This is a genomic window from Ensifer sp. 38_S197 (assembly GCF_056924495.1).
The window spans coordinates 228,760-285,068 of the sequence record NZ_JBXOVZ010000002.1 but is presented as its reverse complement, the minus strand read 5'-3'; the positions used below and the strand labels follow the sequence as shown (position 1 = coordinate 285,068).

Below are 56,309 nucleotides of genomic sequence, written 5' to 3'. Positions count from 1 at the left end.
ATCTGCTCTGCGACACGGAGATCATCGAAGAGACCAGCGACGGCGGCGGGTTGCTGGGTACGCAGACCTATCGGTTTACCCAGACGCTGTTGCAGGAGGTGGTCTACAACAACCTGCTGCTCAGCCGGCGCACGGACGAGCATGCGTTGATCGGCAAGGTGCTGGAGCGCCGGTTCGGCGAGGATACCGAACGGCTTGAGGAAATGGCGCTGCTCGGCCACCATTTCGGCCTCTCCGAACACAAGGCCAAGGGCGCCCGTTACCTGATCGCAGCCGGAGACCGGGCGCGGGCGCTCTACGCCAATGACGATGCCATCCGGCTCTATGAACAGGCCATGGCGGCGCTGGCGGCCACCGGCGAGGAGGGGCCTGAATGGCTGGCCGCACGCGAACGCATCGCCGATCTCCTGGGGCCGACCGGTCAGCGCGAGGCGGCGGTTCAGCACTATGGCGCGCTTCTGGAGATATACTGCGCCACGGACGACCGCGTTGCATCGGCGCGGATCCGGCGCAAATTCGGCCATCATCTGTGGGAAGCCGGGCGGCGTGACGAGGCGTTGGCTTCCTTTGCCGCAGCCGCCGAGCTGCTCGAGGGCGTGAGCGCGCCGATTGAAGGTGCGCATCTTTCGCAGGAATGCGGCCATCTCGCCTTCCGCATGGGGGACTATGCCGGCGCCCTCAAGGCGGCGGACGACGCCCTGGATCGCATTGCGGCATATACCCCGGACAACCCGGAGGCCGAGCGGGAGGCGATGCGGGTCAAGGCCGAGGCGCTGAACACCAAGGGCGTGACGCTTGCCCGCCTTGGCCGTAGCGCCGAAGCGATCGGTATCGTCGAGCGAAGTGTCGCGGTGGCGGAAGGCGCGAACCTGTTGAATGCCGCCTGTCGCGGCTACACCAATTTGGCGGTGCTTTACGCGGTCACCGATCCGAAACGTGCGATCGAGGTTTGCCGCTGCGGTTTCGACATGGCCAGGCGCATCGGCGACCTTGGTTTTCAGGCGCGTCTGCTCGCCAACCTTGCGGTCGCCTATTGCACCTTCACCGATCGCTGTGCGCCGGATGGAATGCCGGCAGCCGAACGCGCGATTGCGATCGACCGGGAACTCGACCAGCGCGACCATCTGCCGGTGTCGCTGCTGGTGCTCGGCCAGATCCATCAGTGTCATGGCCGGCCGGATGTCGCCCGCAGCCTCTATCAGGAGGCGCTCGACCTTTGCGGAGAAACGCAAGAGGCGCAGCTCCTGTTTCCGTGTTATGATGGCTTGGCGACGCTCTGCCTGGACGCCGGCGATCTCGATGCAGCGGAAAGGTACTTCGCCTTGGCGCGAGACATATGTGCGCAACATGGTCTCGATCCTGAGGCGTTGATGATTCTGCCGTTTCTCGACTGACATTTCCGGGCGTCGCGTGGGGCGCAGCGTCCGCGTTTGCGTTGCTGCGCATAACTTGCCGGAGAAAAAGCGCCCGCCCTGCCACAGGCGTACCGGGAGCGTTCCGGCCGGGATGAGGAGACGAGACATGGTTGAGCCGATGAGTGGACGGCCGTTGCAGCCGGGTGACCGGGCGCCGAATGTGGTGCTCGACGCAATCACGCAGGAAGGTCAGATCGCCCTTGATGATTTTCGTGGCCGAAAACCGGTCCTGGTCGGCTTGTTCCGCGGCCTGCATTGCCCGTTCTGCAGACGGCAGATCGCTGCCATGGCGCAGCTCGACGGCGCCTTGCGGGAGAGGGGCATCGAGAGCCTGACGGTGGTCAACACGCCGATCGAGCGGGCCCGCCTCTATTTCCGTTATCATCCCGTGCCGAACCTGTTGGCCGCTTCCGATCCCGAGCGGGTCTCGCATCGGGCCTTCGGGCTGCCCAACCTCGAATTCACGGCGGATGAGGACGAGTGGCCACGCAAGATCGCGCAATCGACGCTAATGGCGATGAAGGTGAAGCTGCCGGGCGAAATGCCGGAGCCGATGGACCCGATGGCGGCGATGGTCTTTCTCGACAAGGCGGACGGCTATGAGGTCACGGAAGCGGACGAACGGATGATTGCGACGGGGGCCGGGCAGCTCGTCGGCGAATTCCTGCTCGATCGCGACGGCGTCGTGCGCTGGAGCTTCACGGAAGTACCGGATGGCGGCAAGAACCTGTTCGGCGTTCCCCGTCGCGACGAACTGATGTCCGTCGCTTCCGCGATGGTGCACTGAAGCGCGTCGCGATCCTTCAGATTCGCTCATTGCGCTTTAAGCCCTTGATATTTCGCATGTCGTAATCGCAAAACCGCTGCGCACTTTTGCGCGACATGCCTTAGGGGCGACGACCTTGGATGGTTGGCCGTCGACGGCGATTGATGTCGGCGGCGGTCCTGGAACAAACCCCGTCGATCCGGCGATCGACGGGGTTTTTCGTCGCGACAGGCTTAGCCGAACGACGCGATCGCCTCGTCGATCAGCGCGACGATCTCCCTTGGATGCGATGCAAGCGAAGCGTGGCTGGCGTCGAGCGTGATGATCTTCTTTGCATGCATGCGTTCGGCCATCCACTGTTCGGTTTCCGGCGGGATCATGTTGTCGTGGCGCGATACCTGGTACCAGCTTGGCTTCGTCTTCCAGGCCGGCGGTCCGGCCTTGTCCTCGAAGCAACGCCCGGCGATCGGCTTCTGCGCCACCGCCATGACCAAAGCATCGGTCTCGTTCAAATCCTGGCCGAAACTCTGGCGGAACGTGTCTTGCGCCAACCAGAGAAAACCGTGCTTGTCGGGCTGGATGCTGGCGGCACCAGAGGGCGGGTCGCGCCGTGCAAAGATGCTGCCGAGGCTGTCGCCCTCATCGGGTGCGAAGGCCGCGATATAGACGAGGCCGACGACATTGGACGCGTGGCCAGCACCGCTGATCACCGCGCCGCCATAGGAGTGGCCGACGAGCAGGGTCGGGCCCTCGAGCGCCTCCGCCAGCCTGCGCGTACGCTCGACGTCGTCGGCAAGCGAGGTCAGCGGGTTCTGCACTGCGGCGATCCTGTAGCCCTTGGCGTGGAGCGGCGGGATCACATGACGCCAATGGGATGCATCGCCCCAGGCGCCGTGTACGAGCAAGATGTTCTTGACAGCAGGCATTGTCCGTTCCTTTCTCATTCTGAGAAGATGTGCCGGCGGCGTCGCGGTCGCGCAACAAGGCGCGAGTTGCGCTACCGCCCGTTGGTCTACGGATGCGATGGACTGCGGATAGGATCAGATTGCAAAGGCAAACTAGGGCGTAGAGCCCGGCCCTTCCATGACGGACGACATTAAACTTCGTAAAGAATCGGAATGAGTGAAGGTGTCGCCAGCCGGTACGTCAGGGGGCAAACGAAAAGGGCCTCTCGATTTCTCGAAAGGCCCTTGGAATTCGAATGGTGGGCGTGACAAGGATCGAACTTGTGACCCCTACGATGTCAACGTAGTGCTCTCCCGCTGAGCTACACGCCCATCCGATGTCGGCGCATAGACCACAAAACCCGTTGCCGCGTCAATAGGGTTTTCGAAGGTTTTTTGACAGAAATTTCGAAGGCCCGTTTTCTCCCGTTCGAGGGTCGGTCGCGGCGAGCCGACGAGTGCCCGGATTTCCGGGATTCCTGCTAAGGCCTTGAAACGAAAAGACCGCCGCAGATCCCTTGTGGATTGCGGCGGTCGATCGGAAATCGTCCTACTGCATGTCTCCCTTGATCGTAGCCGGAAAGACAAAGACATGCAGCAAATCAAAGTTCTACAGCGACCTTTGCGCGTCTGATAAGACGCGCGGCGCGTAGCCGGCCGCCACAGTGTGCCGTGAGCGGCAGAGGCTGTGGAAAACCGCCGTGGCTCAGGCGGCGGCCAGCATCTTGTTGACCTCGTCGACGAGGTCGCGGAGGTGGAAGGGCTTCGAAAGCACCTTGGCATCCTTTGGCGCCTTGGAGTCCGGGTTGAGCGCGACAGCGGCAAAACCGGTGATGAACATGACCTTGAGGTCCGGATCGAGTTCTGTCGCGCGGCGCGCCAGCTCGATGCCGTCCATTTCGGGCATGACGATGTCGGTGAGGAGAAGCGAGAAAGGCTCCTCGCGAAGCCGGTCATAGGCGCTGGCGCCGTTGTCGTAGGACATGACCTTGTAGCCGGCCTTTTCAAGCGCCTTCACCAGGAACCGGCGCATATCGTTGTCGTCTTCGGCAAGAAGGATTTTCGCAGTCATGAATTCGGCCGTGCTTCTCTTTTTTCAGTTCATTGCGCGTAGATTGCGGCGTTTTATCCAAACCGCAACGCGGTAAATATCTCGTGAACGCGGGACGTCAATTCCCCGGGAGCTGTGATTGGTCACTATGGACACAGAGCGGACCAACTGGCAACATGATGACAATTGTACGAACCGCATATGGTAAAAAAGGGTTCAGATGGGGGAAATTGCGGAGAGGGAACTATTCGAGGTCCTGGAACCTCCAATCCAGCGCATTCCCTTTGTGTTCAATTCGCCGCATAGCGGCCGTTCCTATCCCCAGAGCTTTCTCGATCAATCGCGGCTCGACGCCGTTTCAATTCGCCGGTCGGAAGACCACTATGTCGAGGAGCTGTTCCAGAACGCGACTTTTCTCGGAGCGCCGATGCTGCTGGCGCATTTCCCGCGCGCCTTCCTCGACGTCAACCGCGAGCCCTACGAGCTCGACCCACGCATGTTCGACGGCCCGTTGCCGCCCCATGCCAACATCAGTTCGATGCGCGTCGCCGGCGGCCTCGGCACGATACCGCGGCTCGTCGCCGAGAACATGGAGATCTATCGCGGACGGTTCCCGGTCGAGGATGCACTGACGCGGATCGAGACGATCTACAAGCCCTACCATGCCACCTTGCGCAAGCTTATCGCGCGCACCCACGTCCAGTTCGGTCTGTCGGTCCTGATCGATTGTCATTCGATGCCCGGGAACATGCATTTGCCCGGCAGCCCCCAGCGTCCCGATTTCATCATCGGCGACCGCTATGGGACCAGTGCCGCGGGCGAGCTCTCGCGCGCCGCGGTCGATCTCTTGCAGCAGCTCGGCTACAGCGTCGTACGCAACAAGCCCTATGCCGGCGGCTTCATCACCGAGCATTATGGCCGCCCGACGCGCGGGCTGCATGCGCTGCAGATCGAGATCAACCGGGCGCTCTATGTCGATGAGACGACGCTGGTGCGCAAGCCCGGCTTCGGCGCGCTGGTTGCGGATCTCACAACCTTCGTCGCGTCGCTTTCCCGTCATGTCGAAGACTACGGCGCCTACCTCCCGCTCGCAGCGGAATGACATCGGATTTTCTCTCGGGAGCTTCAAAAAAAACCGCGCCAACGGCGCGGTCAAGTCTAGGGAGGAAACACCCAAGGAGGGTATTTACAGTCACAGGTGACTGTACCCAAACCTTAATTTTGCACTGCACAAATGTCAAGTTTCTTCGCTGAAAACTTTTGCGGTGCATCAAGAGTTTTTCGGTCGAAGCGCCATCTCAACCGATTGAAATCGCCAAAACGACGATCGGGACGAGGGCCGGGCCTCGCGGCGCCCGAGCTCGCGGCCCTCGTCGCAGCCGTGATGCCAGCGACAGCAAGCAGCTTGCCCCGTTCAACTCGTTTGCCTTTCGGTGAATTTCCGCTATGCAGGACGTACCTTCCTCCATGCTTCCCTAAGAGAGAGCCATGCTGCCTGACCGCGCCTTCTTCGATCGCCTTGCCGAAGCTGCCAAGGCAGAGACCCTGCCGCGATTCCGGATCGGCACCAGCGTGGTCAACAAGCTCGAAGGCGGCTTCGATCCGGTGACGGAGGCGGACCGGTCGGCAGAAGCGGCGATCCGCGCGCTGATCGAAAGGCATTTCCCCGAACATGGCATCCTCGGCGAAGAGCACGGCAATGTCGGGCTTGACCGCGAACATGTCTGGGTCATCGATCCGATCGACGGTACCCGTGCCTTCATTTCGGGCCTGCCGGTCTGGGGCACGCTGGTCGGCCTCTATCGCAATGGCGAGGCGGTCATGGGCCTGATGGACCAGCCGTTTACCGGCGAGCGCTATTTCGCCGATGGCCAAAAGACGATCTACCGCGGGCCCGGTGGCGAACAGGTGCTTTCGACGCGCGCCTGCAAATCGCTTTCGGACGCGGTGCTCTTCACGACGTCGCCGCATCTCTATACCGGCGATTTCAAGACCCGCTACGAGACACTGCAGAGCAAGGTCCGGCTCTTCCGTTATGGCTGCGACTGCTACGCCTTCGCGCTTCTCGCTGCCGGTCACGTCGATCTGGTGATCGAATGCGGGCTGAAGCCTTATGACGTCGGCGGCCTCATCCCGCTGATCGAGCAGGCCGGCGGCATCATCACCAATTGGCAGGGCGGACCGGCGGAAATGGGCGGCGAAGTGATCGCCGCCGGCAATGCCGAACTGCATGCGCAGGCGCTGGAAATCCTGAAAGGCTGAGACGCGCCACGCACTTTCGCGCCGGTGCGGAAGAGTCCCGTAAATCAAAACAATTAGCGAAAGTACCGCCTCTATCAGGCGGCGGTATTTTCTCGATCGTCGCCCTCTTCGGGGATGATGAAGGCGAGGATCGCTGCCATCGCCTGGGCGCGATAACGATCCGCTTCATGCAGCAGTTCGTGGCGGGCGCCATCGATCGGGATCATCTGGGCGGCGCGGAAATTGCGTGCCAGCCACTCGACGGCGAGATGCGGCACCAGACGGTCCGCAGTCGGCGCAAGGATGATCGTCGGCAGGGTGATGCGCGTCAGATGCTCGCGGCGGATGACTCGGCGCATGGCACGGAAGGCCTCGCTCAGCCAGCGCGCCGTCGGCGGGCCAAGCTGCAGTTCCGGATGCGTGTCGGTCAGCGCGATGTTGCGCCGGTAGCGGCGCCGATCCGCCGTCAGGACGTTGTTCTCGAACGGACGGTTGCCCTTGTCCGGATGCGCCGGCAGCGTGCCGAGACCGATGCAGCGCATAAGGGTCGCAACCGTGGCGATGCTGCGCTCGCCGAGCGCCTGGCCGCCGAGGCCGACGAAGGGCGCCAGCACCACCAGCCGATCGATCCGGCTTGCCAGCATCGGTGCCAGCGATAGGGCAACGAGCGCACCCATCGAGTGGGCGACGATCGAGAAGGGCAGGCGCGTATCCGGCAGCACGATCTGTTCCAGGAAGGTGCTGAGGTCGCGCTCATAGTCGGTGAAGTGATCGACGTAGCCGCGTCCGGGGTGCGGCAAGAGCCGCTCGGAGCCGGCCTGGCCGCGCCAGTCGAAGGTGGCGACCCAGAGGCCGGCGGCCATGAGTTCGGCGATCGTCTCGAAATATTTCTCGATCGATTCGTTGCGCCCCTGCAGCAGGACGACGGTGCCGCGCGCGACCGGCTGTTTCGTCTTGAAGATCGCGTAGCGGATCTTGCGGCCGCCGACGCCATCGAAGAAGCCCGCCACGTAATTTTCCGGGATCGGATTGTCCGGTGTCGAGTGCAGGATCGATGTCATGACGTCGTAGCGGCCAGGAAGAACGGTTGATCGATAGCATCAAGGGATAGGCGGCAGGGTCTTCGCCGTCAAAGAAAAAAGGCCGGAAACGGTGGGTGAAATCCGGACGATCACCGTTTCCGGCCGCTGAAGGGGAAGGGACGTATCACTTCAGCCTGGGAGTTGCCGCCCAGGCTTTCCTTCTAGCCTCCCGCGGCTGAACGGAAGCCGAAGCGGCCATTCATGTCGGGTTCACGGGAAAATCGTGAGCGCTCACGTCTTGAAGTCGCGAATTCGCCTCCCCAAATCAGGGTCACGGGCGCCGAAGACGGGTCCGTTCACCGGTCCTGCCGCTGCCAAAATGGGGTGGCCGACCAGACATCGCAAACCGTTGCTCCAAGGAGGACACAATGCGTCACTTCGATTTCTCTCCCCTCTACCGTTCCACCGTCGGCTTCGATCGCCTGTTCACGATGCTCGATAGCCTCGGCCAGCCGGATCAGGCTCAGACCTATCCGCCCTACAACATCGAACGCACCGGCGAAAACGCCTACCGCATCACCATGGCCGTTGCCGGCTTTGACGAGAGCGAGCTTTCGATCGAGGCCCGTGAGCACACGCTGACGGTCAAGGGCGAAAAGGCCGAGGAAAACGGCGAAGAAAGCCAGTTTCTCCATCGCGGCATTGCCAAGCGCGCCTTTGAACGCCGCTTCCAGCTTGCCGATCACGTGGAGATCAAGTCCGCTTCGCTGAAGAACGGCTTGCTGCACATCGACCTCACTCGCGAGATCCCGGAAGCAGCCAAGCCTCGACGGATCGAGATTTCGTCCGTTGCCTCGCAGCCGAAGCAGATCGAGGCTCAGAGCCTTTAACCGCGAAGACAATCTCCCAAGACAGGCGGCGTCCCCAGGGGCGCCGCTTTTTTATTGGCTCTTGGTAATCGCGCGGGTTCCCGACGGAATCGCGCCAGGCCTTTGCCAGTGATGCCACCTGAAGGCGGGATGATCTAGGATCTGGCCGGCGCGGGTATCGCGGACGCCTGCTTCTTGGCGGCGTAGCGCTGTGCGATGACGGCGCAGGCCATCAGCTGGATCTGGTGGAACAGCATGACAGGCAACACGATCGCGCCGATGTTCTGGCCGGCGAAGATGGCGCTCGCCATGGGAACGCCGCTTGCGAGGCTTTTCTTCGAGCCGCAGAAGGTGATGGCGATCTCGTCCGCCTTGTCGAAGCCGAGCAGGCGGCTGCCGAACATGGTGATGGCGAGGACGAGCGCCAGCATAAGGATCTCGATGGCGACCAGGATGCCGAGATCGGTCAGCGAGTAGGTCTGCCAGAGGCCCGATGTCACCGCCTGGCTGAAGGCGAGATAGACGACCATCAGGATCGAACCGCGATCAACGGGGGCCAGCAGCCCCTTGCGCGCCCGGATCCAGACGCCGATCCACGGCTGCAGCAATTGCCCGGCAATGAAGGGTGCAAGCAATTGCAGCAGGATCTGCTCCAGCGCATCGAGTGTCACGCCGCCATGGCCGCCGGCGGAAAAAAGCAGCCCGACGAGCAGCGGCGTCAGGAACATGCCGAAGATATTGGAAGCGGAAGCCGAGCAGATCGCCGCCGGCACGTTGCCGCCGGCCATCGAGGTGAAGGCGATCGACGATTGCACCGTCGAGGGCAGCACGCAGAGGAAGAGGATGCCGGTATAGAGGGTCGACGGCAGGATCGAGTTCGGGACGAAGCCGATCGCAAGACCGATCAGTGGGAAGAGCGCGAAGGTCGAGGCAAGGATCGTCAGGTGCAGCCGCCAGTGCAGGATGCCGGCGATCACCACGTCACGCGACAACCGCGCACCATGCAGGTAGAAGACCATGCCAACGGCCACCTTCGTCGCCATGCCGAACCAGACGTTGGCATCACCGTGGATCGGCAGGACGGATGCCAGCAGCACCGTCGCCAGAAGCAGGATGGTGAAGGTATCGGGAAGGTAGCGGCGCATATTAGGTCACTTGCTCGTCATCAAACGTCTTGCCGGGATCGCTCATTATGAAGCAGGATGCAAGGAATAACAGTTATCGCGATTTGGGATGAGCTATGCTGGATCTCGTGCAGTTGCGCAGCTTCGTCGCCCTCGAGCAGATGGGCAGTTTCACGCTGGCGGCGGAAAAACTGTCGCTCGGACAATCGACCGTCAGCCAGCACATTCAGAGGCTCGAGGCCTCCCTTGGGCGGACCCTGGTTGCTCGCGATACGCACCGGGTGGCCCTGACGGCGGATGGGCTTGCGCTGCTTGCCCATGCCCGGTCGATGCTGGCGATCGACGGCGAGGTGCGGGCGCTCTTTGCCGAAAGCAGCCTGCGCGGGCGCCTGCGTCTCGGCGTTTCCGAGGACTTCGTCATGAGCCGGTTGCCGGCGGTGCTGGAAGATTTCGTGCGGGCACACCCGTCTGTCGATCTCGAACTGACCGTCGCCTTGAGCGGCGTGCTCTATCAAATGCAGGACAATGGCGAGATCGATCTCGTACTTGCCAAACGAAGGCTTGGCGATCTCAGGGGAGAGCTCGTCTACCGCGAACCGCTCGTCTGGCTGGCGCGCGATCCCGAAAGGATCAGGCGTGACAAGGTCCTGCCGCTGATTGCCTTTCCGCCGCCGAGCATCACCCGCAGCGTCGCTCTCGAGGTGCTCGACCGCCACCGCCTGCCGTGGCGCATCGTCTGCACCTGCGGCAGTCTCAGCGGGCTGACGGCGGCCGCGCGCGCCGGCATGGGCGTGCTCGTGCAGCCGCGCAGCATGGTGCCGGCGGGACTGAAGGAGATACCGGCCGGCGCGCTGCCGCCGCTCGAGGACGTTGAATTCGTGCTGGTGCCGAGCAAGGGCGTCGACCGCAAGCTGAGTGCGGCCCTTTCGGCCGAGATCCTCTCCAATGTGAGGACGTTGCAGGGACAGGTTTGATGCGGGAAGATCATCCCGCCCAGGCGGCGGGATGATCCAGTTTCTTGCAGCATGTAACGCCGACCGAAAGGCGTCGCCGTTTTTCCGGAACGGCCTCAGCAGGCGGCAACGAAGCGTTGAACGTCCTCGGCCTTCGTCGCGAAGCTGGTGACGAGACGATAGAGGCCTTCATTCTCTGCGAGACTGCCGTCGAGGTCGTGCGGCACGGGCCAGTCATAGAAGACGGCACCCTGCTGTCTAAGGTTCGCCGCCACGTCCTTCCTCAGGATGGGGAAGACCTCATTGGCGTCCGCCTGCCAGGCGAGCCGGCTCGTCTTCGAGGCGGCAATACCCTCGGCAAGGCGGGCGGCCATCGCATTGGCATGGCGTGCGAGGTTCAGCCAGAGATCGCCGGTAAAGTAGGCTTCGAACTGTGCCGAGACGAAGCGCGACTTGGAGAAGAGTTGAGCCGAGCGCTTGCGCAGGAAATGCATTTCGTGCGCCTTGGAGAGATCGAACAGCACCAGCGCTTCGGCGCACCAGCAGCCGTTCTTGGTGCCACCGAAGGAGACGAGGTCGACGCCGCGCTTCCAGGTCATTTCCGCGGGCGTCGTGCCGAGGCTGACCAGCGCATTGGCGAAGCGGGCGCCATCCATATGCACCGGCAACTTATGCGCCTTGGCAACGGCGGCGATCGCCTCGATCTCGGCGAGCGAATAGACCGTGCCGCTTTCCGTCGCCTGGGTCAGCGTTACCGCTGCCGGCTGGCCGCCATGGACATTGTCCAGCGGATAGCGCCGAATCTCGGATTCGAGCCGCGCCGCCTCCATCTTGCCCCATGGTCCGTCGACCGGCTTCAGCCTGGCGCCATGCGAGAAAAATTCCGGCGCGCCGCATTCATCAGCGATGACGTGCGCCTCGCGATGGCAGAAGGTAATGCCGCCGGCACGGTTGGCGGTCGCAAGCGCCAGCGAATTGGCGGCGGTTCCGGTGCCGACGAAGAAGACGGCGACATCCCTTTCGAAAATCTCGGCGAACTTCTTTTCCACTTTCCGGTCGAGATCGCTGGTGCCGTAGGCAGACGCGTATCCGCCGGCATGCGCCATCAGGCTTTCGGCAATCGCTGGATGGGCGCCAGCCCAGTTGTCAGACGAAAAAATCATCACTTTCCACCCTGTATTACAGTCTTTTCGACGGATTTTGCCGACCTTAGCCGAGTTCTCGGCCGGATCAATCACGGTCAGCGCCGGATAGGCCAACAGGAGACCAGTTTGAAACCAAAAGGAAGAAAATGCGGGGGAGTCGTAATTTAATTATAAAAGCCGGAAATTTCCGGCAATGTTCGGCAAAATCTTCTCTATTATTTGCTCATATGCCCCTTGCGGAGGGGGGTAGTTTCTGGCATAGAGCACATGAAATAGGACAGGTTTGCTGTCCTATTTCGGTCTGGGGACCGGAACAATCGCCGCGAGTGCCTAAAAAAATGGCAGCCGGCGTGCGAAGCGGGGGGATTTTCCGGATTTCATCCGGTTGTTATCGCCTGCCGTCAGGATGGTCGCAGACATCAGTGCCTGATGATGCCGTGCTTATTTGCGACCTGATCAGGATCATGAGACGATGAGTGCCCCGGCTTTTTGGCGTGCCTTTGCGCGCAACGAAGAGCCATGCGCGGGCGGTGCCATGCCCGGCGGTGCCGGGTTTAACAGGAGGGAAACCGATGACGGATCATTCGCCATCACAGCAATCTGGGCTCAACCTCGCACACGGCGTTGCGACGGCTGAAAAAACGCCCGCATTCCCGACTGGCCTGCCGCGAAAACAGGGTCTCTACGATCCGCGCAACGAGCATGACGCCTGCGGCGTCGGCTTCGTCGCGCATATGAAGGGCCAGAAGTCGCACCAGATCGTGCAAGACGGCCTCTTCATGCTCGAAAACCTGACGCACCGTGGTGCCGTCGGCGCCGACCCGCTGATGGGCGATGGCGCGGGCATTCTCGTGCAGATTCCCGACCGCTTCTTCCGCGAGGAAATGGCCAAGCAAGGCATCACCCTGCCGAAGGCCGGCGAATATGCCGTCGGCCATATCTTCATGCCGCAGGACGATGCGCTGGTCGAACATTTCAAGCGGGTGATCAAGGACGTCGTTGCCGAGGAAGGCCAGGTGCTGCTCGGCTACCGCGACGTGCCAGTCGACAATTCGTCGCTCTCGAAGGCGCCGGAAATCGCCGCGACCGAGCCGCGCCATGTCCAGGTCTTCGTCGGTGCCGGCCGCGATGCCGCCACGAACCCGGAGTTCGAGCGTCGCCTCTTCACCCTGCGCAAGGTGATCTCCAACCGTATCTATGACGAATACAAGGGTGAGGAGAGCAACTTCTACCCTGTCTCGCTGTCGTCCTCGACGATCGTCTACAAGGGCATGTTCCTCGCCTACCAGGTTGGCGCCTATTACAAGGACCTGTCCGACCCGCGGTTCGAGACGGCGGTCGCGCTCGTGCACCAGCGCTTTTCCACCAACACCTTCCCGTCGTGGAAGCTCGCGCACCCCTACCGCATGGTCGCCCATAACGGCGAAATCAACACGCTGCGCGGCAACGTCAACTGGATGGCGGCGCGCCAGGCTTCGGTCTCTTCGCCGCTCTTCGGCGAGGACATTTCCAAGCTCTGGCCGATCTCCTATGAGGGCCAGTCGGACACGGCCTGTTTCGACAACGCGCTCGAGTTCCTGGTGCAGGGCGGTTATTCGCTGTCGCATGCAGTCATGATGCTGATCCCGGAAGCCTGGGCCGGCAACCAGCTGATGTCGCCGGAACGGAAGGCCTTCTACGAATACCATGCAGCCCTGATGGAGCCGTGGGACGGGCCGGCCGCGGTCGCCTTCACCGACGGCCGCCAGATCGGCGCGACACTCGACCGCAACGGTCTGCGTCCGGCCCGCTATATCGTCACCTCTGACGATCGCGTCATCCTCGCGTCGGAAGCCGGCGTGCTGCCGGTCGACGAAGACAAGATCGTCAAGAAGTGGCGTCTGCAGCCCGGCAAGATGCTGCTGATCGACATGGAGCAGGGCCGCATCATCTCCGACGAGGAGGTGAAGTCCTCGCTCGCCCAGAAGCACCCCTACAGCAAGTGGCTCGAAGACACCCAGCTGATCCTCGAAGAGTTGAAGCCGGTGGAGCCGCGCGCACTGCGCCGCGACGTGTCCCTGGTCGACCGCCAGCAGGCCTTCGGCTACACGCTCGAAGACACCAAGATCCTGATGTCGCCGATGGCGACGACCGGTCAGGAAGCGATCGGCTCGATGGGCACCGATACGCCGATCTCGGCGATGTCGGACAAGCGCAAGCTGCTCTATACCTATTTCAAGCAGAACTTTGCGCAGGTCACCAACCCGCCGATCGACCCGATCCGCGAAGAGCTGGTGATGAGCCTCGTCTCGTTCATCGGACCGCGGCCGAACATCCTCGACCACGAGGGCATGGCGCATGCGAAGCGCCTCGAAGTGCGTCAGCCGATCCTGACCAACGGCGATCTCGAAAAGATCCGCTCGATCGGTCACACCGAGGATCGCTTCGACACCAAGACGCTCGATTTCACCTACGACATTTCGCGCGGTGCCGAAGGCATGCCGGAAATGCTCGATCGTCTCTGCGAGCGCGCGGAAGCGGCGGTGAAGGGCGGCTATAACATTATCGTGCTCTCCGACCGCCAGGTCGGTCCGGACCGCGTGGCGATCCCGGCGCTGCTCGCGACGGCCGCCGTGCACCACCACCTGATCCGAAAGGGCCTGCGCACCTCGGTCGGCATCGTGCTCGAGTCCGGCGAACCGCGCGAAGTGCACCACTTCTGCCTGCTTGCCGGCTACGGCGCCGAGGCGATTAACCCCTATCTCGCCTTCGACACGCTGATCGACATGCACAAGCGCGGCGACTTCCCGAAGGAGGTCGATGCGAGCGAGGTCGTCTATCGCTACATCAAGGCCGTCGGCAAGGGCATCCTCAAGGTCATGTCCAAGATGGGCATCTCGACCTACCAGTCCTATTGCGGCGCGCAGATCTTCGACGCGGTTGGTCTGTCGTCGAAGTTCGTGAACCAGTTCTTCTTCGGCACGGCGACGACGATCGAGGGCATCGGCCTCGAAGAGATCGCCGCCGAGACCGTCGCCCGTCACAAGGCGGCCTTCGGTGCCGATCCGGTTCTGGCCAACACGCTCGACATCGGCGGCGAATACGCCTTCCGCATGCGCGGCGAGAGCCACGCCTGGACGCCGGATGCGATCGCCTCGCTGCAGCATGCGGTTCGCGGCAATGCTGAGGACCGCTACCGCGAATTCGCCGAGATGGTGAACAACTCGGCGCTGCGCATGAATACCATTCGCGGCCTCTTCACGATCAAGAGCGCCGAGGCCGCCGGCCGCAAGCCGATCTCGGTCGACGAGGTCGAGCCGGCGGCCGACATCGTCAAGCGCTTCTCCACCGGCGCCATGTCCTTCGGCTCGATCAGCCGCGAGGCGCATACGACGCTGGCGATCGCCATGAACCGGATCGGCGGCAAGTCGAACACCGGCGAGGGCGGCGAGGAAAGCGACCGCTACCTGCCGCTGCCGGATGGTTCGGTGAACCCCGAGCGTTCGGCGATCAAGCAGATCGCGTCCGGCCGCTTCGGCGTGACCACGGAATACCTGGTCAATGCCGACATGCTGCAGATCAAGGTGGCGCAGGGTGCCAAGCCCGGCGAAGGCGGCCAGCTGCCCGGCCACAAGGTCGACGCGACGGTTGCCAAGACCCGTCACTCGACGCCTGGCGTCGGCCTGATCTCGCCGCCGCCGCACCATGACATCTATTCGATCGAAGATCTGGCGCAGCTGATCTACGACCTGAAGAACGTCAATCCGGAAGCGGATGTCTCGGTCAAGCTCGTCTCGGAAGTCGGCGTCGGCACGGTTGCCGCCGGCGTTGCCAAGGCGCGGGCCGACCACATTACCGTAGCCGGTTTCGACGGCGGCACCGGCGCTTCGCCGCTCACCTCGCTGAAACATGCGGGCAGCCCGTGGGAAATCGGCCTTGCCGAAACCCAGCAGACGCTGGTGCTGAACGGCCTTCGTTCGCGCGTGGCCCTGCAGGTTGACGGCGGTCTCAAGACCGGCCGCGACGTCATCATCGGTGCGCTGCTCGGTGCCGACGAGTTCGGCTTCGCCACCGCGCCGCTGATCGCCGCCGGCTGCATCATGATGCGCAAGTGCCATCTCAACACCTGTCCCGTCGGTGTTGCGACGCAGGATCCGGTGCTGCGCAAGCGCTTCAAGGGCACGGCCGAGCATGTGATCAACTACTTCTTCTTCGTCGCGGAAGAAGTGCGCGAGATCCTCGCCTCGCTCGGCGTCAGGAAGCTCGACGAGATCATCGGCGCATCCGAGCTGCTGGAAAAGGATGGCGCGATTGCCCATTGGAAGGCCAACGGCCTCGACTTCTCGAAGATCTTCCACAAGGTGGAAGCCAAGAAGGTAGAGACCTACTGGACCACGCGTCAAAAGCATCCGATCGACGACATTCTCGATCGCAAGCTGATCGAGCAGGCGAAGGTCGCGCTCGAAACCAAGGCGCCGGTCAGGATCGACGCCGAGATCAAGAACGTCGACCGTTCGGCCGGTGCCATGCTCTCGGGCGCGCTTGCCAAGCGTTGGGGCCACAAGGGCCTGAAGGACGACACCATCCATGTGACCCTCAAGGGCACGGCCGGCCAGTCCTTCGGTGCGTTCCTCGCACGCGGCATCACCTTCGATCTGGTGGGTGACGGCAACGACTATGTCGGCAAGGGCCTTTCGGGCGGGCGCATCATTGTCCGGCCGCCGGAAAACGCGAAAATCGTCGCGCAGGAATCGATCATCGTCGGCAACACCGTGCTCTACGGCGCGATCTCCGGCGAGTGCTACTTCAACGGCGTGGCCGGCGAGCGCTTCGCCGTGCGCAACTCCGGCGCGGTGGCTGTCGTCGAAGGCGTGGGTGACCACGGCTGCGAATACATGACCGGCGGCGTCGTCGTCGTGCTCGGCGGCACGGGCCGCAACTTCGCGGCCGGCATGTCGGGCGGTGTTGCCTATGTGCTCGACGAGGAAGGCGATTTCGCCCGTCGCTGCAACATGGCGATGGTCGAGCTGCAGCCGGTTCCGGAAGAGGACGACATGCTCGAGAAGCTGCATCACCACGGCGGCGACATCATGCACAAGGGCATGGTCGACGTCTCCGGCGACATGACGCGCCACGACGAGGAGCGGCTCTATCAGCTCATCTCCAATCACCTTCACCACACGGGTTCGCCCCGGGCGAAGGAGATCCTCGATCGCTGGACGGATTACCGGCCGAAATTCCGCAAGGTCATGCCGGTCGAATACCGTCGTGCGCTCGAGGATATGGAACGCATGAAAATGGCAGAGGCGGCCGAATAGGAGGCCCCGGTGACCAAGGCTCCCGATTCATCACAGACTGGTTCGGGGGCCCCTCACGCGCGCTTGGGAAAAGCGCCTGTTCAGACGCAAAGCTTTCAGGATAGTACGATGGGTAAGGTAACTGGATTTCTCGAGATTGACCGGCAAGTGGCAAAGTACCAGCCGGCTTCTGACCGCATCCGCCATTTCCGCGAATTCACCATTCCGATGTCAGAACCGGAAGTGCAGAAGCAGGCCGCGCGCTGCATGGACTGTGGCATCCCCTATTGCCACGGGCCGACCGGATGCCCGGTGCACAACCAGATCCCGGACTGGAACGACCTCGTCTACAACGGCAACTGGGACGAGGCGATCCGCAACCTGCATTCGACCAACAACTTCCCGGAATTCACCGGCCGCGTCTGCCCGGCGCCGTGCGAGGAAGCCTGCACGCTGAACCTCGAAGACACGCCGGTGGCGATCAAGACCATCGAACAGGCGATCGCCGACAAGGCCTACGAGATGGGCTACATCGTACCGCAGCCGGCCGTCATCAAGACCGGCAAGAAGGTTGCGGTCATTGGCTCCGGCCCGGCCGGCATGGCGGCAGCCCAGCAGCTTGCCCGCGCCGGCCATGAGGTTCACGTCTACGAGCGTGAAACGAAGCCAGGCGGCCTGCTGCGCTACGGCATCCCGGACTTCAAGATGGAGAAGAACTTCATCGATCGCCGCGTCGAACAGATGAAGGGCGAAGGCGTCACCTTCCACTGCGGCATCAATGTCGGCGTCGACCTGCCGATGCAGCGTCTGCTCGACGACTACGATGCCGCGCTTTACTGCGGCGGTTCGGAGACGCCGCGTGATGCGGGCATCCCCGGTGTCGAATTCGCCGGCGTGCATGACGCGATGCCCTATCTCGTGCAGCAGAACCGTCGCGTCGGCCGCGAAAACATCGACAGCGTCGGCTGGCCGTCCCAGCCGATCCTTTCCGGCGGCAAGCACGTCGTCGTCGTCGGCGGCGGCGATACGGCGTCGGATTGCGTCGGCACGGCCTTCCGTCAGGGCGCGGTCAAGGTGACCCAGCTCGACATCCGTCCGCAGCCGCCGGAAAAGGAAGACAAGCTCGCCGTCTGGCCGTTCTGGGCGACGAAGATGCGCACCTCCTCCAGCCAGGCCGAAGGCGCCATCCGCGAGTTCCAGGTGGCGACGCTCGAATTCATCGGCGACGAGGACGGCAACCTGACCGGCGTGAAGTGCTGCCAGGTGGATGACCGCCGCAAGCCGATCGCCGGCACGGAGTTCGTCATCAAGGCCGATCTCGCCTTCATCGCCATCGGCTTCCGCGGTCCCTTCACCAACAGCGTGCTGAAGGATCTCGGCGACAAGCTGACGCTCAACACCGACCGCCGCGGCTCGACCAATGTCGTCGCCAACGAGCGCGACTACAAGACCTCGGTCGAGAAGCTCTGGACCGCAGGCGACGTGCGCCGCGGCCAGTCGCTCGTCGTCTGGGCGATTCGCGAAGGCCGCCAGGCGGCGCGGGCGATCGACGAGGCGCTGATGGGTTCGACCACCCTGCCGCGATAAGCGTTTACTCCCAAGCATGAAAAGCCCCGTCCAGCTGACGGGGCTTTTTGCTGGCTATTGTCAGCTCTGAACTACGCCGGGCATTCAGATGAGCCGCCAAGGTCGCTCTAAGCCCGTCAGCGGAATGCCCTAGTTGCGGATCACCGGATTGCTGATCACCGTGCTTGGCTTCGATAGGCGGAAGTCGTCGACGCGGCCCGCCGGTGCGGCGACGACATCGCCCTTGTCGACCAGCAGGTCGCGGGGGCTCTTGCCATTGCCCTTGTCCGGGGCGGCGTTGCCGAGCAGCGAACCGGCGCCGTCGAGCGCCGGATCGGTCAAGCCGATCGGCTGGGTCTTGACGATATCCTCGTTGCCAAGCGGCGCCGTCACGACCAGATCCTTGAGTTCGTTGGCTCCCGGCACGTTCTTGTCCGTCGCGGCGGCATCGCCGAGCAGCCGGCGAATATCCTTCTCGACGTAGAAGGCGAGCTTGCGTTTGCCGGCCTTGGTGAGATTGACGCCATCGGCGCCGCGCAGACGAACCTGCTGGCCGTTGATGTCGGAGCCGGTCAGGACGAACTTGCCGCCCTCGTCGACGAAGCCGTCCCAGATGTCGACGAACTGGCCGCCAACCTTCTCGATCTCCTCACGGTAGATGCCGTTGAAGGTCACCATGTCGGCGGTCATGGCCGCCGACTGGAACGGCGGCATTCCGACCCAGAGAACCGGCAACTTCTCCTTGCGGGCAAGCGCCGCCAGCGCATTGACGCGCTTGCGGTATTCTTCCGTCCAGAGATCGCTGCGAAACCTTTCCTTGACGTCTCCCATCTGCATCTGCTGCCGGTCGTTGGCACCGAGGCTGACGATGATGACGGAAGGCTTCACTTCAGAGACATAGCCGGGAAGGGTGCCCGGCCAGTTGAAATAGTCCTCGCGCACGAGGCCGGACGAGCCGTTCGCCCGCGTCTCGATGGCGATGCCGGGGGTCATCTCGAAGGCGGTCTTCAGGCCGTCGCCGAGGCTGCCGGCCATGAAGTCGCCGACGACCAGCACCTTCTTGGCGTCCGGCGCCTTCTCCACGACCACCGGTGCGGGGGCCGGCGTATCGGCAATCTTCGGCTTCGGCTTCTGTTGCCCCTGGCCCTTTTGGCGCTGCTGCTGTTGCTGCCGCTGGCGTTTCGGGCGCGGCTGCTCCGGGAAATAGTCACGGTCCTCATAGACCGGTCGTTCGCGGGTCAGCCCGCCAAAGAGCATCTGGAACAGGTTGCGCCGCTGGACCCGTTCCTGCGCTTCGGCAAAGCTCGCGAAAAGGCTGACGACAACCATCGCCATCGCGGCGATGCAGATGGTCGCAATCCCGAACGGCGTTCGGCTCTGGTGCCCGCGGCGCTTGCTCGTCATCTGGTTCTTTACCTGTTCATAGCGTATTCCGGCGGGGATGAGCCGCTGTCACGTCTAAGCGCGCCGCACGGGTGCAGCGCGCTCATCCGACTTTATCTCACGGATACGGCGATCGTGAAACCGTTTCGAGGGCGCTAGTTGCGCAGCGCCCGCAGCAGCATCTGGGTCGGCTCTCCATCCGGCGGCAGGCCGTTCTTCGACTGGAACGCCTGGATCGCGGCCTTGGAACCGGAACCAAAATTGCCGTCGACCTCGCCGCTATAGTAGCCGAGTTCCTTCAGGCGGTTCTGCAGCTCGAACTTCTCGCTGATATCGAGCGAGCCGTCCGGACGCGGCCAGCGCTGCTGCATGCCCTGATAGCCGGCGATCTGGTCGGCGAGAAGGCCGACGCCGAGGGCGTAGCTGTCGGAGGCGTTGTAGCGCTTGATGACGAAGAAGTTCCTGGTCATGAGGAAGCCGGGGCCTTCGCCGCCGCTCGGCAGCTTGAGCTCGGCGCGCATGCTGCCGTTGCGGAAGCCCTTGCCGTTCGGCCTGATGAAACCGAGCGACGCCCATTCGGCGAGCGTCTTCGTCTGGCCGGAATATTTCGCCGCATTTGCCGGCGGCGCGACTTCGTAGCCCCAGGTTTCGCCCGGCTGCCAGCCGTTCTTCTTCAGAAGGTTGGCGGCTGTTGCGAGTGCGTCCGGCACCGAGTTCCAGATGTCGCGATGGCCATTGCCATCGGCGTCGACCGCATAGAGCAGGTAGCTCGTCGGGATGAATTGGGTGTGACCCATGGCGCCCGCCCAGGAGCCGGTCAGCTCGCGCGGCGTGATGTCGCCGCTCTGGAGGATCTTCAGCGCGGCGATGAGCTGCTTCTTGGCGTAGTTCGAGCGCTTCGGATCGACATAGGCAAGGGTTGCGAGTGCGCGCGGCACGTAATGCAGACGATCATCCTTCTCGAGCACGGCGCCGTAGTTGGATTCCATCGACCAGATCGCCAAAAGGATGGTCTTGTCGACGCCGAAGCGCTTTTCCAGCGCGTTCAGCGTGCGGGCGTGCTTGGCCGCCATCTCCTGGCCGACGCGTTTGGTGTAGGGGTTCACGCGGGAATCGATATATTCCCAGATTTTGTGCTTGAACTCCGGCTGATAGTTCGCCTTCTCGATCACCGTCTGGTCGGGCGTCTTCACACCGGCGAAGGCCTGCCGATAGGTCGCCTTGGTGATGCCTGCCTTGGCAGCCGTGGCGTAGAATTCGTTGATCCAGTTCTGGAATCCGGCATCGGCGCGCGCGGGCGAGGTACCGAGCGCGGCGGCGGAGAGGACGAGGGCGGCTGCGATATGACGGAAAAACGTCCTGCGGTTTCTGATCATCAGCTGTCGGTTCCGTTTCTCTGCGGGGCCTCGGCCGTCATGGCCCGATTCGCTCCGCAAGGTGGCAGTCTGGGGCCAGCCTCGACGGTGGGGGCAGTCGTCGGCGGCTCCTGTTTCGGATCCGGCCGCGATTGTTGCATTGCCGGATTGCAACGAATCTACAGAAACGTGGTCAACAAACCCTTTACCATGAAATTGTGGTGGCGTCTTCCGCTGCAGAAAATGTCAAGCCATGGTCGTGGAGTTCGCATATGCATTTGTTCCGTCGGTTCATGCTGTGTTCAGCCGACAGCATAGAGATTGCGGCTCCATTACGGAGCGCTGTATGGTTCAGACGGATTGCCGTTCGGGACCATCCGGCAAGACTTATGAGTGAAGTCCTATCAAGGAGGTATCGATGACCGACAAGCGTAAAGTCCGCAAAGCCGTGTTCCCGGTCGCAGGGCTGGGCACACGTTTCCTGCCGGCCACCAAGGCCGTGCCGAAGGAAATGCTGACGGTGGTGGACAAGCCGGTCATTCAATATGTGGTCGATGAGGCGCTGGAAGCCGGCATCGAACATCTGATCTTCGTCACCGGCCGCAGCAAGGCGGTCATCGAGGATTATTTCGACATTCAGGTCGAGCTCGACCAGACGCTGCGCGAGCGTAACAAGAAGGCCGAGATCGCGCTGCTCGACGGCATTCTGCCGAAGGCAGGCACCACCAGCTTTACCCGCCAGCAGGCGCCGCTCGGCCTCGGCCATGCGGTCTGGTGCGCCCGTGACCTCGTTGGCAACGAGCCCTTTGCGCTGCTGCTGCCGGACATGATCATGAAGGGCGAAAAGGGCTGCCTCAAGGGCATGGTCGAGCTCTATGAGCAGAGCGGCGGCAATGTCATCGCCGTCGAGGAATGCGCTCCGGACCAGGCGCACAAATACGGTATCGTCGGCGTCGGCGACAAGGTGGGCGATGGCTTCAAGATCACCAAGATGGTCGAAAAGCCGGCACCGGGCACGGCCCCGTCCAACTTCTTCATCAACGGCCGCTACATCCTGCAGCCGGAGATTTTCCCGATCCTCGAAAAGCAGGAGCGCGGCGCAGGCAACGAAATCCAGTTGACCGACGGCATGCTCAAGCTTTCCGACAGCCAGCAGTTCGCCGCCTATCACTTCCGTGGCGACACCTATGACTGTGGCGCCAAGGATGGCTTCATCCTGGCAAACGTCGCCTTTGCGCTGGAACGCGGCGACATCCGCCCGAGCGTCGAGGGTCCGCTGAAGAGCCTGCTTAGCGCTCTGAGGTAATTGCCTTCGTCATGAACTCGAGAAGGCCGCGTCCCCTGGACGCGGCCTTTTCCGTTGAAGACGGCGGGCTTCTTTGAAACGACGCAACTCCGGTCGGAAAGCCGCTTTACAGTTTTCCTGGGATTGCTCTAGCGCCGCAGCGTCAGGCCGACGCCGACGCGGGTGATGTCCGTCGTATCGCCCTGGTCGCGGGTCGTGCGCTCGTAGCTGACATCGCCCGTCAAGGCCAAGTATCGGTTGATGTCGTAGGTCAGGCCGGCGCCGGTGCGCCAGGTGGTTTCGTCGGACGAGCGGGCGTCGGAGGGATAGTTGCGCAGCGTCAGGCTGTTTGTCAGCCGTGCGACCAGATCCGAGCGCATCTGGTGGGTGATGATGTTGGTGAGATTGTAGTCGATCGACCCCGCATCGCCCGGCGTCGTCGACGGGTTGAGGTCGGTCGAAACGGCGAAGAGCACATCGGTGCCGCGCTGCGGCGACCAGTTGAGGCGTCCGTCGACCGAAAGGCCGCTGAGCTCGCCGAGCCGATCGTCCTCGAAGTTGTAGGTCTCGTAGCCGAGGCCGAGCTCGCCATAGAGTTTCTCACCGAGGTCGAGCTCGATACCGCCGCGTCCGGCATAGGTCTGGTAGGAACGTTCAAAGCCGAGCGGATCCTCGCGCAGGTCGTAAAGCGATTTGCCGACGGAGGCTTCCAGGAACGGGATCAGCGCCGGCGACAGCTCGTAGCCGACCCGGGCCGTGAGGATGCCCGTATTGCGATTGCGGTATTTGACCGACAGGTTCGTGCCGTTTTCGAGTTCGACATCGCCGTAGGTACGCCGGTCGAAGTCGATACCGACCGAGCCGCGGATCAGGCCGAAGTCGCGCTCGATGGCGGCACCAAGGCGGTAGGTGTTGACCGCGGACTGGGTCTTGGCGTTCGAGATCGCGTTCGGGTCGTCGGCGTCTTCACGCTCGAAACTATAGCCGGCGCGGAGCCGCGCGATCGTTTCGTCCCAGAGATCGAGCCGCAGTTCCGCGTCGACATTGGCGCGCGGCTCTTCCTCGCCCTCGCCAGAGATGTTGTTTTGCAGGACGCCTTCGCCGGTGACGGTCAACTGATGCCGCGACCAGTCCGAGGTCAGGGTGCCGCGGATCCCGGTTTCGAGGTAGCCGCGGTTCGTCTTGGTGTCTCCGTCCTTGCGCCATTCGTGGTTGATGGTCTCGCTGACGCTGGGGCGCAGCGTGAAGGTGCCGATGCGAGCGCCCGGTGCGCGATCGTATTCGGGGTTATAGGTGCGCAGCCGCAGGCCGTCGATCGTCGGCTCGCGCTGATTGAGGCGGAGGTAATCCTCGTTCTGCGCCGGCGGCAGGTCGTCGCCGCTGACGGCGCCGGTGGTCTGCGGATCGGCGATTGCGGGCGTTGTAGCCGGAACGGCTGCCGAGGAGGTGCTGACGCCATAGGACGTCGTCGGTGCCGTGGCCGTTTGCGCGAGCAATGGCGATGGTACGAACAGGGCAGCGCCGGCCAATAGCAACGCCAGCGAGGTCGAACGCCGCGCGTCTCCTTTGGTCGAGCGAGATGAGCCTGGCACCATATGCCGATTGTCCACGAGCCTGATTGCAATCCTTTCGCAATCGTAAAGCGACGTGGTTAAGCAATCGTTTCCAACCGCGAAAAACGTCGTGGCATCAGCCGCTTGCCGATCAGGCGCTTTCCACGGTCAGGTTCCGCCCGTGGGTGGAAACGACACGGACTCGGGTGCCGGCCGGCAGGTCGGGCCCTTCGATGATCCAGATCGTATCGTCGAGCCGGATACGGCCGCGCCCTTCGGCGATCGGCTTCTCCAGCACGGCGGTGCGGCCCACGAGGCTTTCCGCTCTCCGGTTCAGCAGGGGCTCATCGGTGGCTTCGGACGAGGAGAGAACAAAGCGACGGCCGAGCAGGACCGCGACCACCGCAAGCAGCGCGAAGAGGACGAACTGAACCTGCCATGTCCAGAAGCCGATCTCCCAAAGCATGAGAGAGAGAATTCCGACTATGAGCGCGGCGATCCCGATCCAGATCAGGAACACGCCGGGGGCGACGAGTTCGGCGGCGAGCAGCACGAAGCCCAGGACCCACCAGTTCCAGGGCCCGAGTTCTTGAATGGCGCGTTCGAGCATCGGCTACTTTCCTTGCGAAGGATCGGCCGGGAAGGCGGGTGTGGTGCGCGGCGCCGATTGACGCGGACGCGCAGTCTGCCCCGACGGGCCATCACCGAAGACTTCCTTGGCAATGGCGCCAATCCCTCCGAGCGAGCCGATCAACGACGTGGCTTCCATCGGCATCAGCACGATCTTCTGGTTGTTGGCGGTGCCGATCGAGGCGAGCGCCTCGGTGTATTTCTGCGCAACGAAGTAGTTGATCGCCTGAACGTCGCCGGATGCGATGGCGTCGGAAACCATCTTCGTTGCCTTGGCTTCGGCCTCGGCCAGACGTTCACGGGCTTCGGCGTCGCGGAACGCCGCCTCGCGCTGGCCTTCCGCCTCCAGGATCGCCGACTGCTTTGCGCCTTCGGCGCGCAGGATCTGTGCGTTCCTGGCGCCTTCGGCTTCCAGAACCTGGGCGCGCTTCTCGCGCTCGGCCTTCATCTGCCGTGCCATGGCGTCGACCAGATCCTTCGGCGGTGCGATGTCCTTGATCTCGACGCGGGTGATCTTGATGCCCCAGGGGTTGGCGGCTTCGTCGACGACGCGCAGCAGTCTCTCGTTGATCGTATCGCGGTTGGAGAGCAGCTCGTCGAGATCCATCGATCCCATGACCGAGCGGATGTTGGTCATCGTCAGGTTCAGGATGGCGATTTCGAGATGGGCGACCTGGTAGGCCGCCTGCGCCGCATTCAAGACCTGGTAGAAGGCGACGGCATCGGCCGAGACGCTGGCATTGTCCTTGGTGATGACTTCCTGCGTCGGAACGTCGAGCACTTGCTCCATCACGTTCATCTTCGCGCCGATCCGGTCAATGAAGGGCACGATCAGGTTCAGACCCGGCTCCAGCGTCTTGGTATAACGACCGAAGCGTTCGACCGTGTAGCGATACCCCTGTGGCACCGTCTTGATCCCCATGAAGAGGACAAACACGATAAGAACCACGAATGCGACGACGACGATATCCAGCCCGCCCAAGAGACGCCCCCCAATTTGTTGTCCCGACCCGAGACAGCACCTTAGCGCAATAGTTGTCGCTCCGGAATCGGTTTCCGCGGGTGGCGCATGGATTCAAAACGTTAGACACGTGCACTCGCCGGTGAGCGCCTGCGGTCCGTTCATCCGGAAGTGGTGGTCGAGGCGCCACTTTTTCAAGCGGCGCGGCAAAGAATGGGTTTAGAGCCAGCCGGCGAGTTCGCGGCGCACGACGTGTTCGAGAACCGCCATGCCTTCCGCACTGTCGTTGAGACAGGGAATGTGGGTGAACTTGTCGCCGCCGTTGTGGTGGAAGCTCTCGGCCGCCTGCTCGGCGATCTCCTCCAGGGTTTCCAGACAGTCGGAGACGAAGCCGGGATTGAGGACGGCAATGCGCTTGACGCCTTCCTGGGCGAGCTTCTCGACCGTCTTGTCGGTGTAGGGCTGCAGCCATTCCTCGGGACCGAAACGCGACTGGAAGGTGACCTGGAGCTTCTCCTTGGACCAGCCGAGCTTTTCGCGCAGCAGCCGCGCGGTCTTTTGGCACTGGCAGTAGTAAGGGTCGCCCTTGTCGAAGTAGCTCTTCGGAATCCCGTGGAAGGAGGTCAGAACCACTTCCGGCTCCCAGCCGAGTGTCGCCAGGTGGCGCTCGATCGAGGTCGCCAGCGCGTCGATGTAGACCGGGTCGTCGTGATAGGGCGGAACGGTGCGCAGCGCCGGCTGCCAGCGCATTTTCAACAGCGCCTCGAAGGCCTTGTCGTTGACCGTTGCGGTGGTGGCGGCGGCATATTGCGGATAGAGCGGGAAGACGAGGATGCGTTCGCAACCAGCCTTTTGCAGCGCCTCCATGCGCGAGGCGATCGAGGGTTGGCCGTAGCGCATGCCCCAGTCGACGATCACATCGGGACGATCGGCGAAGGTCTTGGCCATCAGTTCCGCCTGATTGCGGGTGTAGGTCCTGAGGTAGCTTTCGTTCCGCTCCTTGTTCCAGATCGTCTCATAGGCCTTGCCGACCTTGCCCGGGCGGGTGTTGAGCACGATGCCGAACAGGATCGGATACCAGAACAGCCGCGACCATTCGATCACCCGGCGGTCCGTCAGGAACTCCTTCAGGTAGCGGCGCATCGAGGCGTAGTCGGTGCCGTCGGGCGTGCCGAGATTGACCAGCAGAACACCAACCTTTCCGGATTTGACGGAAGGGTGGTTGGCAGGGGCGGTCATGGCAAGGTGTTCGGTCATCTTGATCCTCGTCGGTCCCCGAAATCGGGGCTCCGCTTCCGTTTGGAGCCTTCAGTTTCAAGTCCTTCTAAGTAGAAAAGCCGGCGCGGGGAAGCCCGCGCCGGCTTTGAAGACAGAGGCAAATTGTCTTATTTTGCCGGGATCTCCAGTTCCGTGCCAACATGCAGCGCGCGCGGCGCCGGCTTGCCGTTGGCCTCGGAGATCTTCTTCCACAGTGTGCCTTCGCCATAGAACGACTTGGCGAGATCCCAGAGCGTGTCGCCCTTGGCGATCACGTGCTTCTGCGGGCCGCTCGCCGCAGACGCTGCGGCATCGCCGGAGGTTGCAGCCGGCCGGGTTGCCGTGTCGGTGCCCGCCGCCGGCTTTGCTTCCGTCGCCGGTTCCGCCGGTGCGGCACCTGCGGCGGAAGCGACCTCGGTGATGCGGCCATCGGTATAGGGCTTGAACGGCTGGTGGGCCGCGAGATAGTCGGCGAGCACGGTTTCGAGGCCCGGACCGTAGTCGTAGGCGTTCTCACCCTTCTCCTTGAAGACGTCGTAGCCGTCGCCGCCATTGCGCATGTAGTTGTTGGTGACGAGCGAATAGGTCTTCGCCGGATCCAGCGGGACATAGGTCTCGCCTTCCTTCACCTCGACCGAGACGACGCGGCTGCCGACCGGCTTCGACTTGTCGAAGGAGAACTTCATGCCGGCCACCTGCGGGAAGCGGCCGCCGCCTTCCTCGAGCTTGCTGAGACCGTTTTCCAGCGCCTCGCGGATACCGTCGCCCTTGATCTGGAAGGTAGCGACCGTGTTCTGGAACGGCAGCACGGTGATGGCTTCGCCCATGGAAACGTCGCCAGCGTCGATGGAGGCACGCAGGCCCCCGCCATTGGTGATGGCGATGGTGACACCCTGGCCCTTGACGCGGTCGAGCATGGCGTCGGTGAGCAGGCTGCCCATTTCGCATTCCTTGGCGCGGCAATTCTCACGCGAGCCGTCGATCGGCGCTTCGGTCTTGGCGATGATCTTCGAGCGCAGTTCCTCGATCGGCTTGCCGAGCTCGGCGACGCGCGCCAACACGGACTGATCGGGCTTCACCGAGCTGTCGACCAGGATCGGATCGCCCTTGGCGGCCTTGACGACGCCCTTGTCGTCGAAGGTGACGACGAGATCGCCGAGATACTTGGTGTAGGATGCCGCCTGGACGACCGGAACCTTGTAGCCGCCGGGATTGTCGACCATCGTCGGATAGGGGCCTTCGGCCTTCGGGTCGGTATTGGAGAGCAGGCTGTGCGAGTGGCCGCCGACGACGATGTCGACGTCCGGGATCTTGGCGATTGCGGCAAGATCGCGCGGATAGCCGACATGGGTGAGCGCAATGATCTTGTCGACGCCCTGCTTCTTCAGTTCTTCGACGGCGGCGGTGGTGGTGGCAACGTCGTCGCCGATCAGGATGTCCGGGCCGGGGGACGAAAGTTCCGGCGTGTCGTTGGCGACGGCGCCGACGATGCCGACCTTCTGGCCGCCGACCTCGAGCACGATCGATGGCTTGATGCGGTCGCCGATCTTCGACTTGTGGCTCGGCAGCACATTGGCGGTGACGACCGGGAAGGTGATCTTGTCGAGGAAGCCGGCAAGGCCATCCTCGCTCTCGTCGAATTCATGGTTGCCGACGGTCATTGCGTCGAACTTCATCAGGTTCAGGAATTCGGCTTCGGCCAGACCCTTATAGGTGGTGAAAAACAGCGAGCCCTGGAAGTTGTCGCCGGCGTTGAGCAGCAGCACGTTCTTGCCGGAGAGTTCCTGGCGCTTCTGGTCGATCAGGGACTTCAGTCGGGCGACGCCGCCGAAACATTCGTTCTTGCCTTCCTCTTCCGCCGAGCAGGTGGAATCGAACTTGTTGATCGACTCGATGCGGGAATGGAGGTCGTTGATATGCAGGATGTTCAGCTCATAATCGGCGAAGGCAGCGCCCGAGGAGAGGGCAAGAATGGACGCGGTCATCAGGCCGGTCCGCATGTGTCTGATCATGATGTTCTCCTGTTTTGCCGGTTGTCAGCCGACCGTTTCCGGCGCCGTCAAGACGGAACCGTTCCCCACGGTCGGAATGGCTTTGCCGGGCGGGATGTTTTCACCACTTGAAGGTTACTTCAAGCGCTAAAACCAAGCCCGCTTTGTCAATTTGCAACTACAGCGCCGCGCGTCTTACTAGACGCGCAAAGGTCGCTGTAGCACTTTGAATGGCTGCATGTTTTTGTCCTTCAATCGGCTACGATTAAAGGAAACATGCAGTAGGTTAAGCTGCGGCCCTGCAACAAAAAAGCCCCCGATCGGGGGCTTCGATGCTTGCATATGCGCTGTTTTAGCCGCGCCTGGCCAGCGAGAACTGCGCGCCGGCATCGGTGGTGCAATTGAGCTGGTTCTGGGTGACCAGGGCGCAATTGACCTTCGACTGGGTGTTGCGCACGAGAGAGGTCATGTTGATCTCGACGAGCGTCGGGCTCACCTTGGTGTAGTTGCCCGAAGCGAGCAGCTGGTTGGTGTCGGTCGTGCGGGTCGAGAAGGTGCCGCCCGCAAAAGTCGAGACGATGCCGTTCGGGTCCACCCAGGAGCCTTCGACGCCGGTCGCCTGGCGCGACGGCCCGCCCTCATCGATGATCCGGGGCGACGACTGGCAGGATGCCAAGGCCGCGGCGGTTGCGATTAGGGTCAGAACTGCGAATGGCTTCATAGACGATTTCCCCCGCATTGGGCCGAGCGGACTGTTTCATTCCGGCATGACCATGCCGCGATCATGAGTTGAAAGCAAGAGCGGCCAGGGGCTGCAGCCGCCTTTTCCCGCACAGATGAAAAGGCCCGGGACACGGTCGTGCCCCGGGCCGGATGACGTTTTACGTCAAAAGCTTAGCGAACGAGGATGTTCTTGAACTGCCAGGGATCCTTCGTGTCGATGTCTTCCGGGAATAGGCCCGGACGGCCGTCGAGCGGGGTCCAGTCGGTGTAGTGGCCTTCAACCGGACCGAGATAGGGGAGCTGGACTTCCAGGCAGCGCTTGTAGTCCATCTCGTCGGCTTCGACGATGCCGGCCTTCGGGTTTTCGAGTGCCCAGACCATGCCGGCCAGAACCGCAGAGGTTACCTGCAGACCGGTGGCGTTCTGGTAGGGGGCGATGCGGCGGGTCTCTTCCAGAGACAGGCGCGAACCATACCAATAGGCATTCTTGTCGTGGCCGTAGAGCAGGACGCCCAGTTCGTCGAGGCCTTCAACGAGTTCCTTCTCGTCGAGAACGTGATGGACCGGCTGCGCATTGCCGCCATTGCCGAACATTTCGTGCAGCGACAGGACGGCGTCGTTGGCCGGATGATAGGCGTAGTGGCAGGTCGGGCGATAGATGACCTCGCCGTCCTTGTCGCGGACGGTGAAGAAGTCCGAGATCGAGATCGCCTCGTTGTGGGTGACCAGGAAGCCGTATTGCGGACCAGGCGTCGGGCACCAGGTGCGCACGCGGGTGTTGGCGCCCGGCTGCTCCAGGTAGATCGCCGCCTTGCAGCCCTTCTTGTGCTTCTTGGCGTTCTTCGGCATCCAGTTTTCATGGGTGCCCCAGCCGAGCTCGGCCGGCTGCAGACCTTCGGAGATGAAGCCCTCGACCGACCAGGTGTTCCAGAAGACATCGAGCGGCTTCGGCTTCTTGGTCAGCTGGGTGTCGCGCTCGGCAATGTGCACGCCCTTGACGCCGACCTTCTTCATCAGCTTCGCCCAGCCTTCGCGGTCGTCCTGATGCGGCTCTTCGTATTTCACGCCGAGGTCGTTGGCGAGGTTCAGCAGGCCCTGCTTGACGAACCAGGAGACCATGCCCGGGTTGGCGCCGCAGGTCGAAACGGCCGTGGTGCCGCCCGGGTTCTTTTCCTTTTCCTTGCGGACGGTTTCGCGCAGCGCATAGTTGGTGCGGTCGGCATTGTCCATCTCGGCGTCGAAATAGAAGCCGAGCCACGGCTCAACGACCGTGTCGATGTAGAGAACGTCGAGCTTGCGGCACAGTTTGATCAGGTCGAGCGAGCCGGTGTCGACCGACAGGTTGACGCAGAAGCCCTGGCCTTCGCCTTCGGTGAGCAGCGGCTTCAACAGTTCCTTGTAGTTGTCCTTCGTCACATGAGCGCGAACGTGACGTACGCCATGCCGTTCGAAAATCTCGTTGTCGGCGGCGTCCTCACGGGGCTCGACCACGATCAACCGGTTCTTGTCGTATTTGAAGTGGCGCTCGATCAGCGGCAGGGTGCCGCGACCGATCGAACCGAAGCCGATCATGACGACCGGACCGGTGATCTCGCCGTAAACCGGATAGGTGGTATCTGCCATTTTTGTCTTTCTCCTGAGAAAACTTTCCCTGTGACGGTGGGTGACTAAGCATGAGGAGCGGCTGGCGCCGCTGTTCTGGCTCGATGGATGTGCCGAAGCGGCCGTGGGTGCCCGGCGGGGCACGCGGCGCTGTAGAGCATAGATTGCTGTCACAATAAAGAGCCGGCGGGTCAACCGCTATTTGAGATGGTGCTTAACCGGTGATAGAGAGCGGCGCTGCGATGGGCTCGTTCCGCTTGCTGACGAACCGTTGTCGGCGGCCTGCCGTCAGGTCAGGCTGCGCAGCTCGATAAAGCGATCGGGATCAACTGCGCAAGGCCGGTGGTGAAGGGCTTGGAGGAACCGTCATGGGCGTATGCTGCATGCAGTTCGCCCGGACCAAGGCGGTGATTTAACCATATCCCCATCGTTTCGCACGCGTAAACGCTTGTCACAGGCACTTCGTGCTATAGCTTCGTCCGAAGCATCCGCTTCGCGCCATGATTGATATTGTCCGACCCGGAGGCGTGACAGACCGTGACCGGTAGTCATCTCAAGGCTCTTGCGGCCTTACAGAGCAAAACACCCGTACTGATCGCGCTCTACGATCAGCATGATCGATTGCGGTTTGCCAATCCGGCATTTCGTGCGGCCTATCATGTCGGTCCGGACGAGAGCCCGACCTGGGCGGAGATCATGCGCCGCAACCACGCCGCCGGTCGCGGAACCGTCCTGAAGACCGACGATGTCAACGCCTGGATCTCCTCGACGGCTCACCGGCGCGGCAAGGTACCTTTTCGTGCGATGGAAACCGACCTGCATGACGGCCGTTGGCTGTGGATGACGGAGACGGTGGATTCCGACGGCTGGATGCTTTGCATCGCCGTCGATGTCACCAGCATCCACGCCGGGGAGCGCGAACTCCGGCAGGACCGCGACTTTGCGCTTCGGGCGGCTCAGGTCGACGAGCTGACCAGCGTGCCCAACCGTCGCTACACGATGGGACGGTTGACCGAGTTCATTGCCAACTGCGCCGAAAACCCGCATATGTGGGGTTGCGTCGCGATCATCGACATCGATTATTTCAAGGCGATCAACGACCGCCACGGGCACCAGCGCGGCGACGAGGTGTTGCTCGACTTCGCCCGCCAGATGCAGGAATTCGTGCGCCGCTCGGATTGCTTCGGTCGCATCGGCGGTGAGGAATTCATGCTCATCCTGCCCGATACCACTATCAGCGAAGGCAATCGCATTCTCGACCGCCTGCTCGAAAAGGTCAGAAGCTCCCGGCCGCTCGAGAACATTCCGGAGTTCTTCTACACCTGTTCTGTCGGTCTGGCGGAGTATCGCGATGGCGATTCGGTGAGCGACCTTTATGCGCGCGCCGACCAGGCGCTTTACCTCGCCAAGCGCGACGGGCGCGATCGCGTCAGACGCTACACGCTTCCCGGTTCAGACCAGGAGTCGCACCCGGATCAGACCGCGTAGCGAATTGCCGACATAGAGCGTCCCACGGGTGAGATCGGTGGGCGAAAGCCGTGCGACTCGCGCCCGGCGCGCACAGACCAGTTCGGTGCGCAGGACGCCCGCAAGCAGGCCGCAGGCGATCGGCGGCGTCTTCAGGACCCCGCTGCCGTCGTCGAGGAAGACCGAGGTGATCGTGCCCTCGCAGACCTCGCCTTTCTCGTTGAGAAGAAGAACCTCGTCAGCCTCGCTCGCCGCAAACTCGCCGCGGGCAGCGTCATAGGCCGCCCGGCGGCTGGTCTTGTAGCGCAGCAGCGGATCGCGGGAATTGAGCAGCGTGGCGGCAATCCGCACCTGCCAGATCGTTCCCTCCGGCAACGGCACGAAGGGCGCAGTCTTCACCTCGATGCGTCCGTCCGGCAAAAGTTCGAGCCGTACGCGGCGTGCGGCCCTGTCGTCGCCGCTCTCCACCGCTGCCAGCAAGGCCGCTTCTGCGCCTTCCGCTCCAGGAATGCCGAGACGTCGCGCCGACCGTTTCAGCCGCGCCAGATGCAGGCGCAAGCGGATGAAGCCGTTTTCGGGCTCGTGGCGCAGCGTTTCGATCAGCGAAAAGTCCGTCATCGCGCGGTCTCGTCGTCGCCAAGCGCGACCTCGTCGTCGCCAAGCGCGATCCCATCGTCGCCAATGGCGAAACGGGCCTTCAGAAGGCATTCGTCATATTCGGATTGTGCGTTGCTGTCGAAGACGATGCCGCCACCAACGTTGAAGATGGCCTCGCCATTGGGGAAAAGCGAAATGGTGCGGATTGCGACGCTGAAGCGCATGACCCCGTTGGGGGCGATGAAGCCGATGGCGCCGCAATAGGCGTCGCGCGGTCCATCTTCCAGATCGTGCAGGATCTCCATGGCCCGCATCTTCGGCGCGCCGGTGATCGAGCCACAGGGGAACAGAGCGGCGAAGATGGCCTCGAGGCCGATCTCGGGCAAGAGCTTCGCCCGGACGTGGCTCACCATCTGGTGCACGGTCGGGTAGGTCTCGATCTCGAACAGCTTGGGGACGCTGAGCGTGCCGACTTCGGTGATCCGCGAGATGTCGTTGCGCAGAAGATCGACGATCATCCGGTTTTCCGCCTGGGTCTTCTCGTCGGCGCGCATGGCCGCGATGATCTCGGCGTCTTCGGCCGCAGAAGCGCCGCGCCTGGCTGTACCCTTCATCGGGTGCGTCTCGATCCAGCCGTCCGCATCGACGCGGAAGAAGAGCTCCGGCGATCGCGACAGCAGGATCGGCCCGTCAAGCGCGACGAGTGCGCCGTATTTCACCGGCTGGCGATCGATCAGCGACCAGAAAGCGGTGCGCGGATCGCCGGACCAGCGGGCGCGGATCGGCATCGTCAGGTTGGCCTGGTAGCAATCGCCCTGGCGCAAGTGCTGGTGCAGGCGATCGAAGCGTTTGCGATAGGTGTCGAAATTCCAGCCGGCGCGGGGCTCGCTGAGGAAGGGTTCGTTCTCGGTCCGCCTTCGAGGCTCGGCAAGCGGGTGGTCTTCGGCGGGCGCATCGAAGATGCCGAAGGACATCAGCGGTGTTTCACGGCCCTCCTCGGCGAAACCCGAGAGCTTCTCCTCGAAGAGGTGACCGGCCTCATAGGACATGAAGCCGGCGATCCACTTGCCTGCCTTGTGGGCGCGGTCGAGCTCGGCAAGGCCACGGGTGAATTCGGTTTTCGTATGCGCGGTGACGATGCGCAGGGGCTCAGCGAAAACCGTCGTACGGTTTTCGCTGTCGTCCCGGAACAGCACATAGGGTGCGGTGTCGTTCATAAGTCGTCTTGTCGATCGCGCCGTGATCTGGACCCATGCCCGGATCAGGCCTTATCAAGCGCCTCGAGTTCGTCGATGAGCCCTTCGATCATCGACAGTCCCTGTGCCCAGAACGACGGATCGGTGGCATCGAGCCCGAAGGGTGCGAGCAACTCCGAATGGTGCTTGGTGCCGCCGGCCTTCAACAGTTCGAAATACTTCTCCTGGAAGCCTTTTTCGGCGCTCTGGTAGACGGCGTAGAGCGAGTTCACCAGGCAGTCGCCGAAGGCGTAGGCGTAGACATAGAAAGGCGAGTGGATGAAGTGCGGAATATAGGCCCAATAGGTCTCGTAGCCCTCGGAAATCCGGATTGCCGGGCCCAGGCTCTCGCTCTGCACCGACAGCCACAGCTTGCCGATGTCATCCGCCGTCAGTTCACCTTCCTTGCGGGCGGTGTGAACCTTGCGCTCGAACTCATAGAAGGCGATCTGGCGCACGACCGTGTTGATCATGTCCTCGACCTTCTGCGACAGCATGGCCTTGCGCTCGCGCTTGTCCTTCGTCCGGTCGAGAAGGGCACGGAAGGTCAGCATCTCGCCGAAGACGGAAGCGGTTTCGGCAAGGGTCAGCGGCGTCGAGGCCATCAGCGCGCCCTGTCCGCCGGCCAGAACCTGGTGCACGCCGTGGCCGAGTTCGTGCGCAAGCGTCATCACGTCGCGCGGCTTGCCCATGTAATTGACGAGCACGTAGGGGTGCGCAGACGGTACCGTCGGATGGGCGAAGGCGCCCGGTGCCTTGCCCGGGCGCACCGGCGCGTCGATCCAGCTCTCGTCGAAGAAGCGTCGGGCGATCGCGGCCATTTCCGGAGCGAAGGCATTATATGCCGAAAGCACCGTGTCCCTGGCCTCGTTCCAGGAAATCAGCGCATTCGGCGTTTCCGGCAACGGTGCATTGCGATCCCAGAAATCCATCTCCGGCATGCCGAGCCACTTTGCCTTCATGGCGTAGTAGCGATGCGACAGGCGCGGATAGGCGGATTTGACGGCTTCGGCCAGCGCATCGACAACCTCGCGCTCGACACGGTTGGCGAGATGGCGGCTGTCGGCGATGTCCTGAAAGCCACGCCAGCGGTCGGAGATTTCCTTGTCCTTGGCAAGCGTGTTGGTGATCAGCGTGAAGGTGCGGATATTGCTCTTGAAGGTTTCGGCAAGCGCCATCGCCGCCTTCTTGCGAACCTCGGTCGCCGGATCCTGCAACAGGTTTAGAGTGACTTCGAGCGGCAGCGCCTCGCCATCGACGTTGAAGGTAAGGCTTGCCATCGTCTCGTCGAACAGACGGTTGAAGGCGGCAGCACCCGTCATCGATTTTTCGAGGAAAAGCTGCTCCAGCTTGTCGTCGAGCTGGTAGGGCTTGTCCATGCGCAGGTCGGTGAGCCAGGGCTTGTAGTGCGCGGCCAGCGCATCGTTCTCGAGCGCCTTGTCCAGGATCGCGTCATCGATGCGATTGAGCTCGAGCGAGAAGAACAGCAGATGCGCCGACATGTCGGTAAGCTTCGACTGTACGTCGCCGTAAAGCTTGCCGTTCTCAGGCTTGGACGTGTCCGAGAAATAGGTGAGGCCGGCAAAGGAGGCGATGCGGCCCATGACGTCCTCAAGCGCTTCGAACTCCCGGACGGCGGCGCCGATGCCGTCGTCACCGTTCCTCGCCGCGGCTTCGGCCAGCTTGCCCTTCCACCTGGTCTCGAAAGCGATCGCGTCGGCCTCGGCCTTCTTCAGGTCGTTGCGAAAGGCATCCGATGCAGCGGACGGATAGAGATCTTCGAGCCGCCAGGAGGGCAGGTCGCCGAGATCCGCGGCAGCGCCATGGGACTGGCCGGCGGCGGCACGGACAACGGATTGCTCGGGGGCGAAGGGGCGGAAGGTCATCGTCGGATTTCTCTCGTTCGTGACAGGAAGAAGGCAAGCGATATGGGCCCCATTGCTATCGCCGGCAATGGATAAAATGCAAGCATTTCTCAAAACATGATGTTCAGCCCTTTATGGCACAGATGCCTGACGTGATTTGGCACATGAGGTTGGCCAAAAGTACCGCGTGTCCAGAGCAGGAGGCTTCCGTGACATCACATATTCTGGTCATTGATGACGATCCGGTGCAGCGCCGGTTGCTGACGAACATGATCGAGCGTCTCGGCCATGTGGCGCATCTCGCCGACAACGGCCGCAGTGGTCTGGAACTCCTGGAGCGCAAGGGCGGCATGATCAATGTCATCCTGCTCGACCTGCTGATGCCGGAAATGAACGGGCACGGCTTCCTCGAAGCACTCGCCGAGCGCGGCGTCGATACGCCGGTCATCGTGCAGACCGGCCAGGGCGGCATAGAGACCGTCGTTCACGCGATGCAGGCTGGGGCCTTCGACTTCCTGGTGAAGCCCGTCTCCCCCGAGCGCCTGTCGGTCGCGATCGGCAACGCACTGAAGATGGCAAGCCGCGACGGCAAGGTCAAAACCTCGCGCCGTCCGCGCGGCGGTGCCGTCGGCTTCGAGGACATCGTTTCGGCAAGTCCGGCAATGATCCGGGTGATCGATCTGGCGCGCCGCGCCGCCCAGTCCAACATACCGATCGTGCTCGAAGGCGAGTCCGGCGTCGGCAAGGAAATGGTGGCCCGTGCCATCCAGTCTGCGAGCGACCGGGTCGGCAAGCCGTTCGTCACCGTCAACTGTGGTGCAATCCCGCACAATCTGGTCGAGAGCATTCTCTTCGGCCATGAGAAGGGCGCCTTTACCGGCGCGACGGAAAAACACAGCGGCAAGTTCGTCGATGCGGACGGTGGCACGCTGTTCCTCGACGAGATCGGCGACCTGCCGCTCGAAGTCCAGGTCAAGCTCCTGCGTGCCGTGCAACAGGGCGAGATCGAAACGATCGGCGCACGCCATCCGCAGAAGGTCAATGTCCGGCTAATCTCCGCCACCAACAAGGACCTGATCAACGAGGTGCGCGAGGGGCGTTTCCGCGAGGACCTCTACTACCGCCTCAACGTCTTCCCGATCACCATTCCGGCGCTTCGCCGGCGCAAGGAAGACATCCCGGTCCTGGTGCGCTCCTTCGTCGAGCGTTTCGCCGCGGAGCAGCGGCTGCACGCACCGCTCACCATATCCAGCGGCGCCCTGGCGCTGCTGACCGCCTATGATTGGCCGGGCAACATCCGGCAGCTCGAGAACGCGATCTTCCGGGCCGTGGTGCTTGCCGAAGGCAACGAGCTGACGGTGAAGGACTTCCCGCAGATCGCCACCCAGATCCCGGGTTACGTCGTCTCCGACCGCTCCGGCTTCTCCTGGGGCGAAGCCGGTCCGGAACGGACAGCCGCGCCGTCGGAGCAGGTGCCGAACGTCTATCCCGATTTCGCGAGCGCGGCGAAATCGATGGAGGGCGATGCCGGACACGAGCCGCGCATGGAGAACGCGATCGCCAGCGTCGACGAGGGCGGGGACGTCCGCAAGCTTGCCGAGGTGGAAGAGGAATTGATTCGTTTTGCGCTGAAATTCTACCGCGGGCAGATGAGTCAGGTGGCGCGCAAGCTCGGCATCGGCCGGTCGACGCTCTACCGCAAGCTGAAGGATTATGGCATAGATCCCGAGAATCCGTTGAGGGAGGCGGCTTAAAATCGGCGCATTCACGATTCATTAGCCGTGTTATTCAGTCACCGCCGTTTAGACCTTGTTAGTGAAGTGTTCACTATATTATAAGGGGCGGTGACGACTGTGGCATATTTGCCATGCTGTCACCTTATTTGACAGTCATCTGAGACAGCGAAGCACGGTTGTCCGTCGGACGGGGATTGAATGCCAAATTTGTTCGGTTTTAAGAAGCCGCTCGGCTCCTTAGCGAGAGTCTGCGCGGCCTTTACCCGTAAGGTGCCGCAGGTTCTTACATCCGTTGCTATCGCGGCTTCCCTCGTGACGCCAGGCTTCGCGCCTCCAGTGGAGGCCGCGGGCCAGACCCGGACACTGAAACTCTACTTCATTCATACCCAGGAAAAGGCGCAGATCACCTTCAAGCGCAATGGCCGCTACGACCCCAAGGGCCTGCAGGAGATCAACCGTTTCCTTCGCGACTGGCGTCGCAACGAACCGACCAAGATGGATCCGCGCCTGCTCGACCTCGTCTGGGAAGTCTACCAGAAGAGCGGTTCGCGCGATTATATCCACGTCGTCTCGGCCTATCGTTCGCCGGCAACCAACGGCATGCTGCGTTCGCGCTCGAAGGGCGTCGCCAAGAAGAGCCAGCACATGCTCGGCAAGGCGATGGACTTCTACCTTCCCGACGTGAAGCTGAAGACCCTTCGTGAAATCGGCATGAAATTCCAGGTGGGCGGCGTCGGCTACTACCCGACGTCCGGCTCGCCTTTCGTTCACATGGACGTCGGCGGCGTCCGCGCCTGGCCGCGCATGTCGCGGGCCGAATTGGCGCGTCTCTTCCCCGACGGCAAGACGATGCACCTGCCCTCCGACGGCAAGCCCTTGCCCGGCTATGAGCAGGCGGTTGCCGACTACAAGCGCCGCGTCGGTGCTTCGGCGATCGAAGTCGCGGGCGGCGGCGCGACAGGCCCTGGCGATAGCGCAAGCGGCAAGCGTCGTGGCAACCTGTTCGCCATGCTCTTCGGCGGCGGCGGTGACGAGGATGAAGAACCCTCGGCGATCGCGGCTGGTCCGGGTGCCGATGACGAAGGCGGCGCTGCGCCTGCCCAGGTTCAGACGGCTTCCGCTCCTGCTGCCCAGGAAGCTCTGCCAGGTGTCGCCGGCTCCGTTGCCGCCGAACCGGTGGTTGCTGCCGCGGCCGAACAGAACATCAATGCTCCGGTCCCGGCTGTCCGTCCTGCCTTCAAGGATGCTCCCGCCGATGGTGGCGTAGCCGTTGCACTCGTAGCGCCGCAAAAGAATGCAGCCCAGGACGCGCTTGCTGCTGCCCTGCCGCAAACGCCGGAAATGCCAAGCGAATTTGCCGACCTCGGCGCGATGAAGGTGCCGGTGCCGCAGATGCTTGACCGTCGTGACATGAACACGCTCGTCGCCTCGGCCGACCCTTCCACGGACGTCCAGGCGCTTGGTTTCGTGCCGGTTCCGGCGATGCGGCCCGCCGGTGACGCAGCCCTTGCCGCCGTTGCCGATGCCAAGGTCGTGGTTCCCTCCTTCGCGGAGCGCCCGGGCGTTGCGTCGGCAGAGCCGCCGCGTGACGTTGCGGCCGAAGCTGCGACCCGCGTGGCGCTTGCCGCTCCGACGCCGGCCCAGCGCGAACCAGTATCGCAACAGCCGATCGAAATGGCGGCCTATGCGCCGCCGTCGACCACGAATGCCCGCGCGGCCGTCTTCGACAATGCCTTCGACACGCAGGCAGAAGCGCCGGCAAAGGGTGGTCGACCGAAGAAGAACGATGCCGATGCCGCGACCCGCTCGTCGGTCCGCACCGAGCCGAAGCTGACGCAGAAGATCATCTCCGAATGGGCACTGACGACCGGTCGCGTGGCGACGCTCTCCAAGCCGGTCAAGGCACCGCGCTTCGTCAGCAAGTCGCTTCGCACCGCGCCGACCACGGTCTATGCCGCCGGCTTCTCGAGCAGCGCCGGCACGACGGTCGATACTGCCCGCTTCAGCGGCACTGCCGTCAACTTCATGGAAGTGAAGAAGTTCAGCACCAACTGAGCTTCGAGCCAAACAGCAGACACGAAAAAGCCCGCCGGTATGAACTGACAGTCCGGCGGGCTTTTTAATTCTGTGACGTGCTTTCGAGCGCTGCCGCTTTCGGACGGGGTCGGGCTGCAGTTTGTTCTGGAGCCCACGTCCAGGCGAAGGCCGCCGGTCGGCGGCCTTGCAGGCGTGCTTACTCTTCGTCGGCTGCCGGCACCATGCCGAGCGCCTGGAGGTAGGTGTCGAGGATCGCTTCCTGTTCCATGCGCTCGTCGTGATCCTGCTTGCGGATCGAGATGACCTTGCGCAGGATCTTGGTGTCGAAGCCCATGGACTTGGCTTCGCCGTAGACGTCCTTGATGTCGTCAGCGATGGTCTTCTTTTCTTCTTCCAGGCGTTCGATCCGCTCGATGAAAGCACGAAGCTGATCGCGTGCGACGCCGTGAGCATCCGACATGGTCTTCTCCTTGATATGGGGAATTGAATTTCTTGGGTGCCGTGACGTGCCGCGAACAGCCGCCAAGGTCAAGGGTCAATGCGCAACAACGCGGTCATTTCCGCGGCAAGCGCCGGCGAAACGCTCTCATTCCTTCGGGCGGTTGATCTCGAAGGCTGCCTTCTGCTCGGCGGTTGCTTCCCTTTGGTGGCGCTCGCGCCATTCCTCATAGGGCATGCCGTAAATGATCTCGCGTGACTCCTCCTTGGCGAGAGGAACGCCCGCCTGCTCGGCGGCTTCGCGGTACCAGTTGGAAAGACAATTGCGGCAGAAGCCGGCGAGGTTCATCAGATCGATGTTCTGGACATCGGAGCGCTCGCGCAGATGGGCGACGAGGCGGCGAAAGGCGGCGGCCTCGAAGGCGATCTGCTGATCCGGGGTCAGTTCGGTCATGGACGTCGATCCTCTTCAGTTACTGCGCATCTCCGGATGCAAAACCGCGACGCACTTCTATCGGAAATGCTCTACTACAGCGCCGCGCGTCTTTTAAGGCGCGCTGAGGTCGCGGCAGCCCTTTGAAACGCTGCATAGTTTGTCCTCAAATCGATCCCGATTTAAGGATTCATGCCGTAGTCGCCGGTGCGCGAGGCGTGGCGCTCGTAGCGATGCAACTCGGGCATGGCGTTGAGACCCGCCAGGATCGGCGCCAGCCGTTCGGCCCAGGCAGCAACGCCCGCTTCGTCGGCGATCAGGTCCTGGCGCACTTCGATCAGGGCGTGGGGAATGCCGGGCGTCATGCAATGGCGATACATGGTATCGCCGCGCAGCGCCCCGTCATAGGGCTCGTTGTTGCCAACGACGATATCGCCCGATGCCTCGAGCTTCTCGATGAGCGGCAGAACGGCGCGCGGATCGTTATCCCAGAGGACGGCAGCGTGCCACGGACGGGCCACGCCCTTCCAGGCCGGCGTGAAGGAATGCATGGAAATGACGAGCGGTGCTGCGCCATGCGCCTCGCCGCTTCGGCCGATCGTCTCGGAAACGGCGCGGTGATAGGGGCGGTGGAACCGGTTCAACCGGTTCTCCCATTCCTCTTCGCTGATCGGGTGGTTTCCCGGCACGATCGCGCCGTCGGAGATCTTCATGATCAGCGTCGGGTCGTCCTCGCCGCGATTGGGGTCGATCAGCAGGCGGGAGAAGCAACCGAGCACGGCCGGCGCATCGAGCATTCGCGAGAGCTGTCGCACCAGCGCCTCGACGCCGATGTCATAGGCGATGTGCCGCTCGAACGCCGAGGCCGGTAGGCCGAGCGTGCCGTACTCCGCCGGCAGCCGGTTCATCGCGTGATCGGCCAGCAGAACGAGCCCGGTTGTGGGCCTGGCTTCGATAACCTCATAGGGAGAATAGTGTTGCATGCCGGTCCAGTCTGTTGTCTCGCCACGTCCTCGCTGATTGCACGCGCGCGCGTCAATCGCAAGAAACCCGCAACTGTTTAGCGCAATTCGAAAGCAATTTGCCGATTGTAATCGATTAGAGTTACGTTGACTTTCGGGGCTGGCCGTCGCAAGAAAGTGCCACGCAAATCAAAACGGAGTTCCATCGGAAACCGTGTCCAGATATCCTTTTTCCAAAGCGAAGCCGGGGCTGACGACACTGGGAGGCATCCTCCTGTTTTTCCTGGCAACCTCAAGCTCATTTCTCTTCGCCGACGAAGCGCGTGCCGATTTTCGCGTCTGCAACGGTACGCAAAATCTCGTCGGCGTGGCAATCGGTTACCGGGCCAAGGAGGGCTGGGTAACGGAGGGCTGGTGGCAGGTTCCGGCCACCACCTGCGCGACCCTGATCGAGGGCGAGCTTCAGTCACGATACTATTATCTCTACGCGGAAGATGCGGCCCGCGGCGGCCGCTGGACCGGTGACGTCAACATGTGCGTCGCGGAGAACGAGTTCAAGATCACGGGCGTCCAGGACTGCTTTGCCCGCGGCTTCCAGCGCATGGGGTTCAAGGAATACGACACGGGGCGGCAAGGGAGCTGGATGGTTCAGCTCTCCGAAACGCCCGGCACGCAGGAAAGCCAGAATTGATGAAGCGGAACAGAAAAGTCAAAATCCTCGCCACGCTCGGACCGGCGTCTTCCGACGAGCAGATGATCCAGAAGCTGCACGAGGCCGGGGCTGATCTGTTCCGTATCAACATGAGCCATGCGAGCCATGACGTGATGCGCACGCTGGTGCAGCGCATCCGCACGGTGGAAAGCCGCTGCGGCCGGCCGATCGGCATCCTCGCCGACCTTCAGGGCCCGAAGCTGCGTGTCGGCAAGTTCGCGGAAGGCAAGGTGGACCTGAAGGTCGGCCAGACATTCACGCTCGACAACAAGGATGTTCCCGGCGACAACACGCGTGTCTACCTGCCTCACCCGGAAATCCTCGAGGCGGTCAAGCCCGGCCATCGCCTGCTGATCGACGACGGCAAGCTGCATCTCAGGGCCGAGCAGACCGACGGCAAGAGCATCGTTGCGACCGTCGTCGCCGGTACGAAGATCTCCGATCGCAAGGGCGTCAGCCTGCCGGATACGCTGCTCGCCGTCGGCGTCCTGACCGACAAGGACCGCGCCGACCTCGACGCGGTTCTCGCAACCGGCGAGATCGACTGGGTAGCGCTCTCCTTCGTGCAGCGGCCGGAAGACCTGGCCGAGGTCCGCAAGATTGCCCGCGGCCGCGTCGGCCTGATGTCGAAGATCGAGAAGCCGCAGGCGCTCGACCGGATCGACGAGATCATCGAGCTTTCGGACGCGCTGATGGTGGCGCGCGGCGACCTCGGCGTCGAAATGCCGCTGGAATCGGTACCGGGCCTGCAGAAGCAGTTGACGCGCGCATGTCGCCGCGCCGGCAAGCCGGTGGTCGTTGCCACGCAGATGCTGGAATCGATGATCTCCGCACCGGTTCCGACGCGCGCGGAAGTCTCCGACGTCGCCACTGCCGTCTTCGAAGGTGCGGATGCCGTCATGCTGTCGGCCGAATCGGCCTCGGGCGAGTATCCGGTGGAAGCCGTTTCGACCATGGCGTCGATCGCCAGCAACGTCGAGCGCGACCCGCATTATTCCAGCATCATCTACGCGCAGCGCACGCCGCCGGAGGCAACCGGTGCCGACGCGATTTCGCTCGCCGCCCACCAGATCGCCGAGACGCTCCGTCTCTCCGCGATCGTCTGCTACACCTCGTCCGGCACCACGGGCCTTCGCGCCGCCCGTGAACGGCCACAGGTTCCGATCATTGCACTCTCGCCGATCGTCCAGACCGCACGTCGCCTCTCAGTCGTCTGGGGGCTGCACTGCGTCGTGACCGAGGATGCGATCGACCTCGACGATATGGTCAACCGCGCCTGCCGTATCGTTGTGACCGAAGGCTTCGGCAAGCCCGGCGAGCGCGTCATCATCTCTGCCGGCGTGCCCTTGGGTACCCCTGGCGCCACCAACATGCTGCGCATCGCCTATATCGGCTCGGACGGCCTGAGCGGGGTCTGACGCCGCTTTCCGAAGCAATCAGCTCTGGCTGACGGCTTCGGACGACCTGGTCAGGCGGGCTTCGGCCCGCCTTTTTATTTCCTCGAGGTCGGTCGGCTTGCCCGCCATCTTTTCGAGTGCGGCGACGACGACGTCGGTGACGACGTAGTCGGGCTTGTGACCCAGATTGCCGATCCACAGCAGTTCCGCGCCGGGGATATCGCGCGCCAGGCCGCGAGAGTGAATGTCCGCCAACACGACGCCGTCGCTGTCGCCGGTGATGATGACGGTCGATGCGCCGATCTCACGGTAGCGGGGCGCGGTCGCGGTCAGATAGGCATGCAGATTGGCCACATCGCGCGCATTGTTGCGGAAGGTCGCGGGACGCAGCACCAGATGCGGGCCGGTCTTGTCGACGTAGTCATCGGGGCGCGGATTGGGTGAAAAGATCGACCGCGTGCCGCCTTCGATGCGCCGCTGTCCCAGGGGCGTCACCAGCGTATGGGCGAAGAGCCAGCCGATGAAGGGCAACGCCGTAAGACGGTAGTACCAGTCGATGCCACCGGGCCAGGGATGCGTCGCAGGCGCCAGCAGGACGAGACCGGCAGTCCGTTCCGGATGATGGAGGGCGAAGCTTGCGGCGATGGCGCCGCCGAAGGAATGGCCGACGATGACGGCGCGACGGATGCCTCGCTTGTCCATCAGCTTGGCGATCGCCGCCGCCTGGCCGTCCGGAAGGTCGTTGTCCGCTCCGCCCCGCTCGGAATAGCCGTGGCCCGGGCGGTCGACGAAGAGCATCTCGGCGCGGCCGTCGAGCACCGGGGCGAAGGCATGCAACTGATCGAGCAGATTGCCGCTGGCACCATGGATGAAGACGACGGGCAAGAGATCGGCTTTCCGTCCTGCCGGCAGATGCACGCTGTTCATGCGATAGCCGCCGATGTCGATCAACTCGCCGACGTTGGGAAACCGCCGCGCGAAGGCCCGCGCGTGCCAGCGGCTGTAGGCGATGCCGACGAGCGTTAGTCCTAGGAGCAGGAGAATGGCTGGAAACATTGTTTCTGTCTGTCTTCCGGCGTCGATTGCCATTCACGGCACTTGCGTCAGCGATGCCTCAGGGTTCGGCGAGGGGTATCACCTGCCACCGTGACCAGATGGCGGCTACCGCGGGTTGCCAGGCAAGTGCGGGGCAGGGCAGCATCGCGATCGCCTTCTTGTAGCGGGTGTCCGTGCGAGGGACAACGAGGAGCGGAGCAGCACCGAACTGATCGGCGGTGACGTCGACGACGAAATCACCGCACTCGATCCGGTCGGGGCTTTGCTAGCCCGGCCCGATGCCCTTCCAGCCAGCTTGGCTCAAGGAAACGTCGAGCGGCTGTCGCCACTTCGAGGGGAGTGCTTTCGTCGGCGGGGATGGCAGGCGCTGCAATCGGCCGTAACGCGGCCGCTCAGGTCTTGCTGCCGGCGAGCTTCTCGGCGAGTTCGCCCAGTTGCTCCTGCGCCTTGCGATCGGTGGGATAGATGTTCAGGAACTGCTCCCAGGCCCGCATGGCGAGCTCGTCCTTGCCGGAAGCGCCGAGGATCGCCGCCATGCCGGCAAGCGCGCCGAAATGGCGAGGTTCGATCGCCAGCACGCGGTTGATGTCCGACATGGATTTTCGGTAGTTGCCCATCGTGTAATGCAAGGTCGCGCGGCGGTTCCAGCCTTCGACATAGTTGGGCGCAAGCGTGATGACCTGGTCGAGGATGTCGAGCGCGGCCGCCTGCTTGTTGTCGGTGATCGCCTTGTCGGCCCACTGCATCAGGAGATTGACGGTGGCGCTGCCGGAATCCTGCCATTCCAAGCGGATCTGGTTGGCGAGCTCACGCGCCTTGTCGGCGTCGCGTTCCTTCTTGAGGTCCGCGAACAGCGCATCCAGTCGTTGCTTCGGTGTGGTGAGGCTGGCGGATTCCGTCTGGGCCGCCGCTTCCGCCGCGAAGGAGAAGCTGCCAGCTCCTGTGGAGGTGGCGAGCAGGGCGGAGAAAGCCAGAATCAGGGGTACAAAAACTCGCATGGCGAGCATGTTAGCTCGCCATGGAACAACTTCATAATCAATTTTGGGACATCGGCAAAGCGACGCCCACCACCCTGCTGGGATCAGCCCTGGCGAGCCTTGAAGCGCGGGTTCGACTTGTTGATGATGTAGATGCGGCCCTTGCGACGAACCAGACGGTTTTCGCGGTGACGGGTCTTCAGCGACTTGAGCGAATTCTTGATCTTCATTTTCCTGATCCGCAGGTTTCGGGGAACGAAAATTCGCCCGGTATCTCTAACAATCAAAAGCGCGCCGTTCAGCGCGCTCCTTTAAGGTGGGATGGCAAATACCGTGTCACCCCTGATGTGTCAACTACAAGACGCCGCATTTTGGCGTCTTGCTCCGCATTTCTGTGGCTTTCAGCCGCGAACGAGCCGTGTGACATGGCCCATTTTGCGGCCGGCGCGCGCCTCGGTCTTGCCGTAGAGGTGCACCAGGACATTGTCTTCGGCAAGCCATGTCGGGACATCGTCGAGGTCGTCGCCGATCAGGTTCTGCATGACGCAGTCGGAATGCCGGCGCGGATTGCCGAGCGGCAATCCCGAGACGGCGCGGATATGCTGCTCGAACTGCGAGACGATGCAGGCCGCCTCCGTCCAGTGGCCGGAATTATGCACGCGCGGCGCCATCTCGTTGGCGATCAGGCTGCCGTCGGCCAGCACGAAGAATTCGACCCCGATGACGCCGACATAGCCGAGTGCATCGAGGATCGCCTTGGCAGCCTTGCGGGCCGCATCCGCCGTGTCCGCGCCGATGGCTGCCGGCACCGTCGAGGTGTGGAGGATGCCGTTGCGATGCACGTTTTCGGCCGGATCGAAGCAGGCGACACTGCCGTCGGTCGAGCGGGCGGCGATGATCGAGATCTCGCGCTCGAACGGCACGAAGCTTTCAAGGATCACGGGCACGCCGCCGAGCGCCGCGAAAGCGCCGGCCGGGTTGTCCGCGGCGGAGCGGAAAACGCGCTGTCCCTTGCCATCGTAACCAAGGCGGCGGGTCTTGAGCACGCCGGTCCCGCCGAAATCGGCAAGGGCCGCTTCCAGGTCGGCCTGGCTGTCGACGGCGTGAAAGCGCGCCGTCGCAATGCCGCAATCATTGATGTAGCGTTTTTCGACGAGGCGGTCCTGCGCGACTTCCAGCGCTTTCGGCGGCGGGAAGACAGGACGTTTCGCGGCCAGCCGTTCGGCGGCAGCGACCGGCACGTTCTCGAATTCGTAGGTGATGATGTCGCTGGCGGCCGCGAGCTGGCCGAGCGCGGCCTCGTCGTCATAGGCCGCAACGATCTGCTCGTTGGCGACCTGTGCGGCCGGACAGTCGGTCTGCGGCTCGAGAATGACGGTGCGGAAGTTCAGTCGGGCTGCCGCCATCGCCAGCATGCGGCCGAGCTGGCCGCCGCCGATAATGCCAATGGTGGTCATGCCTCGTCCACCGGGTATTCGGCGACCGAAATCGTCTGCTGTTCACGCCAGTCGTCGAGCCTGTCGGCAAGATCATCATCGCTGAGTGCGAGCACCGCTGCGGCAAGCAGCGCGGCATTGACGGCGCCGGCCCGGCCGATCGCCAGCGTCCCGACGGGGATGCCGGCGGGCATCTGGACGATCGAGAGCAGGCTGTCCTGGCCGGAAAGCGCCTTCGACTGCACCGGTACGCCGAAGACCGGCAGCGGCGTCATCGAGGCGCACATGCCGGGCAGATGCGCGGCACCGCCTGCACCGGCGATGATCACCTTGAAGCCCTCGTCGCGGGCGCCCTTGGCGAAGTTGACGAGCCGATCGGGCGTACGATGGGCGGAGACGATGCGCGCCTCATAGGCAATGTCGAGCGCGTCGAGCGTGTCGGCGGCGTTCTTCATCGTTTCCCAGTCCGACTGGCTTCCCATGATAATGGCGACGGGTGGGGTCGTGGTGTCGATCACGTCTATCCTGTTCCGCGTTCAGGCGATGATATCGGGGATGATCTGGTCTTCGATCTTGCTGATCTTGTCCTTGATCGCCAGCTTCTTCTTCTTCATGCGCTGGATCCTCAGCGCGTCGCAGCCGGTTTCGATCATGGCATTGATGGCAGCGTCGTAATCTTCATGTTCCTGCCTCAGCCGCGCGGCGGTCAGTCTGAGTTCGGCCTGGTCCTGGTCCGGCATGCAAAGCGATCCCCATCAGCCCGGTTGCGAAGTCCTCCTCGAACCGGAATTTCATGCGCCGCTCTATCACATCTTGGGCGGTAACGGGAAGTTATCCGTCGTCATCATTTCGCCTTCGACAAATGAAAAATGGCGTGGCACAGTAGTAAGGTTACAACCATGGAACATCCGGCATTTGCATGCCGGATGCAAGCAAAAGGAAGGGACTGCCAAATGACTGTTGAGGCTCATCTTGCAACGCTTGAGAAAAAACATGGCGCCCTGGAGCAGGAGCTTCATGCAGCATTGAATCAGCCGTCGGTGGAAGACGAGCTGATCAATGACATCAAGCGGAGGAAGCTGCGCATCAAGGACGAAATCGAAAGGCTTCGTTCTTCGACTCACTGATTATCAACGGTATTTCCCAGGACTATCGGGAGGCGCCATCTCCCCTCTGAGTAGGCGCAACAAGGTTTAGAACCATCCCCCACGACGGAAGATACGGAATGCTGGACCGGGCTCGACGCCCGGTCTGTTTCTTTCGGGCGCCGCCTGCTGCATGGTTCCTTTAAGCGTAGCCGATTAAAGGGCAAAAACATGCAGCAATTCAAAGAGCTACAGCGACCTTTGCGCGTCTGATAAGGCGCGCGGCGCTGTAGGCCGGCTGCCGGGCTCAGGACCAGAACTGGTCGAGCCACAGGTTGAGACGGTCGAAACCCGGCCGGTTGATCGTATAGATCCGCCGGGTACCGCTCGCCGAAACCGAGACCAGATTGCAATCCAGCAAGGCCTTCAGGTGCTGCGACACGGCCGGGCGGCTGATCGGCAGACCCTGCGCCAGTTCGTTTACGGTTTTCGGTGCGCGTCGCAGTTCCTCCAGCAGGTGGCGCCGGTTCGGGTCCGCAATGGCATCGAAAGGGTCCGCGATCGTCATGGGTGGACGTTAGGCGAAATCTTGCGAAGCAGCAAGAAATTTGTGCGATGCGATATGCTAATTTTGCTTTGCAATATTTCCGTAATACTTGGGCCGCGGCTCAGCCGCCCGCTGCCAAGCTGCTGATACCGTCCCAGAGCAGCTTCGAGCCTGCGATGAAGGCCATGGTATACATGAAGGGATAGAAGATCTGCGGCTTCATGCGGCGAACGATCCAGGCCCCGCACATCGTCGCCACGATGGCGAGCGGAAAGAGCGTCGCCGAGATTTTCAGGTTGCTCAGGTCCAGTTGCCCCAGGGCGAAATAGGGGATGAGCTTCACCGCATTCAGGATCGCGAAGAAGCGCACGATGGTGCCGGTGTATTCGCGGGGGGCGAGCTGTAGCGGCAGCGCGTAGATCTGGAAGGGGGGGCCGCCGGCATGCGCGACGAAGCTGCCGTAACCGGCAAAGGCACCCCAGAGCGCCGCCGGTCCGGCCCGCTGCTTCTTCGGCGCGATGGTGGTGCCGAGGCGCCTGCGCCAGACATTGTAGACGTATCGGAGCACGAAGAGCACGGTGAGCAGACCGATGATCAGGCGAAGGAGGTCACGCGAAACGTAGGCTGAGGTCGCCCAGCCGATGAGGATGCCGGCGATGGCGCCCGGCAACAGCATGAGGAGCGTGGTGCGATCGCCGTGCTTGCGCCACATCCACAAGGAGACGATATCCATCGCGATCAGGATCGGCAGAAGGAGGGCGGCCGCCTGGACGGGTGACACCGCCATCGACAGGATCGGAACGCCCATCAGCGAGAGCGCTTCCCCCATGCCGCCCTTGCTAAGGCCAACGAGCAGAACTGCCGGGATGGCGATAAGGTAGAAGTCGAGATCGGGAAGCATGGGTGGCGGTTGATCCTTTTGCAGTCTCCGTCTATCGGTTTTCCCAAATGAAATCGAGCGCTGGTTTCGCCACCCTGGCGGATGCAGCCGGAAATGGATGTCCGAATATGACAGCAGAACGTTGCCGCCTGGTGCTGATTGCACCCGACATGCCCGACGCGGCGGAACGCGTGAAAGTGCTCGCCGATGCCCTGAAGGGCGGCGACGTCGCTTCCGTGATCGTGCCGCAATACGGGCTGGACGACTCCGAGTTCCAGAAACACGCCGAGCGTCTGGTGCCGGTCATCCAGGAGGCGGGTGCCGCGGCACTCATCGAGGGTGACTCCCGCGTGGCCGGCCGCGCCAAGGCTGACGGCCTGCACGTTGCCGGCAATGCGGAAGTGCTTGGTGAGGCGGTCGAGAAACACACGCCGAAACTGATCGTCGGCGGAGGCAATGCGGCCGACCGCCACCACGCGCTCGAGATCGGCGAGGTGCGCCCGGACTACGTGTTCTTCGGCAAGACCGATGGCGACATCAAGCCGGAAGCGCATCCGAAGAACCTGGCGCTCGCCGAATGGTGGGCGTCGATGATCGAGATCCCCTGCATCGTCATGGGCGGCACGGACCCGCAATCGGCGCTGGCGGTGGCAGAGACCGGTGCAGAGTTCGTGGCGCTTCGCCTTGCCGTCTTCGGCGAGCCCGGGCAGGCACCTTCGGTCGTGGCTGCGGTCAACGCACTTCTTGACGAAAAAGCGCCACGGTTTGAAGATTAAGACGTGTCGATGTTGAGCCGACTACCTTCCAGATTGAGTCGAGGTCTTTGCCTTGTTGCCATGGCCGCCGCCCTGGCACTGCCGGCGCATGCGCAGCAGCAGAATGCTGGCGCGGAGGACGCGGGCGTCGAGAAGCGCGGCCGCATCACGCCCTTCAACGGGGCGGCGATGCCGGAGGGCGCGGCCGACAAAGGCGATGACAAGTCGGCTGGCGGCAACAAGAAGCCGGCCGATGGCACCGTGCCGTCTTCCGGCGTCAACGTTTTCGATCGCATGGGCGCCGAATTGCCGGCATTGCCGGCGGAAAAGCCCTTCACCGGCAAGGTCGACGATGCCTATGGCGCATTCCAACGAGGCTACTACCTGACTGCGATGGATCTGGCGCTGCCGCGGGCGCAGCTTGGCGATCCGGCGGCGCAGACGCTGATCGCCGAAATCCTGCAGCAGGGACTGGGCGTCGTGCGCGACCCCAAGCAGGCTGCCTTCTGGTATGGCCAGGCGGCTGAAAAAGGCGATCCCGCCGCGATGTTCAAATACGCGCTGATCCTGATGGAGGGCCGTTACGTCAAGCGCGACCGGAAGAAGTCCGAAGAGCTGATGAAGAAGGCTGCCGATCTCGGCAATGGCTCGGCCCAATTCAACTACGGCCAGACGCTCGTCGCCGACAATCCCGGACCCAAGGGACTGAAGCTGGCGATGCCCTATTATGAGAAGTCGGCCGAGCAGGGCATCGCGGATGCGCAATATGCGCTGTCGCAGATCCTGGTCAATGTCGACGGCATCGAGGAAAGCAAACGGGCTCGGGCGCGCGAATGGCTGATCCGCGCGGCACGGGCGGGTTACGACACGGCCCAACTCGACATCGCGATCTGGATGATCGAGGGCATTGCCGGCGACCGCAATCTCGAAGAGGGTTTCGGCTGGATGCGGCGGGCGGCCGAGGGCGGCAACGTGGTTGCGCAGAATCGGCTTTCGCACCTCTACGTCAACGCCATCGGCACCAGACCCAATCCGGTCGAGGCGGCGAAATGGTATGTGCTTTCGCGTCGCGCCGGTCTCAAGGATGATGCGCTCGAAGACTTCTATCTCGGTCTCAACGAAGAACAGCAGAAGCAGGCACTGAGTGCCGCCAACAAGTATCGCCGGAGCTGAACGGCTCCGATCGCGGTCGAATCTTTGGTGGCCGTTCGGCGGAAATGCTATTTCGCTTGAACTTGCGGGCCATTTGTGGTTCTGAGGCCGCGGTTTTGCACGTTGCGCCCTGATCATCGCGGCGGTTCACGTGCGGAGTGAGCATTCACTCGGTTTTTTGACGACGGAGCTCAATCTGCGGCTTGCCCTGCGTCCCTGGATCGCTTCCGATCGAGGGAATTGCGGAAGGGCCGGCAATGCGGCCTATGTTCCGTCAAGCAGGTTCAACGTCCGATCGAAGCGTTCGATCGGCCTTCGTTTTCAAGGGATCGCCAGATGGCCCGTTCAGCTCTTCTCAATGTCATGGTTCAGGCCGCCTTCAAGGCCGGCAAGTCGTTGGCCCGCGATTTCGGCGAAGTCCAGAACCTGCAGGTCTCGCTCAAGGGACCCGGCGACTATGTTTCGCAGGCCGACCGCAAGGCCGAAAAACTCATCCGCGAGGAACTCCTGAAGGCCCGCCCGACCTATGGCTTCCTCGGCGAGGAAGGCGAAGAGATCGTCGGCACGGACGGCGCGCATCGCTGGATCGTCGACCCGCTCGACGGCACCACCAACTTCCTGCACGGTATCCCGCATTTCGCCGTTTCGATTGCGTTGGAGCGCCAGGGCGAGATCGTCGGCGCCGTCATCTTCAACCCGGCGACCGATGAGCTCTACACCGCCGAGCGTGGCGGCGGCGCGTTTCTCAACGACCGTCGCCTGCGCGTTGCCGCGCGCAAGCATTTGTCCGACGCGGTCATCGCGACCGGTACCCCGCATCTCGGCCGCGGCAACCACGGCAAGTATCTGATCGAACTGCGCCACGTGATGGGGGAAGTGGCTGGTATCCGCCGCATGGGTGCCGCCTCGCTTGATCTCGCCTATGTGGCGGCCGGCCGCTACGACGGTTATTGGGAACGCGATCTCGCCGCCTGGGACATTGCCGCCGGCGTGCTGCTGATCCGTGAGGCCGGTGGCTGGGCGCACGATATCAACGGCGGCGCCAAGCCGATCGACGACGGCTCGATCGTTTGCGGCAACGAATACATCACCAAGGCGCTCAGGGATGTCGTGCACCGTCCGGTGCCGACGAAGTAAGCAGCGATCCCATTCGGATGCTCGGCCTCCGGCGCTCGCCCGCGTCGGAGGCTTTGTTTTTCTGGCTGATCCGGAATGAGGCAACACGACAGTGCCACATGGCTGTGCCTATCTAAGGCCGTTGCGGCCGTCGCCTCACTTTGGGAACGGTTGAATTTCATCCTTGAATCGATTTCGGTTTCGGGAATTATGCAGTAGGCTCCGCGCCGGCGCGGAGCCGTTCCGACAAGAAAAAACCGGGAGATACTTATACCCATGACGCAATTGCATCTGTCCGGGTGGAACGGTCGGGAAGGCATGGAAGAAGGCTATAATCCGCACAAGCTTTCGAGCCCCATGCACTATTTCTGGATCATGGTGGTCTTCCTGATCATCGTCGGTTTCGTGGGCGCAATCCTCTTTCGGCAGGCACACAACGCCTTTCTCGCCAATCCCGGGCTCAACGGCTTGATCCTCGGGGTGCTGCTGATCGGTATCCTGCTCGTCTTCAACCATGTGCTCGGCCTGCGGCCCGAGGTGCGCTGGTTCAATTCCTTCCGCGCCGCCGGCAGTGCCGACAAGGTGGGTCGCGACCCGGTGTTGCTGGCGCCGATGCGGGCGCTGATCGGTGCCCGCCAGACGGCGATCTCGACGACGGCGCTGCGTTCGATTTTGGATTCGATCGCGACCCGCCTCGATGAATCGCGTGATATTTCACGCTACCTGACCGGCCTTCTCGTGTTTCTCGGTCTGCTCGGCACATTCTGGGGTCTTTTGGGCACCATCGGTTCGATCAACACGGTCATCCAGTCGCTGGATGCCGGTTCGGGCACCACCGAAGACATTCTGGCGGCCCTGAAGAGCGGCCTGTCGGCGCCGCTGACCGGCATGGGCACGGCGTTCTCGACATCGCTCTTTGGTCTTTCCGGTTCGCTGATCCTCGGCTTCCTCGACCTGCAGGCCGGCCGCGCCCAGAACCGTTTCTATACCGAGCTTGAAAACTGGCTTTCTTCCGTCACCGACGTCGGCTCCGAGCTGACGGCATCGCTCGATGCGCCTTCGGGTGCGCCGGTCGAGGAGTTGAAAAAGCTCACGGATCAGTTGGTGCGCCTCAATCAGGAGGGCGGTTCGAGCCAACGTACGACCGCCGCCATGGCAAGCCTTGCCGAGGGTATCCAGGGCCTGGTGAAAAACATGCGCGGCGAGCAGCAGATGCTGCGCGACTGGATCGAAGCGCAGCAGGAAGAGGCCAAAGCGATGCGCAGGACGCTCGACAAATTGTCGTCGCGCATCGGCGGCGGCGAGCGGATCACCGTCGCCGGCGAAAGGTCGTCGTTGTCGGCCAAGCTCGGACAATTGGACGAGACCGGAGGAGAGTAATCCATGGCGCTCGCCCGCAAAGGCCGCTCGCAGCGCACGATCGACTACTGGCCGGGTTTCGTCGATGCGCTGTCGACGCTCCTGCTTTCGATCATGTTCCTGCTCACCGTCTTCGTTCTTGGGCAGTTTCTGCTGAGCCGCGAAATCAGCGGCAAGGACGAAGTGCTGACCCGGCTGAACAGCCAGATCAACGAGCTCACGCAGCTCCTGGCGCTCGAGAAGAGCGGCAAGCAGGATCTCGAGGATTCGCTCGCCAACCTCCAGGCGTCACTGTCGCAGTCGGAAGGCGAGCGTTCGCGGCTCCAGGCCTTGCTCGACCAGGGCGCCGGCAGCACCGAAGCCGCCAACCAGAAGATCGGGCGCCTCGGCTCGGAGCTTGAGAACGAGCGTGAGGTCAGCGCCCGGGCGATGAGCCAGATCGAGCTCCTGAACCAGCAGATCGCGGCGCTGCGCAACCAGATCGCCGCCATCGAGGATGCGCTCCAGGCATCGGAAGCGAAGGACCAGGCCTCGCAGACGAAGATCGCCGACCTTGGCCGACGCCTGAATGTGGCGCTTGCCCAGCGGGTGCAGGAGCTCAACCGCTATCGCTCCGACTTCTTCGGACGCTTGAGGGAAATCCTCTCCGATCGCGAAAACATCCGCATCGTCGGCGACCGCTTTGTGTTCCAGTCGGAGGTACTGTTCCCATCCGGCGGCAGTGAGCTCAATCCCGAGGGGCAGGCGGAGATGGCGAAACTCGCCTCGGCGCTGCTCGATCTCGCCAAGGAGATTCCGGCGGAGATCAACTGGGTGCTGCGCGTCGACGGCCATACGGACAATGTCCAGCTTTCCGGAGCCGGCCGCTATGCCGACAACTGGGAACTTTCCTCGGCGCGAGCGACCTCGGTGGTCAAGTTCCTGATTTCGAAGGGCGTGCCTGCCGATCGGCTGGTTGCTGCCGGTTTCGGCGAGTATCAGCCGATTGCGCCTGGCGAAACCCCGGAGGCCCGGGCCCAGAACCGCCGCATCGAGCTCAAGCTGACCGAAAAGTAGGCCGCAGTCCCCGCCACACCGTGCTCGACGTCCGACTCTTGAATTGACCTTGACGTACGCGTAACAGTTGCGGCAGCCATGGACATGGCGACGGCGACCCATAGCGCCGCGCGTTTTTTAAGATGCGCGAAGGTTGCCGTATGGGATGCAGGGGAGGGCATTTCATGGATTGCGATGTATTGGTCATCGGCGCGGGGCTTGCCGGCCTGGTCGCCGCTTCGGAGGCGGCCGCCCTTGGGCGCAAGGTCATCGTTCTCGATCAGGAAGGCGAACAAAACCTTGGCGGCCAGGCTTTCTGGTCGCTAGGCGGCCTATTCTTCGTCGATAGCCCCGAGCAGCGGCGCATGGGCATTCGTGACACGCGCGAGCTTGCCTGGCAGGACTGGATGGGGTCTTCGCAGTTCGACCGTCCGGAGGACCATTGGCCGCGGCTCTGGGCCGAAGCCTATCTCGATTTTGCCGCTGGCGAAAAGCGCCGCTGGCTGCATTCCCTCGGCATGCGCTGGTTTCCGGTCGTCGGCTGGGCCGAGCGCGGTGGCGGGCTTGCCCATGGCCACGGCAACTCGGTGCCTCGTTTCCACGTCACCTGGGGCACCGGGCCGGCGGTGCTCGAACCCTTCATCCGCCTGACGCGGGAGGCGGAAAGCCGCGGTCTCGTGCGCTTCAGGTTCCGCCACAGGGTCGACGAACTCATGACTTCGAACGGCCGGGTGACGGGTGCCCGCGGGGCACTGCTGAAGGAGGATCCGGTCCGACGGGGTGAGCGCAGCTCACGCGACGTCGCCGGCGATTTCGAGATATCGGCGGGTGCGGTCGTCGTCACCTCGGGCGGCATTGGCGGCAACCACGATCTGGTCCGGCGCAACTGGCCGCGCAAGCGGCTTGGCCAGCCGCCGGCA

The 56,309-nt window shown here is 62.8% G+C and carries 50 protein-coding genes and 1 tRNA gene (2 of these 51 only partly in view); 22 read left to right on the top strand and 29 right to left on the bottom strand.

What is annotated here, in order from left to right:
• Positions 1-1,394, top strand: partial view of an adenylate/guanylate cyclase domain-containing protein gene (locus tag AC1Z3V_RS14710; RefSeq protein ID WP_483499988.1) — the 3' end only. The gene continues 1,888 nt to the left of window position 1, outside the view; 1,394 of the gene's 3,282 nt are visible here — the last part of the coding sequence; the start codon falls outside the window, past its left edge; its stop codon occupies positions 1,392-1,394.
• A 127-nt stretch (positions 1,395-1,521) separates the two neighbouring features.
• A complete protein-coding gene (locus AC1Z3V_RS14705; protein WP_429813251.1) occupies positions 1,522-2,202 on the top strand; it encodes a peroxiredoxin-like family protein in 681 nt (226 codons plus the stop codon).
• 212 nt (positions 2,203-2,414) lie between these two features.
• Here the strand turns inward: AC1Z3V_RS14705 and AC1Z3V_RS14700 are convergent, their stop codons facing one another.
• The 3 genes from AC1Z3V_RS14700 to cpdR1 form a co-directional block, all read right to left on the bottom strand.
• Positions 2,415-3,107, bottom strand: a complete 693-nt coding sequence (locus AC1Z3V_RS14700) for an alpha/beta hydrolase (protein ID WP_483499985.1) — start codon at positions 3,105-3,107, stop codon at positions 2,415-2,417.
• A 276-nt stretch (positions 3,108-3,383) separates the two neighbouring features.
• Positions 3,384-3,458: transfer RNA gene (locus AC1Z3V_RS14695), tRNA-Val, on the bottom strand.
• Positions 3,459-3,831: 373 nt separating this feature from the next.
• Positions 3,832-4,197 carry a response regulator CpdR1 gene (gene cpdR1, locus AC1Z3V_RS14690; RefSeq protein ID WP_034786813.1) on the bottom strand — a complete coding sequence of 122 codons (366 nt, stop codon included), beginning with the start codon at positions 4,195-4,197 and terminating at the stop codon, positions 3,832-3,834.
• 199 nt (positions 4,198-4,396) lie between these two features.
• Here cpdR1 and AC1Z3V_RS14685 point away from each other — a divergent pair, with 199 nt between their 5' ends.
• Both AC1Z3V_RS14685 and hisN read left to right on the top strand, forming a co-directional pair.
• A complete protein-coding gene (locus tag AC1Z3V_RS14685; RefSeq protein ID WP_483499983.1) occupies positions 4,397-5,278 on the top strand; it encodes an N-formylglutamate amidohydrolase in 882 nt (293 codons plus the stop codon).
• Between the two features lie 386 nt (positions 5,279-5,664).
• Positions 5,665-6,438: a histidinol-phosphatase gene (gene hisN / locus AC1Z3V_RS14680; protein WP_483499982.1), complete on the top strand. Its 774-nt coding sequence runs from the start codon at positions 5,665-5,667 to the stop codon at positions 6,436-6,438.
• 74 nt (positions 6,439-6,512) lie between these two features.
• On the opposite strand, the gene AC1Z3V_RS14675 is transcribed toward hisN, so the two are convergent.
• The gene (locus AC1Z3V_RS14675; protein ID WP_483499980.1) at positions 6,513-7,478 is read right to left on the bottom strand and encodes an alpha/beta fold hydrolase; all 966 of its coding nucleotides are present in this window, start codon (positions 7,476-7,478) and stop codon (positions 6,513-6,515) included.
• Positions 7,479-7,867: 389 nt separating this feature from the next.
• Between AC1Z3V_RS14675 and AC1Z3V_RS14670 the strand changes: the two genes are divergently transcribed.
• A complete protein-coding gene (locus tag AC1Z3V_RS14670; protein WP_429813264.1) occupies positions 7,868-8,329 on the top strand; it encodes an Hsp20 family protein in 462 nt (153 codons plus the stop codon).
• A gap of 134 nt (positions 8,330-8,463) precedes the next feature.
• On the opposite strand, the gene AC1Z3V_RS14665 is transcribed toward AC1Z3V_RS14670, so the two are convergent.
• Positions 8,464-9,453, bottom strand: coding sequence for a bile acid:sodium symporter family protein (locus tag AC1Z3V_RS14665; protein ID WP_483499979.1), 990 nt, complete (start codon positions 9,451-9,453; stop codon positions 8,464-8,466).
• A gap of 95 nt (positions 9,454-9,548) precedes the next feature.
• On the opposite strand from AC1Z3V_RS14665, the gene AC1Z3V_RS14660 reads away from it, so the two are divergent.
• The gene (locus AC1Z3V_RS14660) at positions 9,549-10,406 is read left to right on the top strand and encodes a LysR substrate-binding domain-containing protein (RefSeq protein WP_429813269.1); all 858 of its coding nucleotides are present in this window, start codon (positions 9,549-9,551) and stop codon (positions 10,404-10,406) included.
• Positions 10,407-10,501: 95 nt separating this feature from the next.
• Here the strand turns inward: AC1Z3V_RS14660 and AC1Z3V_RS14655 are convergent, their stop codons facing one another.
• Entirely contained in the window at positions 10,502-11,548 is a 1,047-nt protein-coding gene (locus tag AC1Z3V_RS14655; protein WP_483499978.1) for a threonine aldolase family protein, read from the bottom strand.
• A gap of 554 nt (positions 11,549-12,102) precedes the next feature.
• Between AC1Z3V_RS14655 and gltB the strand changes: the two genes are divergently transcribed.
• The gene (gene gltB / locus AC1Z3V_RS14650; protein ID WP_483499976.1) at positions 12,103-16,827 is read left to right on the top strand and encodes a glutamate synthase large subunit; all 4,725 of its coding nucleotides are present in this window, start codon (positions 12,103-12,105) and stop codon (positions 16,825-16,827) included.
• Between the two features lie 108 nt (positions 16,828-16,935).
• Positions 16,936-18,393 carry a glutamate synthase subunit beta gene (locus AC1Z3V_RS14645; RefSeq protein ID WP_483499974.1) on the top strand — a complete coding sequence of 486 codons (1,458 nt, stop codon included), beginning with the start codon at positions 16,936-16,938 and terminating at the stop codon, positions 18,391-18,393.
• Positions 18,394-18,522: 129 nt separating this feature from the next.
• On the opposite strand, the gene AC1Z3V_RS14640 is transcribed toward AC1Z3V_RS14645, so the two are convergent.
• Positions 18,523-19,776, bottom strand: coding sequence for an SGNH/GDSL hydrolase family protein (locus tag AC1Z3V_RS14640; protein ID WP_483499972.1), 1,254 nt, complete (start codon positions 19,774-19,776; stop codon positions 18,523-18,525).
• A gap of 134 nt (positions 19,777-19,910) precedes the next feature.
• The gene (locus tag AC1Z3V_RS14635; RefSeq protein ID WP_483499971.1) at positions 19,911-21,131 is read right to left on the bottom strand and encodes a lytic murein transglycosylase; all 1,221 of its coding nucleotides are present in this window, start codon (positions 21,129-21,131) and stop codon (positions 19,911-19,913) included.
• Positions 21,132-21,528: 397 nt separating this feature from the next.
• Between AC1Z3V_RS14635 and galU the strand changes: the two genes are divergently transcribed.
• Positions 21,529-22,416 carry a UTP--glucose-1-phosphate uridylyltransferase GalU gene (gene galU / locus AC1Z3V_RS14630; RefSeq protein ID WP_429813284.1) on the top strand — a complete coding sequence of 296 codons (888 nt, stop codon included), beginning with the start codon at positions 21,529-21,531 and terminating at the stop codon, positions 22,414-22,416.
• Between the two features lie 128 nt (positions 22,417-22,544).
• On the opposite strand, the gene AC1Z3V_RS14625 is transcribed toward galU, so the two are convergent.
• The 5 genes from AC1Z3V_RS14625 to AC1Z3V_RS14605 all read right to left on the bottom strand — a co-directional run bounded on the left by AC1Z3V_RS14625 (position 22,545) and on the right by AC1Z3V_RS14605 (position 28,808).
• A complete protein-coding gene (locus AC1Z3V_RS14625; protein WP_483499969.1) occupies positions 22,545-23,990 on the bottom strand; it encodes an outer membrane beta-barrel protein in 1,446 nt (481 codons plus the stop codon).
• A 109-nt stretch (positions 23,991-24,099) separates the two neighbouring features.
• A complete protein-coding gene (locus AC1Z3V_RS14620; RefSeq protein ID WP_483499967.1) occupies positions 24,100-24,558 on the bottom strand; it encodes an NfeD family protein in 459 nt (152 codons plus the stop codon).
• 3 nt (positions 24,559-24,561) lie between these two features.
• A complete protein-coding gene (locus AC1Z3V_RS14615; RefSeq protein WP_483499965.1) occupies positions 24,562-25,560 on the bottom strand; it encodes an SPFH domain-containing protein in 999 nt (332 codons plus the stop codon).
• Positions 25,561-25,758: 198 nt separating this feature from the next.
• Positions 25,759-26,778, bottom strand: coding sequence for a ferrochelatase (gene hemH, locus AC1Z3V_RS14610; RefSeq protein ID WP_483504086.1), 1,020 nt, complete (start codon positions 26,776-26,778; stop codon positions 25,759-25,761).
• Between the two features lie 146 nt (positions 26,779-26,924).
• The gene (locus AC1Z3V_RS14605) at positions 26,925-28,808 is read right to left on the bottom strand and encodes a 5'-nucleotidase C-terminal domain-containing protein (RefSeq protein ID WP_483499963.1); all 1,884 of its coding nucleotides are present in this window, start codon (positions 28,806-28,808) and stop codon (positions 26,925-26,927) included.
• Between AC1Z3V_RS14605 and AC1Z3V_RS14600 the strand changes: the two genes are divergently transcribed.
• Positions 28,768-28,938 (top strand): hypothetical protein, encoded by a 171-nt coding sequence (locus AC1Z3V_RS14600; RefSeq protein ID WP_429813686.1) that lies wholly within the window; start codon positions 28,768-28,770, stop codon positions 28,936-28,938. The two genes, AC1Z3V_RS14605 and AC1Z3V_RS14600, sit on opposite strands and share 41 nt — an antisense overlap.
• Before the next feature lie 201 nt (positions 28,939-29,139).
• On the opposite strand, the gene omp10 is transcribed toward AC1Z3V_RS14600, so the two are convergent.
• Together omp10 and AC1Z3V_RS14590 are read right to left on the bottom strand one after the other, a co-directional pair.
• The gene (omp10, locus tag AC1Z3V_RS14595) at positions 29,140-29,508 is read right to left on the bottom strand and encodes an outer membrane lipoprotein Omp10 (RefSeq protein ID WP_429813294.1); all 369 of its coding nucleotides are present in this window, start codon (positions 29,506-29,508) and stop codon (positions 29,140-29,142) included.
• A 173-nt stretch (positions 29,509-29,681) separates the two neighbouring features.
• Positions 29,682-31,133 (bottom strand): homospermidine synthase, encoded by a 1,452-nt coding sequence (locus AC1Z3V_RS14590; protein WP_429813296.1) that lies wholly within the window; start codon positions 31,131-31,133, stop codon positions 29,682-29,684.
• Positions 31,134-31,649: 516 nt separating this feature from the next.
• On the opposite strand from AC1Z3V_RS14590, the gene AC1Z3V_RS14585 reads away from it, so the two are divergent.
• Positions 31,650-32,600 (top strand): GGDEF domain-containing protein, encoded by a 951-nt coding sequence (locus tag AC1Z3V_RS14585; RefSeq protein ID WP_483499961.1) that lies wholly within the window; start codon positions 31,650-31,652, stop codon positions 32,598-32,600.
• On the opposite strand, the gene AC1Z3V_RS14580 is transcribed toward AC1Z3V_RS14585, so the two are convergent.
• The 3 genes from AC1Z3V_RS14580 to AC1Z3V_RS14570 are packed head-to-tail and all read right to left on the bottom strand — an operon-like array spanning position 32,565 to position 36,297.
• Positions 32,565-33,197, bottom strand: coding sequence for an aminotransferase class IV family protein (locus tag AC1Z3V_RS14580; protein ID WP_483499959.1), 633 nt, complete (start codon positions 33,195-33,197; stop codon positions 32,565-32,567). The two genes, AC1Z3V_RS14585 and AC1Z3V_RS14580, sit on opposite strands and share 36 nt — an antisense overlap.
• Complete coding sequence (locus AC1Z3V_RS14575; RefSeq protein WP_483499958.1) at positions 33,194-34,393, bottom strand: aminodeoxychorismate synthase component I; 1,200 nt, start codon at positions 34,391-34,393, stop codon at positions 33,194-33,196. The genes AC1Z3V_RS14580 and AC1Z3V_RS14575 overlap by 4 nt, the downstream gene beginning before the upstream one ends.
• Before the next feature lie 44 nt (positions 34,394-34,437).
• Complete coding sequence (locus AC1Z3V_RS14570) at positions 34,438-36,297, bottom strand: M3 family oligoendopeptidase (RefSeq protein WP_483499956.1); 1,860 nt, start codon at positions 36,295-36,297, stop codon at positions 34,438-34,440.
• Positions 36,298-36,485: 188 nt separating this feature from the next.
• On the opposite strand from AC1Z3V_RS14570, the gene AC1Z3V_RS14565 reads away from it, so the two are divergent.
• Together AC1Z3V_RS14565 and AC1Z3V_RS14560 are read left to right on the top strand one after the other, a co-directional pair.
• On the top strand, positions 36,486-38,030 hold the full coding sequence (locus AC1Z3V_RS14565; RefSeq protein ID WP_483499955.1) for a sigma-54-dependent transcriptional regulator: 1,545 nt from the start codon (positions 36,486-36,488) through the stop codon (positions 38,028-38,030).
• Positions 38,031-38,210: 180 nt separating this feature from the next.
• Positions 38,211-40,067 carry a peptidoglycan L,D-endopeptidase MepK gene (locus tag AC1Z3V_RS14560; RefSeq protein ID WP_483499953.1) on the top strand — a complete coding sequence of 619 codons (1,857 nt, stop codon included), beginning with the start codon at positions 38,211-38,213 and terminating at the stop codon, positions 40,065-40,067.
• 178 nt (positions 40,068-40,245) lie between these two features.
• Here AC1Z3V_RS14560 and AC1Z3V_RS14555 read toward each other — a convergent pair whose 3' ends face one another.
• The 3 genes from AC1Z3V_RS14555 to AC1Z3V_RS14545 form a co-directional block, all read right to left on the bottom strand.
• Positions 40,246-40,509 (bottom strand): DUF2312 domain-containing protein, encoded by a 264-nt coding sequence (locus AC1Z3V_RS14555; protein ID WP_065778663.1) that lies wholly within the window; start codon positions 40,507-40,509, stop codon positions 40,246-40,248.
• A gap of 126 nt (positions 40,510-40,635) precedes the next feature.
• A complete protein-coding gene (locus AC1Z3V_RS14550; protein ID WP_247959784.1) occupies positions 40,636-40,941 on the bottom strand; it encodes a DUF1244 domain-containing protein in 306 nt (101 codons plus the stop codon).
• A gap of 161 nt (positions 40,942-41,102) precedes the next feature.
• Positions 41,103-41,903 (bottom strand): N-formylglutamate amidohydrolase, encoded by an 801-nt coding sequence (locus tag AC1Z3V_RS14545; protein ID WP_483499951.1) that lies wholly within the window; start codon positions 41,901-41,903, stop codon positions 41,103-41,105.
• A 193-nt stretch (positions 41,904-42,096) separates the two neighbouring features.
• Between AC1Z3V_RS14545 and AC1Z3V_RS14540 the strand changes: the two genes are divergently transcribed.
• Both AC1Z3V_RS14540 and pyk read left to right on the top strand, forming a co-directional pair.
• Entirely contained in the window at positions 42,097-42,573 is a 477-nt protein-coding gene (locus AC1Z3V_RS14540) for a DUF1036 domain-containing protein (protein ID WP_173520400.1), read from the top strand.
• On the top strand, positions 42,573-44,012 hold the full coding sequence (pyk, locus tag AC1Z3V_RS14535; protein WP_429813317.1) for a pyruvate kinase: 1,440 nt from the start codon (positions 42,573-42,575) through the stop codon (positions 44,010-44,012). Before AC1Z3V_RS14540 ends, pyk begins: the two co-directional genes overlap by 1 nt.
• A gap of 18 nt (positions 44,013-44,030) precedes the next feature.
• Here the strand turns inward: pyk and AC1Z3V_RS14530 are convergent, their stop codons facing one another.
• The 6 genes from AC1Z3V_RS14530 to AC1Z3V_RS14505 form a co-directional block, all read right to left on the bottom strand.
• Complete coding sequence (locus AC1Z3V_RS14530) at positions 44,031-45,047, bottom strand: alpha/beta fold hydrolase (protein ID WP_483499949.1); 1,017 nt, start codon at positions 45,045-45,047, stop codon at positions 44,031-44,033.
• A 392-nt stretch (positions 45,048-45,439) separates the two neighbouring features.
• A complete protein-coding gene (locus AC1Z3V_RS14525; RefSeq protein ID WP_483499947.1) occupies positions 45,440-46,054 on the bottom strand; it encodes a hypothetical protein in 615 nt (204 codons plus the stop codon).
• A 74-nt stretch (positions 46,055-46,128) separates the two neighbouring features.
• The gene (ykgO, locus tag AC1Z3V_RS14520; protein WP_034806120.1) at positions 46,129-46,254 is read right to left on the bottom strand and encodes a type B 50S ribosomal protein L36; all 126 of its coding nucleotides are present in this window, start codon (positions 46,252-46,254) and stop codon (positions 46,129-46,131) included.
• Positions 46,255-46,425: 171 nt separating this feature from the next.
• Complete coding sequence (locus AC1Z3V_RS14515; protein WP_483499945.1) at positions 46,426-47,481, bottom strand: 5-(carboxyamino)imidazole ribonucleotide synthase; 1,056 nt, start codon at positions 47,479-47,481, stop codon at positions 46,426-46,428.
• Positions 47,478-47,942 (bottom strand): 5-(carboxyamino)imidazole ribonucleotide mutase, encoded by a 465-nt coding sequence (gene purE, locus AC1Z3V_RS14510; RefSeq protein ID WP_065375341.1) that lies wholly within the window; start codon positions 47,940-47,942, stop codon positions 47,478-47,480. The genes AC1Z3V_RS14515 and purE overlap by 4 nt, the downstream gene beginning before the upstream one ends.
• A gap of 54 nt (positions 47,943-47,996) precedes the next feature.
• Positions 47,997-48,200: a YdcH family protein gene (locus AC1Z3V_RS14505; RefSeq protein ID WP_057254651.1), complete on the bottom strand. Its 204-nt coding sequence runs from the start codon at positions 48,198-48,200 to the stop codon at positions 47,997-47,999.
• Between the two features lie 213 nt (positions 48,201-48,413).
• On the opposite strand from AC1Z3V_RS14505, the gene AC1Z3V_RS14500 reads away from it, so the two are divergent.
• The gene (locus tag AC1Z3V_RS14500; protein WP_173520662.1) at positions 48,414-48,587 is read left to right on the top strand and encodes a YdcH family protein; all 174 of its coding nucleotides are present in this window, start codon (positions 48,414-48,416) and stop codon (positions 48,585-48,587) included.
• Between the two features lie 265 nt (positions 48,588-48,852).
• Here AC1Z3V_RS14500 and AC1Z3V_RS14495 read toward each other — a convergent pair whose 3' ends face one another.
• Positions 48,853-49,113: an ArsR/SmtB family transcription factor gene (locus AC1Z3V_RS14495; RefSeq protein WP_429813331.1), complete on the bottom strand. Its 261-nt coding sequence runs from the start codon at positions 49,111-49,113 to the stop codon at positions 48,853-48,855.
• 100 nt (positions 49,114-49,213) lie between these two features.
• Positions 49,214-49,993: a sulfite exporter TauE/SafE family protein gene (locus AC1Z3V_RS14490; RefSeq protein WP_483499944.1), complete on the bottom strand. Its 780-nt coding sequence runs from the start codon at positions 49,991-49,993 to the stop codon at positions 49,214-49,216.
• A gap of 107 nt (positions 49,994-50,100) precedes the next feature.
• Here AC1Z3V_RS14490 and AC1Z3V_RS14485 point away from each other — a divergent pair, with 107 nt between their 5' ends.
• The 6 genes from AC1Z3V_RS14485 to AC1Z3V_RS14460 form a co-directional block, all read left to right on the top strand.
• Complete coding sequence (locus tag AC1Z3V_RS14485; protein WP_483499943.1) at positions 50,101-50,748, top strand: thiamine phosphate synthase; 648 nt, start codon at positions 50,101-50,103, stop codon at positions 50,746-50,748.
• 60 nt (positions 50,749-50,808) lie between these two features.
• Positions 50,809-51,900 (top strand): tetratricopeptide repeat protein, encoded by a 1,092-nt coding sequence (locus tag AC1Z3V_RS14480; protein ID WP_483499941.1) that lies wholly within the window; start codon positions 50,809-50,811, stop codon positions 51,898-51,900.
• A gap of 315 nt (positions 51,901-52,215) precedes the next feature.
• Complete coding sequence (locus AC1Z3V_RS14475) at positions 52,216-53,016, top strand: inositol monophosphatase family protein (protein ID WP_429813340.1); 801 nt, start codon at positions 52,216-52,218, stop codon at positions 53,014-53,016.
• A 255-nt stretch (positions 53,017-53,271) separates the two neighbouring features.
• Positions 53,272-54,375, top strand: a complete 1,104-nt coding sequence (locus AC1Z3V_RS14470; protein ID WP_429813342.1) for a flagellar motor protein MotA — start codon at positions 53,272-53,274, stop codon at positions 54,373-54,375.
• A 3-nt stretch (positions 54,376-54,378) separates the two neighbouring features.
• Positions 54,379-55,410, top strand: coding sequence for a peptidoglycan -binding protein (locus tag AC1Z3V_RS14465; protein WP_429813344.1), 1,032 nt, complete (start codon positions 54,379-54,381; stop codon positions 55,408-55,410).
• 164 nt (positions 55,411-55,574) lie between these two features.
• Positions 55,575-56,309: the start of an FAD-binding dehydrogenase gene (locus AC1Z3V_RS14460; RefSeq protein WP_483499939.1), read on the top strand. 912 nt of this gene lie beyond the right edge of the window; the window shows 735 of its 1,647 coding nt (coding positions 1-735); its start codon is at positions 55,575-55,577; its stop codon lies off the right edge, out of view.

Excerpts from the sequence above, each read along its gene's own strand:
- AC1Z3V_RS14705 (WP_429813251.1), top strand. The coding sequence starts at position 1,522 with ATGGTTGAGCCGATGAGTGGACGGCCGTTGCAGCCGGGTGACCGGGCG.
- AC1Z3V_RS14700 (WP_483499985.1), bottom strand. The coding sequence starts at position 3,107 with ATGCCTGCTGTCAAGAACATCTTGCTCGTACACGGCGCCTGGGGCGAT.
- cpdR1 (WP_034786813.1), bottom strand. The coding sequence starts at position 4,197 with ATGACTGCGAAAATCCTTCTTGCCGAAGACGACAACGATATGCGCCGG.
- AC1Z3V_RS14685 (WP_483499983.1), top strand. The coding sequence starts at position 4,397 with ATGGGGGAAATTGCGGAGAGGGAACTATTCGAGGTCCTGGAACCTCCA.
- hisN (WP_483499982.1), top strand. The coding sequence starts at position 5,665 with ATGCTGCCTGACCGCGCCTTCTTCGATCGCCTTGCCGAAGCTGCCAAG.
- AC1Z3V_RS14675 (WP_483499980.1), bottom strand. The coding sequence starts at position 7,478 with ATGACATCGATCCTGCACTCGACACCGGACAATCCGATCCCGGAAAAT.
- AC1Z3V_RS14670 (WP_429813264.1), top strand. The coding sequence starts at position 7,868 with ATGCGTCACTTCGATTTCTCTCCCCTCTACCGTTCCACCGTCGGCTTC.
- AC1Z3V_RS14665 (WP_483499979.1), bottom strand. The coding sequence starts at position 9,453 with ATGCGCCGCTACCTTCCCGATACCTTCACCATCCTGCTTCTGGCGACG.
- AC1Z3V_RS14660 (WP_429813269.1), top strand. The coding sequence starts at position 9,549 with ATGCTGGATCTCGTGCAGTTGCGCAGCTTCGTCGCCCTCGAGCAGATG.
- AC1Z3V_RS14655 (WP_483499978.1), bottom strand. The coding sequence starts at position 11,548 with ATGATTTTTTCGTCTGACAACTGGGCTGGCGCCCATCCAGCGATTGCC.
- gltB (WP_483499976.1), top strand. The coding sequence starts at position 12,103 with ATGACGGATCATTCGCCATCACAGCAATCTGGGCTCAACCTCGCACAC.
- AC1Z3V_RS14645 (WP_483499974.1), top strand. The coding sequence starts at position 16,936 with ATGGGTAAGGTAACTGGATTTCTCGAGATTGACCGGCAAGTGGCAAAG.
- AC1Z3V_RS14640 (WP_483499972.1), bottom strand. The coding sequence starts at position 19,776 with ATGACGAGCAAGCGCCGCGGGCACCAGAGCCGAACGCCGTTCGGGATT.
- AC1Z3V_RS14635 (WP_483499971.1), bottom strand. The coding sequence starts at position 21,131 with ATGATCAGAAACCGCAGGACGTTTTTCCGTCATATCGCAGCCGCCCTC.
- galU (WP_429813284.1), top strand. The coding sequence starts at position 21,529 with ATGACCGACAAGCGTAAAGTCCGCAAAGCCGTGTTCCCGGTCGCAGGG.
- AC1Z3V_RS14625 (WP_483499969.1), bottom strand. The coding sequence starts at position 23,990 with ATGGTGCCAGGCTCATCTCGCTCGACCAAAGGAGACGCGCGGCGTTCG.
- AC1Z3V_RS14620 (WP_483499967.1), bottom strand. The coding sequence starts at position 24,558 with ATGCTCGAACGCGCCATTCAAGAACTCGGGCCCTGGAACTGGTGGGTC.
- hemH (WP_483504086.1), bottom strand. The coding sequence starts at position 26,778 with ATGACCGCCCCTGCCAACCACCCTTCCGTCAAATCCGGAAAGGTTGGT.
- AC1Z3V_RS14600 (WP_429813686.1), top strand. The coding sequence starts at position 28,768 with ATGGACGCGGTCATCAGGCCGGTCCGCATGTGTCTGATCATGATGTTC.
- AC1Z3V_RS14605 (WP_483499963.1), bottom strand. The coding sequence starts at position 28,808 with ATGATCAGACACATGCGGACCGGCCTGATGACCGCGTCCATTCTTGCC.
- omp10 (WP_429813294.1), bottom strand. The coding sequence starts at position 29,508 with ATGAAGCCATTCGCAGTTCTGACCCTAATCGCAACCGCCGCGGCCTTG.
- AC1Z3V_RS14590 (WP_429813296.1), bottom strand. The coding sequence starts at position 31,133 with ATGGCAGATACCACCTATCCGGTTTACGGCGAGATCACCGGTCCGGTC.
- AC1Z3V_RS14580 (WP_483499959.1), bottom strand. The coding sequence starts at position 33,197 with ATGACGGACTTTTCGCTGATCGAAACGCTGCGCCACGAGCCCGAAAAC.
- AC1Z3V_RS14575 (WP_483499958.1), bottom strand. The coding sequence starts at position 34,393 with ATGAACGACACCGCACCCTATGTGCTGTTCCGGGACGACAGCGAAAAC.
- AC1Z3V_RS14570 (WP_483499956.1), bottom strand. The coding sequence starts at position 36,297 with ATGACCTTCCGCCCCTTCGCCCCCGAGCAATCCGTTGTCCGTGCCGCC.
- AC1Z3V_RS14560 (WP_483499953.1), top strand. The coding sequence starts at position 38,211 with ATGCCAAATTTGTTCGGTTTTAAGAAGCCGCTCGGCTCCTTAGCGAGA.
- AC1Z3V_RS14555 (WP_065778663.1), bottom strand. The coding sequence starts at position 40,509 with ATGTCGGATGCTCACGGCGTCGCACGCGATCAGCTTCGTGCTTTCATC.
- AC1Z3V_RS14550 (WP_247959784.1), bottom strand. The coding sequence starts at position 40,941 with ATGACCGAACTGACCCCGGATCAGCAGATCGCCTTCGAGGCCGCCGCC.
- AC1Z3V_RS14545 (WP_483499951.1), bottom strand. The coding sequence starts at position 41,903 with ATGCAACACTATTCTCCCTATGAGGTTATCGAAGCCAGGCCCACAACC.
- pyk (WP_429813317.1), top strand. The coding sequence starts at position 42,573 with ATGAAGCGGAACAGAAAAGTCAAAATCCTCGCCACGCTCGGACCGGCG.
- AC1Z3V_RS14530 (WP_483499949.1), bottom strand. The coding sequence starts at position 45,047 with ATGTTTCCAGCCATTCTCCTGCTCCTAGGACTAACGCTCGTCGGCATC.
- AC1Z3V_RS14525 (WP_483499947.1), bottom strand. The coding sequence starts at position 46,054 with ATGCTCGCCATGCGAGTTTTTGTACCCCTGATTCTGGCTTTCTCCGCC.
- ykgO (WP_034806120.1), bottom strand. The coding sequence starts at position 46,254 with ATGAAGATCAAGAATTCGCTCAAGTCGCTGAAGACCCGTCACCGCGAA.
- AC1Z3V_RS14515 (WP_483499945.1), bottom strand. The coding sequence starts at position 47,481 with ATGACCACCATTGGCATTATCGGCGGCGGCCAGCTCGGCCGCATGCTG.
- purE (WP_065375341.1), bottom strand. The coding sequence starts at position 47,942 with ATGGGAAGCCAGTCGGACTGGGAAACGATGAAGAACGCCGCCGACACG.
- AC1Z3V_RS14505 (WP_057254651.1), bottom strand. The coding sequence starts at position 48,200 with ATGCCGGACCAGGACCAGGCCGAACTCAGACTGACCGCCGCGCGGCTG.
- AC1Z3V_RS14500 (WP_173520662.1), top strand. The coding sequence starts at position 48,414 with ATGACTGTTGAGGCTCATCTTGCAACGCTTGAGAAAAAACATGGCGCC.
- AC1Z3V_RS14495 (WP_429813331.1), bottom strand. The coding sequence starts at position 49,113 with ATGACGATCGCGGACCCTTTCGATGCCATTGCGGACCCGAACCGGCGC.
- AC1Z3V_RS14490 (WP_483499944.1), bottom strand. The coding sequence starts at position 49,993 with ATGCTTCCCGATCTCGACTTCTACCTTATCGCCATCCCGGCAGTTCTG.
- AC1Z3V_RS14485 (WP_483499943.1), top strand. The coding sequence starts at position 50,101 with ATGACAGCAGAACGTTGCCGCCTGGTGCTGATTGCACCCGACATGCCC.
- AC1Z3V_RS14480 (WP_483499941.1), top strand. The coding sequence starts at position 50,809 with ATGGCCGCCGCCCTGGCACTGCCGGCGCATGCGCAGCAGCAGAATGCT.
- AC1Z3V_RS14475 (WP_429813340.1), top strand. The coding sequence starts at position 52,216 with ATGGCCCGTTCAGCTCTTCTCAATGTCATGGTTCAGGCCGCCTTCAAG.
- AC1Z3V_RS14470 (WP_429813342.1), top strand. The coding sequence starts at position 53,272 with ATGACGCAATTGCATCTGTCCGGGTGGAACGGTCGGGAAGGCATGGAA.
- AC1Z3V_RS14465 (WP_429813344.1), top strand. The coding sequence starts at position 54,379 with ATGGCGCTCGCCCGCAAAGGCCGCTCGCAGCGCACGATCGACTACTGG.